Origin of the sequence: Streptacidiphilus alkalitolerans (genome assembly GCF_042511045.1) — a bacterium.
Taxonomy (GTDB): domain Bacteria; phylum Actinomycetota; class Actinomycetes; order Streptomycetales; family Streptomycetaceae; genus Streptacidiphilus; species Streptacidiphilus alkalitolerans.
Window position 1 is genome coordinate 169,209 of record NZ_JBHEZX010000002.1, and the last position, 57,164, is coordinate 226,372.

At 70.9% G+C, this 57,164-nt stretch carries 49 protein-coding genes (2 of these 49 cut by a window edge); 24 read left to right on the plus strand and 25 right to left on the minus strand.

Annotation, left to right across the window (positions count from 1 at the left end):
* Positions 1 to 208: the 5' portion of an STAS domain-containing protein gene (locus ACEZDG_RS04590; RefSeq protein WP_380502607.1), read on the minus strand. The gene continues 128 nt to the left of window position 1, outside the view; the window shows 208 of its 336 coding nt (coding positions 1-208); it begins with the start codon at positions 206 to 208; its stop codon lies off the left edge, out of view.
* A gap of 213 nt (positions 209 to 421) precedes the next feature.
* Here ACEZDG_RS04590 and ACEZDG_RS04595 point away from each other — a divergent pair, with 213 nt between their 5' ends.
* Positions 422 to 844, plus strand: a complete 423-nt coding sequence (locus tag ACEZDG_RS04595; protein ID WP_380503828.1) for a phage holin family protein — start codon at positions 422 to 424, stop codon at positions 842 to 844.
* On the plus strand, positions 841 to 1,272 hold the full coding sequence (locus ACEZDG_RS04600) for a DUF3618 domain-containing protein (RefSeq protein ID WP_380502610.1): 432 nt from the start codon (positions 841 to 843) through the stop codon (positions 1,270 to 1,272). The genes ACEZDG_RS04595 and ACEZDG_RS04600 overlap by 4 nt, the downstream gene beginning before the upstream one ends.
* 16 nt (positions 1,273 to 1,288) lie before the next feature.
* Here the strand turns inward: ACEZDG_RS04600 and ACEZDG_RS04605 are convergent, their stop codons facing one another.
* The 6 genes from ACEZDG_RS04605 to ACEZDG_RS04630 form a co-directional block, all read right to left on the minus strand.
* A complete protein-coding gene (locus tag ACEZDG_RS04605) occupies positions 1,289 to 2,617 on the minus strand; it encodes a sensor histidine kinase (RefSeq protein ID WP_380502613.1) in 1,329 nt (442 codons plus the stop codon).
* Positions 2,614 to 3,297, minus strand: coding sequence for a response regulator transcription factor (locus ACEZDG_RS04610; RefSeq protein WP_380502615.1), 684 nt, complete (start codon positions 3,295 to 3,297; stop codon positions 2,614 to 2,616). Before ACEZDG_RS04610 ends, ACEZDG_RS04605 begins: the two co-directional genes overlap by 4 nt.
* Positions 3,298 to 3,410: 113 nt before the next feature.
* The gene (locus tag ACEZDG_RS04615) at positions 3,411 to 4,706 is read right to left on the minus strand and encodes a cation:proton antiporter (protein WP_380502618.1); all 1,296 of its coding nucleotides are present in this window, start codon (positions 4,704 to 4,706) and stop codon (positions 3,411 to 3,413) included.
* A complete protein-coding gene (locus ACEZDG_RS04620; protein ID WP_380502621.1) occupies positions 4,703 to 6,103 on the minus strand; it encodes a cytochrome P450 in 1,401 nt (466 codons plus the stop codon). Before ACEZDG_RS04620 ends, ACEZDG_RS04615 begins: the two co-directional genes overlap by 4 nt.
* The gene (locus tag ACEZDG_RS04625; protein ID WP_380502624.1) at positions 6,100 to 7,185 is read right to left on the minus strand and encodes an alpha-hydroxy acid oxidase; all 1,086 of its coding nucleotides are present in this window, start codon (positions 7,183 to 7,185) and stop codon (positions 6,100 to 6,102) included. The genes ACEZDG_RS04620 and ACEZDG_RS04625 overlap by 4 nt, the downstream gene beginning before the upstream one ends.
* Before the next feature lie 11 nt (positions 7,186 to 7,196).
* On the minus strand, positions 7,197 to 8,768 hold the full coding sequence (locus ACEZDG_RS04630) for an NAD(P)-binding domain-containing protein (protein ID WP_380502627.1): 1,572 nt from the start codon (positions 8,766 to 8,768) through the stop codon (positions 7,197 to 7,199).
* 229 nt (positions 8,769 to 8,997) lie between these two features.
* Here ACEZDG_RS04630 and ACEZDG_RS04635 point away from each other — a divergent pair, with 229 nt between their 5' ends.
* The 4 genes from ACEZDG_RS04635 to ACEZDG_RS04650 all read left to right on the plus strand — a co-directional run bounded on the left by ACEZDG_RS04635 (position 8,998) and on the right by ACEZDG_RS04650 (position 11,262).
* Complete coding sequence (locus tag ACEZDG_RS04635) at positions 8,998 to 9,354, plus strand: PRC-barrel domain-containing protein (protein ID WP_380502630.1); 357 nt, start codon at positions 8,998 to 9,000, stop codon at positions 9,352 to 9,354.
* A gap of 68 nt (positions 9,355 to 9,422) precedes the next feature.
* Positions 9,423 to 9,695, plus strand: a complete 273-nt coding sequence (locus tag ACEZDG_RS04640) for a DUF6479 family protein (protein ID WP_380503831.1) — start codon at positions 9,423 to 9,425, stop codon at positions 9,693 to 9,695.
* A gap of 370 nt (positions 9,696 to 10,065) precedes the next feature.
* Positions 10,066 to 10,287 carry a hypothetical protein gene (locus ACEZDG_RS04645; RefSeq protein ID WP_380502633.1) on the plus strand — a complete coding sequence of 74 codons (222 nt, stop codon included), beginning with the start codon at positions 10,066 to 10,068 and terminating at the stop codon, positions 10,285 to 10,287.
* Positions 10,288 to 10,725: 438 nt separating this feature from the next.
* Positions 10,726 to 11,262 carry a DUF6328 family protein gene (locus tag ACEZDG_RS04650; protein WP_380502636.1) on the plus strand — a complete coding sequence of 179 codons (537 nt, stop codon included), beginning with the start codon at positions 10,726 to 10,728 and terminating at the stop codon, positions 11,260 to 11,262.
* Positions 11,263 to 11,282: 20 nt separating this feature from the next.
* Here the strand turns inward: ACEZDG_RS04650 and ACEZDG_RS04655 are convergent, their stop codons facing one another.
* Positions 11,283 to 11,684: a hypothetical protein gene (locus ACEZDG_RS04655; RefSeq protein ID WP_380502639.1), complete on the minus strand. Its 402-nt coding sequence runs from the start codon at positions 11,682 to 11,684 to the stop codon at positions 11,283 to 11,285.
* 245 nt (positions 11,685 to 11,929) lie between these two features.
* Here ACEZDG_RS04655 and ACEZDG_RS04660 point away from each other — a divergent pair, with 245 nt between their 5' ends.
* The gene (locus ACEZDG_RS04660; RefSeq protein WP_380502642.1) at positions 11,930 to 12,166 is read left to right on the plus strand and encodes a MerR family transcriptional regulator; all 237 of its coding nucleotides are present in this window, start codon (positions 11,930 to 11,932) and stop codon (positions 12,164 to 12,166) included.
* A 79-nt stretch (positions 12,167 to 12,245) separates the two neighbouring features.
* Positions 12,246 to 12,770, plus strand: a complete 525-nt coding sequence (locus tag ACEZDG_RS04665) for a GNAT family N-acetyltransferase (RefSeq protein WP_380502646.1) — start codon at positions 12,246 to 12,248, stop codon at positions 12,768 to 12,770.
* 154 nt (positions 12,771 to 12,924) lie between these two features.
* Here the strand turns inward: ACEZDG_RS04665 and ACEZDG_RS04670 are convergent, their stop codons facing one another.
* Positions 12,925 to 13,584 (minus strand): LysE family translocator, encoded by a 660-nt coding sequence (locus ACEZDG_RS04670; protein ID WP_380502649.1) that lies wholly within the window; start codon positions 13,582 to 13,584, stop codon positions 12,925 to 12,927.
* 171 nt (positions 13,585 to 13,755) lie between these two features.
* On the opposite strand from ACEZDG_RS04670, the gene ACEZDG_RS04675 reads away from it, so the two are divergent.
* From ACEZDG_RS04675 to infA, 4 genes are all read left to right on the plus strand, one after another.
* A complete protein-coding gene (locus tag ACEZDG_RS04675) occupies positions 13,756 to 14,244 on the plus strand; it encodes a hypothetical protein (RefSeq protein WP_380502652.1) in 489 nt (162 codons plus the stop codon).
* A 95-nt stretch (positions 14,245 to 14,339) separates the two neighbouring features.
* Positions 14,340 to 14,846, plus strand: coding sequence for a hypothetical protein (locus ACEZDG_RS04680; RefSeq protein ID WP_380502654.1), 507 nt, complete (start codon positions 14,340 to 14,342; stop codon positions 14,844 to 14,846).
* Between the two features lie 278 nt (positions 14,847 to 15,124).
* Positions 15,125 to 15,928 carry a GNAT family N-acetyltransferase gene (locus tag ACEZDG_RS04685; RefSeq protein ID WP_380502656.1) on the plus strand — a complete coding sequence of 268 codons (804 nt, stop codon included), beginning with the start codon at positions 15,125 to 15,127 and terminating at the stop codon, positions 15,926 to 15,928.
* A gap of 88 nt (positions 15,929 to 16,016) precedes the next feature.
* The gene (gene infA, locus ACEZDG_RS04690; protein WP_380502660.1) at positions 16,017 to 16,241 is read left to right on the plus strand and encodes a translation initiation factor IF-1; all 225 of its coding nucleotides are present in this window, start codon (positions 16,017 to 16,019) and stop codon (positions 16,239 to 16,241) included.
* A gap of 66 nt (positions 16,242 to 16,307) precedes the next feature.
* Here the strand turns inward: infA and ACEZDG_RS04695 are convergent, their stop codons facing one another.
* The gene (locus tag ACEZDG_RS04695; protein ID WP_380502663.1) at positions 16,308 to 16,997 is read right to left on the minus strand and encodes a DUF1062 domain-containing protein; all 690 of its coding nucleotides are present in this window, start codon (positions 16,995 to 16,997) and stop codon (positions 16,308 to 16,310) included.
* A gap of 348 nt (positions 16,998 to 17,345) precedes the next feature.
* Positions 17,346 to 17,678, minus strand: coding sequence for a hypothetical protein (locus ACEZDG_RS04700; protein ID WP_380502667.1), 333 nt, complete (start codon positions 17,676 to 17,678; stop codon positions 17,346 to 17,348).
* Positions 17,679 to 18,131: 453 nt separating this feature from the next.
* On the opposite strand from ACEZDG_RS04700, the gene ACEZDG_RS04705 reads away from it, so the two are divergent.
* From ACEZDG_RS04705 to ACEZDG_RS04715, 3 genes are all read left to right on the plus strand, one after another.
* Positions 18,132 to 18,545, plus strand: a complete 414-nt coding sequence (locus ACEZDG_RS04705; protein WP_380502670.1) for a hypothetical protein — start codon at positions 18,132 to 18,134, stop codon at positions 18,543 to 18,545.
* Positions 18,546 to 18,819: 274 nt separating this feature from the next.
* Positions 18,820 to 22,776, plus strand: coding sequence for an nSTAND1 domain-containing NTPase (locus ACEZDG_RS04710; protein ID WP_380502673.1), 3,957 nt, complete (start codon positions 18,820 to 18,822; stop codon positions 22,774 to 22,776).
* 239 nt (positions 22,777 to 23,015) lie between these two features.
* Entirely contained in the window at positions 23,016 to 26,207 is a 3,192-nt protein-coding gene (locus tag ACEZDG_RS04715) for an MGH1-like glycoside hydrolase domain-containing protein (RefSeq protein WP_380502676.1), read from the plus strand.
* A 49-nt stretch (positions 26,208 to 26,256) separates the two neighbouring features.
* Here the strand turns inward: ACEZDG_RS04715 and ACEZDG_RS04720 are convergent, their stop codons facing one another.
* A complete protein-coding gene (locus ACEZDG_RS04720; RefSeq protein ID WP_380502679.1) occupies positions 26,257 to 26,391 on the minus strand; it encodes a hypothetical protein in 135 nt (44 codons plus the stop codon).
* A gap of 241 nt (positions 26,392 to 26,632) precedes the next feature.
* On the opposite strand from ACEZDG_RS04720, the gene ACEZDG_RS04725 reads away from it, so the two are divergent.
* Positions 26,633 to 27,934 carry an MFS transporter gene (locus ACEZDG_RS04725; RefSeq protein WP_380502682.1) on the plus strand — a complete coding sequence of 434 codons (1,302 nt, stop codon included), beginning with the start codon at positions 26,633 to 26,635 and terminating at the stop codon, positions 27,932 to 27,934.
* Positions 27,916 to 28,788: an NAD-dependent epimerase/dehydratase family protein gene (locus ACEZDG_RS04730; protein WP_380502685.1), complete on the plus strand. Its 873-nt coding sequence runs from the start codon at positions 27,916 to 27,918 to the stop codon at positions 28,786 to 28,788. Before ACEZDG_RS04725 ends, ACEZDG_RS04730 begins: the two co-directional genes overlap by 19 nt.
* Here the strand turns inward: ACEZDG_RS04730 and ACEZDG_RS04735 are convergent.
* Positions 28,785 to 29,435, minus strand: a complete 651-nt coding sequence (locus tag ACEZDG_RS04735) for a TetR/AcrR family transcriptional regulator (protein ID WP_380502688.1) — start codon at positions 29,433 to 29,435, stop codon at positions 28,785 to 28,787. The two genes, ACEZDG_RS04730 and ACEZDG_RS04735, sit on opposite strands and share 4 nt — an antisense overlap.
* 57 nt (positions 29,436 to 29,492) lie before the next feature.
* On the opposite strand from ACEZDG_RS04735, the gene ACEZDG_RS04740 reads away from it, so the two are divergent.
* The 3 genes from ACEZDG_RS04740 to ACEZDG_RS04750 are packed head-to-tail and all read left to right on the plus strand — an operon-like array spanning position 29,493 to position 31,785.
* Positions 29,493 to 30,677: a hypothetical protein gene (locus ACEZDG_RS04740; RefSeq protein ID WP_380502691.1), complete on the plus strand. Its 1,185-nt coding sequence runs from the start codon at positions 29,493 to 29,495 to the stop codon at positions 30,675 to 30,677.
* On the plus strand, positions 30,674 to 31,162 hold the full coding sequence (locus tag ACEZDG_RS04745) for a hypothetical protein (RefSeq protein WP_380502694.1): 489 nt from the start codon (positions 30,674 to 30,676) through the stop codon (positions 31,160 to 31,162). Before ACEZDG_RS04740 ends, ACEZDG_RS04745 begins: the two co-directional genes overlap by 4 nt.
* An 11-nt stretch (positions 31,163 to 31,173) precedes the next feature.
* A complete protein-coding gene (locus ACEZDG_RS04750; protein WP_380502697.1) occupies positions 31,174 to 31,785 on the plus strand; it encodes a hypothetical protein in 612 nt (203 codons plus the stop codon).
* On the opposite strand, the gene ACEZDG_RS04755 is transcribed toward ACEZDG_RS04750, so the two are convergent.
* Positions 31,775 to 33,961 carry a phosphocholine-specific phospholipase C gene (locus ACEZDG_RS04755; RefSeq protein WP_380502700.1) on the minus strand — a complete coding sequence of 729 codons (2,187 nt, stop codon included), beginning with the start codon at positions 33,959 to 33,961 and terminating at the stop codon, positions 31,775 to 31,777. The genes ACEZDG_RS04750 and ACEZDG_RS04755 overlap by 11 nt on opposite strands.
* A gap of 125 nt (positions 33,962 to 34,086) precedes the next feature.
* On the minus strand, positions 34,087 to 35,061 hold the full coding sequence (locus ACEZDG_RS04760; protein ID WP_380502703.1) for a helix-turn-helix domain-containing protein: 975 nt from the start codon (positions 35,059 to 35,061) through the stop codon (positions 34,087 to 34,089).
* A gap of 142 nt (positions 35,062 to 35,203) precedes the next feature.
* Here ACEZDG_RS04760 and ACEZDG_RS04765 point away from each other — a divergent pair, with 142 nt between their 5' ends.
* Positions 35,204 to 39,190, plus strand: a complete 3,987-nt coding sequence (locus ACEZDG_RS04765; protein ID WP_380502706.1) for a S8 family serine peptidase — start codon at positions 35,204 to 35,206, stop codon at positions 39,188 to 39,190.
* 50 nt (positions 39,191 to 39,240) lie between these two features.
* On the opposite strand, the gene ACEZDG_RS04770 is transcribed toward ACEZDG_RS04765, so the two are convergent.
* The 9 genes from ACEZDG_RS04770 to ACEZDG_RS04810 all read right to left on the minus strand — a co-directional run bounded on the left by ACEZDG_RS04770 (position 39,241) and on the right by ACEZDG_RS04810 (position 50,919).
* Entirely contained in the window at positions 39,241 to 42,549 is a 3,309-nt protein-coding gene (locus tag ACEZDG_RS04770) for a family 78 glycoside hydrolase catalytic domain (RefSeq protein WP_380502709.1), read from the minus strand.
* Positions 42,550 to 42,676: 127 nt separating this feature from the next.
* Complete coding sequence (locus tag ACEZDG_RS04775; protein ID WP_380502712.1) at positions 42,677 to 43,990, minus strand: acyltransferase family protein; 1,314 nt, start codon at positions 43,988 to 43,990, stop codon at positions 42,677 to 42,679.
* A gap of 63 nt (positions 43,991 to 44,053) precedes the next feature.
* Positions 44,054 to 45,046, minus strand: a complete 993-nt coding sequence (locus ACEZDG_RS04780) for a transporter (protein WP_380502715.1) — start codon at positions 45,044 to 45,046, stop codon at positions 44,054 to 44,056.
* Positions 45,043 to 45,891, minus strand: a complete 849-nt coding sequence (locus ACEZDG_RS04785) for an ATP-binding cassette domain-containing protein (RefSeq protein ID WP_380502718.1) — start codon at positions 45,889 to 45,891, stop codon at positions 45,043 to 45,045. Before ACEZDG_RS04785 ends, ACEZDG_RS04780 begins: the two co-directional genes overlap by 4 nt.
* 5 nt (positions 45,892 to 45,896) lie before the next feature.
* Positions 45,897 to 46,298, minus strand: coding sequence for a GntR family transcriptional regulator (locus tag ACEZDG_RS04790; RefSeq protein ID WP_380502722.1), 402 nt, complete (start codon positions 46,296 to 46,298; stop codon positions 45,897 to 45,899).
* Positions 46,299 to 46,411: 113 nt separating this feature from the next.
* Positions 46,412 to 48,358: a molecular chaperone HtpG gene (htpG, locus tag ACEZDG_RS04795; protein ID WP_380502725.1), complete on the minus strand. Its 1,947-nt coding sequence runs from the start codon at positions 48,356 to 48,358 to the stop codon at positions 46,412 to 46,414.
* A gap of 117 nt (positions 48,359 to 48,475) precedes the next feature.
* The gene (locus ACEZDG_RS04800; protein ID WP_380502728.1) at positions 48,476 to 49,078 is read right to left on the minus strand and encodes a dihydrofolate reductase family protein; all 603 of its coding nucleotides are present in this window, start codon (positions 49,076 to 49,078) and stop codon (positions 48,476 to 48,478) included.
* A complete protein-coding gene (locus ACEZDG_RS04805) occupies positions 49,075 to 49,950 on the minus strand; it encodes a metalloregulator ArsR/SmtB family transcription factor (RefSeq protein ID WP_380502731.1) in 876 nt (291 codons plus the stop codon). Before ACEZDG_RS04805 ends, ACEZDG_RS04800 begins: the two co-directional genes overlap by 4 nt.
* Before the next feature lie 75 nt (positions 49,951 to 50,025).
* A complete protein-coding gene (locus tag ACEZDG_RS04810; RefSeq protein ID WP_380502734.1) occupies positions 50,026 to 50,919 on the minus strand; it encodes an SDR family NAD(P)-dependent oxidoreductase in 894 nt (297 codons plus the stop codon).
* A 58-nt stretch (positions 50,920 to 50,977) separates the two neighbouring features.
* Between ACEZDG_RS04810 and ACEZDG_RS04815 the strand changes: the two genes are divergently transcribed.
* From ACEZDG_RS04815 to ACEZDG_RS04825, 3 genes are all read left to right on the plus strand, one after another.
* Positions 50,978 to 51,640, plus strand: coding sequence for a TetR/AcrR family transcriptional regulator (locus tag ACEZDG_RS04815; protein ID WP_380502737.1), 663 nt, complete (start codon positions 50,978 to 50,980; stop codon positions 51,638 to 51,640).
* 326 nt (positions 51,641 to 51,966) lie between these two features.
* Positions 51,967 to 52,521 (plus strand): SMI1/KNR4 family protein, encoded by a 555-nt coding sequence (locus ACEZDG_RS04820; RefSeq protein WP_380502740.1) that lies wholly within the window; start codon positions 51,967 to 51,969, stop codon positions 52,519 to 52,521.
* Positions 52,522 to 53,232: 711 nt separating this feature from the next.
* Positions 53,233 to 56,460: an FG-GAP repeat domain-containing protein gene (locus ACEZDG_RS04825; protein WP_380502743.1), complete on the plus strand. Its 3,228-nt coding sequence runs from the start codon at positions 53,233 to 53,235 to the stop codon at positions 56,458 to 56,460.
* 203 nt (positions 56,461 to 56,663) lie between these two features.
* On the opposite strand, the gene ACEZDG_RS04830 is transcribed toward ACEZDG_RS04825, so the two are convergent.
* Positions 56,664 to 57,164 carry the 3' portion of a dihydrofolate reductase family protein gene (locus tag ACEZDG_RS04830; RefSeq protein WP_380502746.1) on the minus strand. Its footprint extends 144 nt past the window's final position, so only the last 501 of its 645 coding nucleotides appear in the window; the start codon falls outside the window, past its right edge; its stop codon occupies positions 56,664 to 56,666.

A 57,164-nucleotide genomic window follows, 5' to 3' on the forward strand; every position in this document is an offset into this window, starting at 1 on the left:
GCACCCGCAGAAGCGCGTTCAGGCCCATGGAGTCACAGAACGTCACCTGTGCCATCTCCAGGACCAGGTCGCAGCTGCCCCGTTCGACCAGGTCCGAAGCCGCGGCAGCCAGAGCATCGGCGCTGTCGAGGTCCAGGACTCCCGCGAGCGCGAGCACGGCCTGGGTTCCCTGCCTCGGCCGCGCCTCCAGGGTCAGCCCTGAGGACATGGTCCGCACTCCAACGCATCCGCAGCGACCTCAGCCACAACTGCCTCACCACGACCGACATCATTCGATCCCATGGGACTGCCCTCCTCCTGTCTTCTCATGGCGCCTACCCCGCCCTGCGCTGATCAACGGGGTGCGCGGCAATCGGTGCATGGGTCCGGGCCCTACGGGTAGCCGCGCCTTCAAGCACAGAACAGGAAGTGGTGAGCGGTGATGGAGCCCACAGAGCAGACTCTGGCGGCACGGAACGCCGCCGACGCCCCGGTCGGGGACCTGGTCTCCCGTGCCACCGCGCAGATCTCGCAGCTCGTACGGGAGGAACTGCTGCTGGCGCGGGCGGAGATGTCCCAGAAGGGCAAGCGCCTCGGTATCGGCGGCGGCCTGTTCGGCGGCGCCGGACTGCTGGCTGTCCTCGGCCTGCAGGCCCTGGTAGTGACGGCGATCGCGGGTCTCGCAATGGCCGTGCCGGTCTGGGCGTCGGCCCTGATCGTCGCCGCGGTGCTGCTCCTGGTCGCCGCGGTCCTTGCGCTCGCCGGCAAGCGCGAGGTCGCACGGGCAGTACCGCCCGCCCCGGAACAAGCGGTCGCAGGTCTCAAGGCGGATGTCGAGACGATCAAGGAGAACGTGAAGCGATGAGCAAGGACGCCGAGAACGGGAACAGCACACCCACGCCGGAGGAACTGCGCGCGATGGTCGAGGGAACCCGCGAGGAACTGGGCGAGACCGTCCAGGCCCTTGCGGCGAAGGCCGATGTCAGGACCCGGGCGAGGAACAAGGCCGCCGAGGTCAAGGCCGAGGCGATGGAGTCGGCAACGGCAGCCGGGACGCAGGCCAAGGAGGGGATCGCCCAGGCGGCGCGCCTCGCCCAGGAGTCGGTCGTCGACCCGGTGCGCGAGGGCGGCGCGGCAGCGGTGGCGAAGGTGCGCGAGAAGATGCCGGAGCCCGTGGTGGAGAAGGCCGAGCAGACCACCGAGGTGGTGCGGCAGCGGCCGGACCTGATGATCGCCGCGGCGGTCAGCGCCCTGGCCGTGTTCCTGATCGTCCGCCGCCTGGTCCGACGGTAGGACTGCCGAAGATCGCCTACCGGGAGGGGCGACGGGTCCGGGGGCGCAGGCTTCGGCCGTAGCCGTGCCGGAGGGTTGCCGAGCGGCTGCTGCCGGAGTCACCCGCGGCCGGCAGCCGCACGGTGAACTCCGCTCCCTCTCCTGGCCGTCCGGTGGCGGACACGGTGCCGCCGTGGGCCTCGACGACGTTGCGGACCAGGGCCAGACCTATGCCGTAGCGCCGCCCGCGACCCTCACCACTGTGAGTCAGCCGCTCGAAGATCCGCCGCCGGTCGGCGGGGTCGAAGCCGATCCCGCTGTCGGTCACGGTCACCTCGACCGCATGCCCCTCGTCGGAGGTCCGCAGGGCCACCCGGATGCTCCCACCCGGGATGCTGTGCCCGATCGCGTTGTCCAGCAGGGCGGCGAGCACCCGGCGCAACGGTGACGCGCTGCCGTACACCTCGATCGGTTCGTCCGAGCGGGTCAGGTGCAGGGTCAGCTGTGCCTGTGCGGCACGCTGCCGCTCCGCCTCCACGGCCGCTTCGGCCAAGGCGCCCATGTCGATGCGGGAACGTCCGGCCGCAGGCGCGTCGAGACTGGCGGACAGCAGCAGGTCATCCATCACCTCGGCGAGTTCGCGGGAGCCGGTGACCAGTCGTTCCAGTTCCCCGGCGGTCTCCGGGGCAAGGTTTCCGGACCGCTGCCGGGCAAGGAGCTGCGCCCGGGTGTGCAGCCGGGTGAGCGGAGCGCGCAGCTCGTGGCTGGCGTCCGCGACGAACTCCCGCTGCCGGGTCAGCGCCCGGCCGAGCGGGGTGATCGCCCGCCGGGCCAGGCCCGCTCCGGTGACCAGGGCCAGGACCAGGCCGACGAGTTCGGCGGTCAGCAGGGTCAACAGCACCTGGTGGCGGGCGGACCGCAGATAGCGTTCGTCGAAGACGGCCTGGAACACTTCGTTCCCGCGCTGCTCGGTACGGACGGCGTAGTGGGTGCCGTCCCGGGCCACGGAGACGGTCCGGGTCCGGTGGTCGAGAGAGGTCTGCCGGATCGCGTCCGCCAGCGGGAGCCCGGCCGGGGACTGTGCCGGCCGCCCGATCCGCCCGGCCTGCTCGACATAGAGCCAGGTGCAGGGGTCGTCGTGGCCCGGACGGTTCGACCGCAGGGCGTACTGCAGCGAGCGGTTCACCTCCGCCCGCTGGTAGCGGGCGAACAGGCAGTAGGTCAGGCAGCCCAGCAGCAGCACCACGACGGTGATCACACCGGCCGTCTGGAGGGTGAGCCGTATCCGGACGGCGCGCAGCACCCGCCGCTCGGGGGCCGCGGCGCGCCCCTTCCCCGTACGCCCGTTCCCCGTACGCCCGTTCACAGCGTGCCGATCTGGTAGCCGAGTCCGCGTACGGTGCGGATCACCGTCCGTCCGAGTTTGCGGCGCAGGTAGTAGACATAGGTGTCGACGATCGATTCCGCGCTGGAATCGGCGAAGACCCGGGCCCGCAGGTGCGGGCGGGTCTGGACGTTCCTCGGTCGCAGCGCCAGCGTCAGCAGCAGCTCGAACTCCCGTGGGGACAGGGGTATCCGCTGCCCGCCCGGCAGCACGACATCGCGCGCCTCGACGTCCAGCAGGGCCGCGCCGATCGGCAGCTGCTGCGCCTGGTCCAGGAACCTGCGGGTCAAAGCCCTTGTGCGCGCCAGGAGTTCGTCCACATCGAACGGCTTGACCAAGTAGTCGTCCGCGCCGGCGTCCAACCCGCGGACCCGCTCGTACCGGTCGCCCAGGGCGGTGAGCATCAGGACCCGGGCGGTCACCGCCCGCCGTCGCAGTCGCTGGAGCATCTCCAGGCCGTCGAGCGCCGGCAACCGGCGGTCCACGACCATGACGTCGTAGCTGCGGCTCAGGCCGAGGTGCAGACCCTGCTGCCCGTCTCCGGCCAGGTCCACCTCGTAGCCTTCGCCGGTGAACAGCGTGGCCAGCATCGCGGCCAGCTCATGGTCGTCCTCGACCAGAAGTAACCTGGTAGCACCGGAGAGTGGGACATTCTCGGTCATCGGGGTGATTGTGGCATGCGCATGGAAGACGCAATGCCCCGGCCCCCGGCCCCGCCCCCGGCCGGGCGCGAGGCCCGGCACCGGACACGGCGCGATCCACCGGCAGCAGCGGCTCACTGCGCGGTCAACCGCGCCTGCACCTCCACGGGCGGAAGGCCGGCCGCTGCCGGGTCCTGGTCCGGATCCGGGACCGGCGAGCGCCGGTCCAGCAGCGACAGCAGCGGCGAGGTCATCACCGTGGTGACCAGGGCGACCAGGACCAGGGCGGTGAAAAGGCTGTGGTTGACCAGTCCGGCCTGGAGCCCGACGTTGAGGGCGATCAGCTGCATCAGCCCACGGGCGTTCATCAACGTGCCGAGCCGGGCGGCCACCGCGTTGGGCTCGCCGCGCAGCCGCGCGACGGCCCAGCAGGCGCCGAACTTTCCGATGACGGCCGCGACGACGGCAGCCAGCGAGAACAGCAGCAGGGCGGGCCGGTCGAGCAGCGAGAACCGGGTGTTGAGGCCCGAGTAGGTGAAGAACATCGGCAGGAAGACGGTCCGGGTGCTGTAGCTGGTGGTGTGCACCACCCGCTCGGCCGGGGCCGTGCGCGGCATCGCCATCCCGATGCCGAACGCGCCGAACACCGAGTAGAGCCCCACCTCGTCGGTGAACCAGGCGGCGGTGAAGAGCACCGCGACCGTGACCAGGAGGCGGGCCTCCTCGCTCATCCGGGGATGCGCCATGGCCCGGTCCAGCAGCTTGCGCAGCACCAGCACCACGACGGCGGCGAACAGCGCGGCTCCGCCGACGGCCTCCAGCACCGGCCTGGTCCGACCGGTGTGGACGCTGAGGATCCCGGCGAGCAGGATCCAGGCGACCACATCGTCCAGCGCACCGCTGGCCAGCGCGAGCGAGCCGAAGCGGCTTCCGGCCAGGCCCCGTTCGGTGATGATCCTGGCCAGCATCGGGAACGCGGTGATGGCCAGGGCCACTCCGACGAATGCCGCCGAGACTCCGGTGGACACCCCCGGCACGAAGATGTCGACGTGCCCGCGCGCCAGAAAGGTCAGGCCGGCGCCCAGGACCAGCGGCACGGTGATCCCGGCCGCCGACACGGTGACCGCCGTACCGGCGATGGCACGCGACAGGTAGGACCGGAACTCGTGCCCCGCCTGGAACATGAAGGCGACCAGGCCGACCTGGCCCACCACGTACAGCACCGGAAGCAGGGCCGGCGGGAACAGCTCCCGCTCCAACCCCGGGGCCAGCAGGCCCAGCAGCGAGGGGCCGAGCAGCACCCCGGCGATCATCTCGCCGACCACCGGCGGCTGGCGCACCCGGCCGAGCGCCCACGACACTCCCCGGCAGACGAGCAGGATGACGACAGCGGCGAGGAAGAACCTCGGCGCGAGTTCGGTGACGGTCACGTTCGTGCCTCCTGCTCCTGGGACGCGAAGTACTCCTGGCACAACCGCCGGCGGCGTGCGTCCCAGACCATGTAGCTGCCCAGGACGAGTTGCACGATGCTCCGGCCCAGCCCCTCCCACCGGTCCCGCAGCCGCAGCAGCGCCAGCCGCGCCGCCCCCGGCCCCGAGGCTGCCCCCGGCCGGGCGGAGGGAGCGCCGGAACCCACCGGCGCCAGCAGGCACGGGCCCCGGCTGGGCAGGGAGCGGCTGTGCACCGCCGACGAGCTCAGCACGAACCGCCGCAGCACCTCACGGGCGGCCACCCGCATCCCGATCGGCGCGATCCCCCGCGCCGGGCAGGGACGATTGGCGCTCACCCCGTACGGAAGGAAGTTGATGTCGCGAGCGGACACCTCCAGCCAGCGGTCCGGGTCGAACCGATCGCCGTCCGCCAGTCCCGCGTGCTGGTACTCGGCGTAGTTGAACAGCAGCACCGACCCGGTCGGGATGGTCGCCCCGTCCACGGCGATGTCGGCGGAGGTGATCCGGTGGGCCACGCCGAAGAGCGGGTACAGCCGCATCACCTCGTCGATCACCCGGTCCAGGTACGCGGCGTCGTCCGGATCGGCCCGCAGCCTCAGCTGGACCTCGGGGTGGGCGGCGATGGCCAGCAGCAGGTGCGCCATGGCCTCGGACATCTGTACCACCGCGGTGTTGAAGAACGTCCCCTGGAGGTAGTAGCCCTGTTCCCGGGCGGTCAGCGACGCGGGCAGCGCGTCCGGGGCGGCGCCCTCGGCGATGCGCTGCGCCAGGTAGCGGGTCAGCCGGTCGCGGCGCCCCATGTGCCGCAGCCGGGTGCACTTCAGCGCGCTCACCACGTCGTCGGCGTTGGCCACGATCAGCTCGCGGGCCGCTGCCGGACACGGCTCGGCGAAGACCAGTTCGTAGTAGACCTCGGCCCACAGCGGCATCATCAGGTCCCGCAAGCGGACGAAGCTGGTCCGGTCGCCGGGCAGCGCGTCCAGCAGCGGCCCGGCCCGCCGCGAGACCAGTGCCGCCCAGCCCGCACGGTCCAGGCCGGTCAGGATCTCCCGGGTGCTGCGCGCCACCTCCTCGTAGCGCGGCCCGGGTTCCAGGTGCTCCTGGTGCACCTCGGGACCAGGAGCCAGCCAGTACCAGAACAGGTCGGAAAGAGCGGCACCGCGGCTGCGTCCGTCGGCCGCCGGATGGGAGTACACCCGCTTGAACGCGTCCGTGCCGACCAGTCCGCCCGGGACCGGCACGCCCTCCTCGCCGTTGACCCAGGCGAAGATCCGCACCCGCAGCGCCACCACCGCGTCGGGCAGCCAGTACGGCAGGCTCGCCACCGCCGACGCCGCGACCAGCGCCGTGACGGCGACCCACCACGGCCCGCTCACCCGCGCCCCGCAGGCGTCCGCCGGACCAGATCCGGGGTCAGATCCCGCAGGCTGCCCGCCCCGCAGAGGGCCAGCGTATGGTCCAACTCCTCGCGCAGCAGCTCCAGTACCCGGCGCACGCCCCGCTCCCCGTCCGCGGCCAGCCCCCACACCACCGGCCGGCCGACGCCGACCGCCGCCGCGCCCAGGGCCAGCGCCTTGACGACGTCCGTCCCGCGCCGGACCCCGCCGTCCAGCAGGACCGGGATCCGCCCGCCGACCGCGTCCACCATCTCCGGCAGCAGGTCGACGGTGGACGGCACGCTGTCCAGCTGTCGGCCGCCGTGGTTGGACAGCAGCAGGCCGTCGACCCCGTGCCGCAGGGCCAGCCGGGCGTCCTCCGGATGCAGCACGCCCTTGAGCAGGATCGGCAGTGAGGTGTGCCGACGCAGCCAGTCCACGTGCTCCCAGCTCAGCTCGGGCGACATGACGATCTGCCGCACGCTGCCCGGCTCCCCGCCGCGCAGCTCGCGGAGGTTCTCACAGCGCAGGCCCTCGGGCAGGTCGGTGAATCCATTGCGCTTGTTGCGCTCGCTCAGACCCAGCACCGGCGAGTCGACGGTCACCACCAGTGCGGTGCAGCCGGCCTCGGTCGCCCTGCGGACCAGCGCCTCGGTGAACTCCAGGTCCGGCTGGAGGTAGAGCTGGAACCACAGCGCGGGCGCCCGGTCCGGCACAGCGGCGCGGGCGGCGGCGGCGACCTCCTCGACCGCCACCGTACTGGCCATGCTCACGATCATGATCGCCCCGGCCGCGGCAGCCGCCCTGGCCGTGGCCAGTTCGCCCTCCGGATGGACCAGCCGGTGGAACGCGGTGGGCGAGAGCAGCACCGGCATGCTGGCCCGGCTGCCGAACAGCGAGACGTCCAGCTCCCGCTTCTCCCGGCCGCGCAGCACCCTCGGCAGCAGGCTCAGCCGCTGGAAGCCCTCCTCGTTGGCCCGCAGCGTCACCTCGTCCCGCGCGCCGCCGGCCACGTAGTCGTAGTACACCGGGTCCAGCCGGGTACGCGCGACTTCCTCGAAGTCCCTTACGTTCAAGAACATCTGATGGTCCATCAGTCCACGCTCGCCCGGGCCGCGCCGGCCAGGAACGCCCGCAGCGGTGCCACGTGCACGTCCGCGCTGCTCCACTCGTTCTCCAGGTTCTCCGCCAGGTGGTGCGTGGCGCGCAGGACACCGCGGCGGTAGTGCCGGACCACCGGATGCAGGTAGGCGGCGTCATGGGCGGTGCCCACCGCGTCCTGTGCCACCCGCCGGACACTGATGTCGAACGGGTCCACCTTGTCGTGGTCGGGCCCGTACTCCAGGGTGACCGTGAAGACGTCGGCGTCTCTGGGCTCCACCAGGCCCTCGTGCACATAGCCGACCGGCACCTCCTCGTAGTACCGGGCCGACCCGCCGTCCACCACCAGGACGTCGGCCATGACCCCGAACTGCTGCCACAGCGCCGAGGTCCGGTTCACCCGCTCGACCACGGCCTCGGCCAGGTCCCCCGCCTTCACCGGCAGTTCGCGGCTCGGCCAGGGCCGGTCGTGGTGGCGCTGCTCCAGGATCCGGTGCAGGGCCCTGGTCCCGTAACGGAAGCCGTGGATGAAGCCGCTGGTGGAGACCTTGAAGTCGCGCTGCTGGGTCAGGGTTCCGGCGAAGTGCAGGCCCGGGACGTTCACCGACTCGTAGGCACTGGTCAGTTCCGGGAAGCGGTCGTTGATCACCAGCCGGGGCCGGGCCCCGTCGGCGAAGACCGAAGCGTCGAAGCGGAACCCGGTGCAGGCGATCACCCGGTCGTACCGCAGCTCCTTCACCACCTCGTCGGCGCGGGAGAAGGAGAACCGCACCAGGTACCCGTCCCCCTGCCGCTCGATGCGCTGCACCGTGCCGTCGAGCACCGCGTTCTGGGACTTGAGCTGGTAGGTGTCCAGGAAGTTGTTGTTGACGGCCCGGAGGTGGCCGACGAAGTGGCTCTGCCACGCCAACCGCAGCGAGTGCGGGCCCGCGACGTGGATCACCGCCGCGGTCTCCACCAGGTTGTCCGCCGTCTCCAGCGCCGAGTTGCCCTTGCCGATGATCAGCACCCGTTGATCGGTGAAGTCCCCGGGCCGGACCGAGACGGTGGCGTACTGCTCGGCGTGCTCGATCCCCGGGATCTCCGGCACATACGGCCGGCTCACCCCGGTGGCCACGACCACCCGCCGCGCCCGGTACCGCCGCCCCCGCTCGTCGCCGACCGTGAAGCAGCCGTCCTCGCCCTCGCGCCCGACCTCGGTGACCCGGCTGCCGTACCGGACGTGGAGAGCTGACCGGTCGGCGAAGTCGGCCAGATAGCGCACCATGTCGTCGGCGTCGGGGAAGTAGCGCTCGCTGTACCGGGTGAACAGCAGCTCGGGGTCGGGCGAGAGCAGGGAGTTCCAGTCCATCCGCAGGTTGAACTCCGGATCCCGGCTTCCGGTGTGCGGCTTGTTGATCGAGATCAGCCGCCGGTGCCGGGGGTACACGGTGAAGAAGCTCCCCGGAACGCTCCCCTCCTCCAGGATCAGGTAGTCCCGGCCCTGCTCGTGCAGCAGCCGGCCGAGTTGCAGGCCGGCCGGCCCCGCACCTATCACCAGGCAGTCAAGGATGCGGTCGGTCACACCGGCCTCCGGGTTCGCAGTCGCGGGATCCGTCACGCGACCCACCATCGCCGCTCATTCTCAGAGGAGTCTCAGTGCCCGTCCGCGTCGCAGGGGTTCCAATGAGGCCGTCCCGGTTCCGGCCCGGGTGCATGGGGTGACTCGATCGGGACAGGAGGCCGGGTGAGGCAGAAATCCCTCTGCCTCGGTACAGACCGGGATCTTTCACCCATAGGCGAGGAGCATTTCCGTGGAGAACGGCATGTGGGGCTACCAGGCGAACTCCGGCTACCAGGTCGGCACCGACCTGAGCGGCTACAAGGTCGAAGCGACCGACGGCCACATCGGCAAGGTCGACAAGCACTCCGAGGACGTCGACGCCGGCTACATCGTCGTCGACACCGGGCCGTGGATCTTCGGCAAGCACGTCCTGCTCCCGGCCGGGACCATCACCTCGGTCGACAGCGACAACCGGACCGTCCAGGTCGGCCGGACCAAGGACGAGATCAAGGACTCCCCCGAGTTCGACCGGGACAAGCACACCGGCGACGCCGACTACCACCAGCAGGTCGGCGCCTACTACGACAACGGCATGCCCCACAGCTGAGGGACGCGGGTGCCGGGAGCGGTGTTCGTGGTGATGAGGGATAGGTGTCCGATATGGCAAACCATGTGATGGAAGCGGCTGGATCGGGTGGTTCCGCTGGGATCATCGCCCTGGTGATCGGGGTGGTGGTCGTGGTGGGACTGATCGCCGCCTTTGTGCTCGGGTCGCGGCGGAAGGAACGGGAGCCGGCGCCCGTTGCCCCGGACCTCGGCCCTCCGCCGGGGCACGCGGCTGCCCGGCCCACCGGACAGCCGACGGATCCCGGTCAGGGATCGTGGTCGACGCCGCCCTCCACCCCCGGCCGGGCCCCTCAGGGCGACCGGTCACCGCACCAGGACTGACCGCCCCGTCCACACTTCCTCCGCCCCGCACGCCGGCACCGTGCCCCGGCCCGGCCGGCGCGCGGGGGCCCGCCGGAAGACCTGCTGTCCTCGGCCTGGTCAGGCGGGATGGCCGACTTCCACGTCCGCCGCGTCGCGGTACGACAGCGGTGCTCCGCCGGGGTGGATCCACCCTCCGACCGGGGCCAGCGAGTAGCCCACGTGGTCGCCCCAGCCGGCACGCCGCTCGACCCGGCCGGCGGACCAGGCCGGCGAACCAGGCCCGCGCCTGGGTCAGGACGGGCGCACCGCCGGGGCCGGGATACCAGGAGACCTGCGCGAACTTGTCCGTCCGGTCGCCGGTCTCGCCGCCGAAGAGCTCCGCGAGGGCGTGGCCCCTCGACAGCAGGTGCACCGCCAGCACGTCGGCGCTGCGGCCGAGCACCCCTCCCGCCAACTCGGCCAGGACGACCTCGCGGGTCGCGTCGGCGCCGTCAGGGGCGTCAGGGGCGTCGGTGGGGACGGTGTGGACGGTGTGGACGCGGACACGCAGGTCGTCCACCACCGCTTCCAGGTCCTTGACGGGTGGAAGCGCGGGGTGTATCCGGCGTAGTGGACCATCGAACCGCCCACCCCCCGACCGGAGTTGTGGGACCCCATCGGCGCCGGGCCGGCGCCGGAGACGACCCGGGGCTCGGTCCAGTACAGGTGGTGCGATCCGGCCTCGTCGCTGACCCAGTCGGTGTCGGGGTTCCAGAACGGGCCTGTCTCCAGGACCACCGCCGACCAGTCGTGCCTGGCCATCCGCTGGGCGAGCACGCTGCCTCCGGCGCCGCGGCCGACGATGACCAGGTCCACCTCCTCGCCACCTCCTTGCCCTCGTCGTAGTGCCGCATCTCGCGGATCAGTCGCTGGTCGAAGCGGGTTCCGTCGTTGGGCAGCGACCGGGCCGACGGACAACCCGGGCAACGGACCGCCGGTTTGCCCCGGCGCATAACGGAAAGCCGGTCGTTGACTGGTCCGAGCAGCACGAACGGCAGAGGCTGAAGTCATGGATGGTTCTCCGGAGGCGAGTGGGCCCGCGGATCCGCAGCGCGGCGTCGCACCAGGTCGCCAGGAGTCGCCCGAGCAGCGGGCCGACCGGATGTGGGACGACATGCTGCAGGAGGTACGGGTCTCACAGACCGGTGCGCAGATCCTGTTCGGCTTCCTCCTCAGCGTCGCCTTCACCCCGCGCTTCGCCACCCTCAGCGGGTTCGACAAGGGCCTGTACGTCGTCACCATGCTGCTCGGCGCCAGCGCGACAGGTGCGCTCATCGCCCCGGTCGCCTTCCACCGCTTCCTGTCGGGGCACGACCTCAAACCAGAACTGATCAAGGTGGCCGCGCGGCTGATCAGCACCGGCCTGGCCCTCCTCGCGCTGACCATCGGCGCCGCCCTGCTCCTGCTGCTGCGCACCGCCACCAGCGACAACATCCTCGCCTGGGCGCTGGCGGCGCTGGCGACAGCCTGGTTCGCCACCGCCTGGCTGGTCCTCCCCTGGCTGGTCCTGCGCCGAGCGGAGCGCAGGAGAGCCCCCGGGTCGTAGCGGTGGGAGGACATGCGGTGCTACGACTCGGGATCCTCGGTCGTCCACGGTTCGTGCGGGTCCTCCGGGTGGTCGGCTGCCCAGGCCCGTAGTTCGCGCATCTGGTCCGGGTCGGTCGCGATGTCCTCGGTGACGACGGTCATCACACCGTGGCCGAGGTCCACCACCTGCTGGTCCATACGTCCGGTGTTGATGATGCCCATGACGACCAGGAACTCCTCCATGACCGCCGGGCTGAGCAGTTCCTCGTCCTCCTCGTCGACCTCGGCAGCGAACGTGCCCCGGTCGCCGTTCTCCGGTGTTCCGGCAGCCACGAGGAGTTTTGCCAGGGCGCGGAACTGCTCCGGGTCCATACGGGCCTGCAGGGTGGCCATGTACAGGTTGACCTCGTCCTCGCGGCTGGGCGGTGCGTCCTCATGCATCTCCTGCTCCTGTTCCGGGGCCTTTAGCTGGGTCGCATGCGGGTCGAAGTCGTAGCCGCGTGCCGGGAGCGGATCACAGCGCTGGGGCCGGCCGGGTCGGGCTGGAGCGCGCCGGAGAGGGGTTCAGGGCGCCGACCAGGGCCAAAGCGCGCAAAGGTGTCGTTCCCATAGGTTACGCGTAACCCCGATACGGTGGAAAACACCCATCGGCGCAGGGCAACTCGAACGCGCGGGAAGGTGCTGCTGTGGCTGCCAGCATGACGGTCGGTGACTTTTCGCGGGCGACCCGGCTGAGCGCCAGGACTCTCCGCTTCTCTCACCAGGCCGAGTCCCTGGAACCGACTTCGATCGACCCGTCCAACGGGTACCGGCTGTACGACACCGCGCAGATCGTTGACGCGCAGGTGGTGCGCGGACTGCGCTCCCTCACGGTCCCCGTCCAGACGATCCGCAAGATCCTGCTCGCTCCCGTGGAAGTATGATCATCCGCCCGTCGGTAGAACTCGCGGGCGTCGAACCGGTCATCGCCCTGCAGCACCAGCAGAAGGGACTCCGCCCATTATGAACACCGAGATCCACCTCCGGCCCGTCACCAGGGACGACCTTGCGGTCCTGGCCACGCTGAACAACACCGGTCCCGAAATGGCATCCACCTTCGGGTGGTTCGGTTGGACCGACCCCGCCGGCCTGACCCGTCGCTGGGAGGGAAACGGACTGCTCACCCCTGACTCGGGACACCTCGTGGTGGCCGAGGGCGAGGCGATGCTGGGCCTTGTCTCATGGCACCGCTCGCCCCAGGGCCCCCTCAACCACAGCTGGAACATCGGGGTCGGCATTCTCCCCGAAGCCCGCGGCCGCGGCGTCGGGACGGCAGCCCAACGCATGCTCGTTCGCTACCTCTTCGCCCACACCCAGGTGAACCGAATCGACGCGAACACCGACGTGACCAACGTTGCCGAGCAGCGTGCCCTGGAAAAGGCGGGCTTCACCCGCGAGGGCGTCCTCAGGGGCGCCCAGTTCCGGAATGGGAAGTACCACGACATGGTCCTCTTCAGCATCCTGCGGCACGAGGTGCCCGTCGAATGAATGCTGCCCCCCGATCCCGCCCCGGCACCGCCGGGCGACTCCGCACATCGCTCAGCGCGCGGAGGTTGCAGGCGAAGGCCGCACGGACAGGCCGCTGATCGCGGCGCCGAGACGAATGCGGCAGTTGCCTTGAGAACGCCTCTGGACTCGGAGGTCAGTCGCCGATGGCCAGTTTCACACCGAAGCCGATGATGACGGTGCCGGTGATCCGGTCGAGCACCCGTTGGGCCAGTGGGCGCCGCAGCCAGCCGCGGAGGACTTGGGCGAAGGCCACCAGGACGGACGACCAGACCAGGCCCTCTGCGACATGCACGCAGGTCAGTGCGACGCCCATGGCCAGGTGCGGCGCACTGGCAGGGATGAACTGCGGCAGGACGGCGACATAGAACACGCCGATCTTCGGGTTGAGCACGTTCGTCAGCACTCCACGTCGCCACCCTGTCGCCAGCCCGGCAACGGCGTCCGTCCGCTTCTCCTGGGCGGGCTCCTCCGCCGGACGCGGCTGCACCACGCCGTGGCGCCGGCGCCTGCTGTTCCACAGCATCAGCGCGCCCATCCACAGCAGGTAGGCGGCACCGGCCAGGCGCACAGCGTCGTAGGCGGCGTGTGAGGCCGCGAGCAGTGCCGTGACGCCGAGGGAGCTCAAGGTGCCCCAAGTCAGTGTTCCGGTCTGGATTCCGAGCACGACTCCCCATGCCTCACGGCGTCGTCCCCGTGCGGCCGTGCGCAGTATCAGCGCGGTATCGAGGCCGGGGGTCAGGGTCAGCAGACCCACCACCACGGCGAAGGTCCAGAATGCGGATGCGGCTCCCATGTACGGTCAGCCTAGATCAACGGATGCGGGAGCCCCGAGGCCGGGTGTCCCAGCGGTAGAGACACCAGCTGCCGCGTCGGGTCAGGCAGCTGACGGTGACAATGACGGCGCCCCCTGGCGTTGGGGGGATCCGTCCCGTGGCGCAGTGCCGACGCAGGCGAGAATGGGCGGATGTATTGCCTGCAGGCGGCCATCGCCACTGAATCCGTGCTTCGCGCGTTGACTCGCTCCACCACAGAGGCGCACGTCGTTCCTCTCGGCCAGCACCTCTGGCTCTTGCCGATGACCGACGCGCTGTTCGACGCGGTCACAGTCCCCACTGCCCCTGAACTCGACGGGTTTTGGAAGGCTCCAGCAGGCTTTGACCGTCTGCTGAGCGCGGGCTCGGAGGCCGGGCCGGTGGCCTACGTCGAGGCCGACTACTTCGGCGGGGCAGGGACCCAGACCGCCCAGGTCTGGGATGCAGGGAAGACAGTCCTCGGCCTCTTGCACCTGGCCGCGGGGGAGCCTTCCCCGACGTCCGGCACTCCGATCTCTCAGGCGCTGCGGCGACTGGGCGCCGCCAAGGGCACCCACGTCGACGAGTTCGCAGCCGTCGGACTCGGCCGCCACCGCAACACGGACGACTGGCTCCTGCTTGGTGGGGCAGGGGGGCGCTGAGCGTGCGAACCACGCCCGGCAGAAACCGACCGGACGGCCCGGCGCGGGGCCGGATGTAGGGTGACCGCTGGATCGAGGATCGGCAGGGGGATCACGTGGCGATCGTGTTCATGATGGCGGTCAACTTCGGCAGCAACGCCGAAGCTGCTCGTGCCGCAGACCAGTCCCTGAACCGGTCGCTGGTGCTGACGGCGGGCAGCCACCGTTTGAGCATCTACCACCATGTCAGCGAGAACCCGGACAGCAACCTGCTGACCGTCTGGACCGACTACCGGCGCCAGCGGATCAGGCTCACATTCGCCGAACTGTCCGAGGTCGGCCACCAGCTATACGACCTGCTGGCCACGTTCCACGGCTACACCGCAGCCGCATGCGGCGTGGAGGCGGACGGGGACGTCGCCTTCCTCGACGAACTCACCACCGACGCCCACGGTGCAGTCCGCACAGGCGGCTACAACGGCCTGGTCCTGACCGAAGCCATCTGCGACCACCTCGGCTTGGACGACACCTACGTGCCGTTTCGGCCCGGATACCGATGGAACCCCTACAGCGGAGAGGAACCCGACGAAGGCCTCACGCCGGACAGCCTCGCGGGGCTGTAGACGCCGATTGCACATGGGCGCGGTTCGGTGCGACAAGGTGGCGATCAAGCGGTGAGGGTGTAGTCCTGAGGTAGAGACGGTCAGCCCAAATGAGTTGGCGGGGGCGGCCCCGGTCGGTAGTGTGCGGTGCACTGTGACCGGACGGCGAGGAGGTGGGACCCGTGAACGCTGTATACGAGGTGGGTGCTCCGCCCTTCCGTCACGGTATGCGACTGACCTAGGTGTCCGTCGGGAGCGCCTCAACAACCAGGCACTCCTGAAGGGCAAGACCTATGGAAATGGAATCTGCACAGCAGTCAACTCTGACTCCGGGCGGACCCCCGGCGTTGGTCACGCGCGTCAATGACACGCAGTGGCAGGCCGTGGCGGACGGGCAGGTGGTCGGGTGCGGCGATGTCTCGTTCCGGCCCGACGGCCGGGCCTTCCTCAGCATCGACGCATGGCACCAGGCGGTCTTCGACCGGATCGCCGCCGAAATGGCGGCGGCGCTGCCGATGCCGCTGTACACGCTGGTGGACGAGGCCGACCGCGACCTCAGGTCCGGTTGGACGCGGGTCGGCTTCGCCGTCGGACGCCGTGAGCGGGAGTACGTCCTGCCCACGGACCCGCACGTCACCGGTCTGGACGAGAGGCGGGTGCCGTTGTCCGACATGACGATCCTGCCCGCCGGCGAAGCGGCGGCGGCCCCGCTGCGGGCGCTGGCCGACACCGTCCGCGCGGAGGTCGAGGCCACCGTCGGGTGGCGGACCATGCCGGCCGAGGTGCTGCCTCGTCCGGCCGGGACCACGGTGGTGGACCCGCTGAAGTACGCGGTGGCGGTGCGCTCCGGCCAGTACGTGGGGCTGGTCCGACTGTCGCCGCACATCCGGCAGCCACGGATCGGACTGCTCGCCGTCCTCGCCGAGCAGCGTCGCCAGGGTGTCGCCAGGGCGTTGCTGGCCCACGCCCTGGGCTCGCTGCACCGCGCCGGCACGGATTCGGCCCGGGCCGAAGTGACCGAGACCAATGCGGCGGCCGTCGCGTTGTTCGAAGGCATCGGCGCCCGCCACGTCGGCAGCAGTCTGGAACTGGTCCTCCGCTGACGCCGCGGCACATCACCGCGGAGCACCTTCACGTCCATCACCCTCACCGACGCGGTGAGACAGACTCACACAGAAGAAGAGAGACACATTGGCACGATCATCAGGTGGCCTGGAAATCGAGGGCACCGTCGTCGAATGCATGCGCAACGCCACCTTCACGGTGGAACTGCAGAACGGCCACAAGGTACTCGCCCACATCAGCGGGAAGATCCGGAAGAACTACATCAAGATCCTTCCGTATGACCGGGTGCTCGTGGAGCTGAGCCCGTACGACCTGACCCGGGGTCGGATCCTCTTCCGGTACCGGAACTGAGCGAGAGGCGCACACCCGACCGCATGGCCTTGGGCCGGGTGTGCGCCTGGGCGTGCTGTGCCTCTCCTACGCTCGCGCCGTTGCCGTGCGGTGGAGTCGCGGTGGGGTGTCGTGCGACCTGATATGACTCAAGTCGCTTCGGGTGTTAGTGAGTTGCAGGTGCACCGTGGTGTCGGGGACACCGGGTCGGTCAAGGGTGAACTCGAAGTCCTGGTGCGCCTTGGCGTCCAGGGCCAGGGCCACGGGCAGGTGGATGTGCCCGTCCGAGGCCATGCGTCGTACCTCGGCGCGGCTGAGGCGCAGTCCGAGCATGAGCAGTCGTTCGACGCGGACCGGCGCGGGCAGCTCGAAGCTGACGCGTACGCCGAGCGGAGTCGGGTCGTCGAGTGAGTACAGGGGTGTACGGGTCTCCAGTTGCCAGGTGCCGGTCCAGTCGAGGCGGTACCGGTTCCTCGCGGCGAGCGAAGCACTCATCGCCAACCCCCGCACCACGGCCGGGTCGTCGTTCTCGTACGCCTCGCGGCGGACGGGGTCCAGCGAGGAGACATGGACGCGTTCGTGGACGGGCACCTTCGAGGTCCGGTCACACCCCTCGCAGCCCAGCAGCAGCCAGACGTCGAGGAGTTTGCCGTTGGCGTTGACCCGGATCCGGCCCGTGGGCCGATGGCGCGTGCCGGAACAGTCCGGGCAGGGACGCACGACGGCGGGCAGGCCGGACTGACGCACGGCCCACAGGGCCTTGCGGTCGGTATTCATGGATGTAATTGCTTTCAGGAATCGGCCGGAGCTCACACAGACAGGGCTGCTGCTCCCGGGATCTGACGGCTGCACACGAGGGCGCGACGCATCGCCTCGGGGCCGGGTCGTCAGGCTCCGAGGTCGATCGCGCGACAGGGTTGCTGGTGCTACGTGGCAGCCGTTACAGGTCCATGCGGGCGATCATGATTTAGGCCAAGGCCCGTCGGCAACCCATTTATTCGCCCGGCCCGCCGACGACAAGTGAACAGTCAGCGGGCAGATCCAGGCAGAAATAGTCAGCCAACGGCCACATAAGGTCAGCGGTCCCGTGCTGGTGGGAACCGCTAGGGCGCTGCGCCCGGACGCCTATGCCGCCTCTGCCTCGAAGGCAGCGAGCGAGAGACGACCCTGATCCTCCGTCACGGAAACGTCGACCAGAATCGTGCTTCCCCCATCAAAGCTCCGGATCTCGGTCGGCATCGTGCCTTCCTCATCGAAGCGCAGCGTGAAGAGCGGATCGAGTTCCATCAGGAAGTCGAAGCCCTCCTGGGCGTCCCTGGACAAGGGAGGATCGAAAACGGCGTCACACGTCCAGTCGTCGCCGGAGACACAAACCGTCACGCGCACGCCGATCCCATCCAAACAGGTAATGCGATTGGCCCACCACTCGAGCTCAGCGGCACCTTCCCAACTGTCCATGCTCCCAGTATTGCGGTTCTCAGGGCGATGAGCGTTGCCCTGGCGAACATGTTCCCCTTGGCCTCCAGGCGCGACGGAGCCGGCGAGGTCGCCGTCAAGGTACGCGTAGAGCCGGCCGAGGCTGTGGCGTCGTGCCAGGGGCAGCCAATCGATTTCCAGGCTCCGATGGTTGAAGCTGCCTGCGCCGGGGCGTAGGTCGGCCGAGTCGGGTCAGGCGGTGCCGCTCAGTCTTCCCCCGCGGGCGGGCCACCAGCGGCACAAGCTGTCCGAGGGTGTCCGAGGATTGTCCGGACCTGTCCGGGCAACGGCGGTGGGCTTCCGGGGCCGGCGGGCGGGCTGCTGTGGTGGATCCGTCGGACGGCCGGGGCAGGGGGGCGGCGCTTCACGGCGCCGGACCGCCCCGGCCGCCCGCACGTCGGTTCCCGACCACCTACAAGGCCCAAGGACGTCATCATGAACCTCACCAAAAGGCTCCGGCCCGTCTGCAGGACCGCACTGGTCGCCGCGGTGGCCGCGACCGGACTGCTGGCGGGCGGCACCGCACAGGCTGCACCCGCCAGTGCCGCCACCACCCACATCGTCAAGCCCCAGTCGGCCACGGGTTGCAGCGGGAACGTCTGCCTCTACCTCTCCGGCAACTCGGGCGGGGAGGTGCTGGTTCAGGCCTGGGCGCGGACCAACACCTTCACCGGTCAGTTCCACCTCACGGGCCCCGGAGTCAACTGGTACAGCGCGGACCAGTCCTGGAAGGGAAGCAAGGGCAACTACGCGTCGCACTCCTGGTATGCCGCCAGCGGCGGACAGGTCTGCGTCGGTGCCTACTCGGACAGCGGCACCTACGAGGGCACAGCCTGCGAAAACCTGTAGTTAGGCCAGTACAGAGACCGAGACCGAGGCCGGTCCCGCTGCCCGGGCAGCGGGACCGGCCTCGTCCGGTGCTGACACAGGCTAGGGGCCCGTGCCAGGGTGTCCGCCCCTGGCGCCGGCGCCGTGGGAACGGCGCCGCAAAGGGCCTGAAAACAGCCCCATCTGACTCGATGCTTGTCGGGATTCGGTCAAGGACTTCGTTACGCTGGCCCGAACTGCATGGTTCGGTCACGGACGAGGGCACAGTGGCTGGTTGTGTCCCGAGGGGGATCCATTGTCGGACGGCACCGAGGGACTGCTGCGCCCACATCCGGAGCGGATCGCGACGATGCAGGATTTCGGCCGGGAGCTTGCTCTCGCCCGGGAGATCGCCGGTCTGACGGTCCGCCAGCTGGCGGACAAGGCATCCGTGCCGCGCGCGACAGTCCAGGGGTACCTGAGCGGGGAGCACATCCCGCAGCCGGGCTACCTCGGGCCTTTCCAACGGATCCTTGAGGCCTGTGGCGAGGGCGACCAGCCGGAGCGGGTCGCGCTGTGGGTCGAGGCGCTGTCGCGCGCTCGCCGTACGCCGGGGCGGCGACCCGCGTCCGGCCCCGCACCCTACCGGGGCCTGGCTGCGTTCGGTGAGCTGGACGCGCAGTGGTTCCACGGCCGGGCCGGCCTGACCGCGGTTGTGGTGGACCGATTAGAGCGGCGCCCGGCCCACACGGGCGACCCGCTCCTGGTGGTGGGTCCCTCGGGCTCGGGCAAGTCGTCGCTGCTTCGGGCGGGTGTGGTGCCGGCGCTGAAGCGGGCCGGGCACCACACAGCAGTGCTGGCACCTGGCCTCGCCCCGCTGCGCGCCTACGCGCAGGCGCTGGAGGCCCTGGCGGCACAGGCAGCACTGGCGGCGCAGGAAGCGCAGGCAGTGCAGGAAGCCCGAGAGGCGCAGGGCGCGCAGGAAGGCCCCAGCGCCGACAGGCCGGTACGGCTGCGGGTGCTGGTGGTCGACCAGTTCGAGGAGATATTCGCGGGCGAGGTCGGCGACCTCGCGCGGCAGCAGTTCATCGAGGGTGTCTGCACTGCGCAGCCCGGCCTGGCTGTGGTGTTCGGGATGCGCGCCGACTTCTATCCGCAGGCGCTGCGCCATCCCTTGCTGGCCCGGGCGATCCAGCGTGATCAGGTGGTTGTCGGGCCCATGTCGGCCGAGGATCTCACCGCGGCTGTCACCCAGCCTGCACGGCAGGCCGGGATCGATGTCGATCAGGCTCTGGTCGCGCTGGTGCTGCGCGAGCTTGTCCCGCGGACCAGCGGTGCGGCCTCGGCCGCGGCCCATGACCCGGGGGCGCTGCCGATGCTCTCGCACGCGTTGCGGGCGGCCTGGGAGCGGCACCGGGGCGGGCGGCTCACGGTGGGCGACTACCTGGAGGGCGGCGGCATCGCCGGTTCGATCGCGCAGAGCGCCGACGCGATCTACACCGAACTCTCGGAGCGGGAACGCGAGACGACGAGGCGGTTGTTCCGGCGGCTGGTGCGCACCGGTGACGACACCGCCGACACCCGCCGCCGGGTGCCGCTGACCGAGATCCTGGACGGCGGTGCCGAGTCGGCCGAGTCGCAGGCCGTGGCCGCGGTGCTGGATCGCTTCACCGCCGCCCGTCTGCTGACGGTGGGGGCGGGAACCGTGGAGATCACCCACGAGGCCTTGCTGACGGCGTGGCCGCAGTTGCAGGACTGGCTCGACGACGACCGGGCCGGATTGAGCGTCCACCGTCGCCTGGGTGTCGCGGCCGAGGAGTGGAAAGCGGGCGGGCGTGACCCGGACCTGCTCTTTCGTGGAGGTCAGCTGCAGTTGGTGCGCGAGTGGGTGCACCATGAGCGCCGCGCGGAGCTCAACGCCGCCGAACGTGACTTCATCGATGCGGCCGTGGAGCTCCAGCAGGAACAGGAACGCCGTGGCCGCCGCCGGATCCGGCAGCGCTACCAGGTTCGCGCCGTCCTCGCCGTGCTGGTGGTCCTGGCCGCCAGCGTCGGAGCCTTTGCGCGCCAGCAGCAGCTGGAGAACCGGCACGAGCAGGTGTCGGCGCTATCCCGCACGGTGGCGCACGAGGCCGACGCCCTCCGCGGCAACGACGTGGCGCTGTCCGTGCAACTTGCCCTGGCCGCCTACCGGATCTCCCCGACACCCGAGGCGCTGTCCAGTCTTCTGGACTCCACCGGCGTCACCCCCGACACGCAACTGCGGCCCCGCTCGGGCGGTGCCAGGTCGGTGGCCACCGCCGGTGCGCTCCTCGCGGTGGGGACCGGCTCCGGCACGGTCCAGCTGTGGCAGGCGGCACACGGCAGCCTCGCCCCGGTCGGGCCGCTGCTCGGTCCCGGCGCAGGCGGCACGGCCAATGAGGCCGACGCGGCCGACGAGGTGGTCGGTGTCGCGTTCGGCGATCGCGGACGCCTCCTGGTGGCCGTGGGCCCGGCGCAGGGAGTCCTGGTGTGGGACACGGCCGACCCGGGGCGCCCCAAGGCCCTGCCCACCCTGCAGGGCTTGCGGGCCCGAGCTGTGGCGGTCGCGGTCAGCAGCGACGGACGCACGGTGGCAGCCGCCGCCACGGACGGCTCGATCCGCCTCTGGGACCTCTGGGACCTCAACTCCCCCGCCGGCACCGGCTGGGCGCTGCCCGCCGCGGGTGAACGCACCGATGTCGGGCAGGCCGCCGAGAGCCTTGCCTTCCTCCCCGGCAAGCACATCCTGGCCGTGGGCGAGGATCCCGGCGTGCGCTTGTGGGATGTGACGGACCCGGCCCGTCCGGGCGCGACGGCGGTGCTGGACACCCCCGGCAGCATCGTCTTCTCCGTTGCCCCGAGCCCCGACGGGCGAACTCTGGCCGCCGGCACGGGCGCTGGGCACGAGGTGTACCTGTGGGACACCACCGACCCGGCCCGTCCCAGGACCACCGGCGCTCCGCTGACCGGACCGACCTCCTGGGTCAACGCCGTCGCCTTCAGCCCCGACGGCCGGACCCTGGCCGCCGGTTCCTCCGACGGACGGCTGTGGCTGTTCGACCTGACCACCCGTCAGACCATCAGGGAGCTGCCGCACCCCCAGCCCGTCACCTCGGTGCAGTTCCTCCCGGACGGCACACCGGTGACCGTGACCATCGATAACGGAACCGTCCACTGGTGGCACACTCCCGGCCCACTGATCCTCGGGGCCAGGGACGCCGTCTTCGCCGTCACCTTCGGCGCCGACGGGCAACGGCTGGGTGTGGCCGCCGGCGCCGCGGACAACACCCTGACCGTGTGGGACCCCCGCGACATCCACGCCCCGGTCAGGCTCGGTCCGCCGCTCGACGGCACCCGGGGGCCGGGCAGGTTCTCCGGCTCCGGTGCGCTCTCGCCCGACGGGAAGCTGTTCGCCGTCGGCGACGTGGACGGCACCGTGCAGCTGTGGGACGTCGCCGACCCCGCACACCCGTCCCGGATCGGGGCTCCGGTCAAAGCGGCCACGCAGCTCGTGGAGTCGGTCGGCTTCAGCCCCGACGGCACACTGCTGACCGTCTCCTCCGACGACGGCACCGTGCACCTGCTGGACGTCGCCGCGCCGCGGTCCCCCGCGTCCCTGGCCACGATCGCCGCCCCAGGCCACGGCGAGATCCTGCAGGCCGCGCTCAGCCCCGGCAACCGGCTGCTGGTCGCCGCCAGCAGCGACGGCCACGCCTACCTCTACAGCATCACCGACCCGCACCGGCCGCGGCTGCAGGCCACGCTGGGCGGGTTCTCGGACGCGGTCTACTCGGTCGCCTTCGACTCGCACGGCAGCCTGCTGGCCGCCGGCAGCGCAGACGGAACCGTACGGCTGTGGAATCCCGCCGACCCCGCGCATCCCGCCCCCTACCCGCAGGAACTGAGCGGCCAGATCGGCTACATCTACTCGCTGTCCTTCGCACCCGACCGCGAACTGCTGGCCGTCAGCGACAACGAGGACGGCAGTGTCTGGCTCTGGGACCTCGCCCGACCCGCCGACCCGCGCCACTCCGCGACCCTGGACGGTCCCTCGGGCGGGGTCTTCACCGTGGCCTTCAGCCCCGACGGGCGCAGCATCGCGGCCGGAGGGATCAACCACACCGTGCAGCTCTGGGACACGGACCCGCTGGCCGCCGCGCAATGGATCTGCTCGTTGGGCAGCCAGCCGCTGACCCGCACCCAGTGGAAGCAGTACGTTCCTGGCCGCGCCTACCAGCCGCCCTGCACCTGATTCCAACGATGCAATTGACGGTGCGCCGCACCGTTTCCCGCAGTCGGGGATGCTGCCGATGTGCCTGCCACCCGCCGCGGCCGACCGGGGGCCGGGCCGTTTCCGGCTGGCCAGGCGGCCGGGTGGCCCGGTGGCCATGGGAGGCGAAGTTCGCACCAAGGGTGGACACGGCCTCGTCGGCGTGCTCTTATGCTGCTGCCCGATTACAACGTTGTTATGCCCCGGACGGAGTCTCTCCGATGCCCGATCACCCGGCAGCAGGCACCAGCTTCAGCGCTCTGCTCACCCGCACCCGCCGCCTGCTGACCGGCCTCGCCGTGGTCGCGGTGCTCACCGCCGGCCTGCCCGACGCCGGCGTCGCGTCCGCCACGGCGGCCACTCCCCCGCCCGCCGCCGCACCGACGCCGACCGGGGCGACCGGGGCGACTGGGGCATCGCCGACCGGCGCGTCACCGGCGGCCGACGGCTACCCGGCGGTGGGAGCCGGCACGCACTTCCTCAACGACGCCTCCTACCTGTCCGGATTCAACGACCAGGCCTGGTACACGTCCAACATCCCCTTCGTCGACCTGCCGGACAGCACCCTGCAGAGCGTCTACTACTACCGCTGGCGGGTGTGGAAGGAGCACCTGCGCTACACCGACCCCCAGGACGGCTGGATCTCCACCGAGTTCCTCGACTGCTGCGGATACGCCGCCCCCTACCAGGCGATCGACGCCGCCGCCGGGCACCAGATCACCGAGGGGCGCTGGGTCCGCGACCAGAGCTACGTCGACGACGACATCCGCTTCTGGCTCACCGGTCCGGGGGCCGGCCCCAAACCCGCCACCGACGCGGACAACGCGGACACCACCGACTGGGCGCACGAGTACAGCTTCTGGCCGGCCAGCGCCGCTTACGGCCAGGCCCAGGCGACCGGTGACTTCTCGCAGCTCAAGGCGCTGCTGCCGGCCCTGGTCCGGCAGTACCGGGGCTGGGACAAGCAGTTCGACGCCCAGCTCGGGCTGTACTGGTCGGTTCCGGTCTGGGACGCCATGGAGTTCTCCGCCTCCTCCTACGCCTCGAGCGACCCCTACCACGGCGGAGCCGGCTACCGGCCGACGCTCAACTCCTACCAGTACGGGGACGCCACCGCGATCAGCGAGATCGCGAAGATGACCGGCGACAAGGCACTGGCCGACGAATTCGCCCACAAGGCAACCTCGTTGAAGACCTCGCTGCAGAAGTGGCTGTGGGACCCCACCCGCGGCTTCTACTACACCATGCCGCGGAACGACAACCCGACCCACAAGCTCTCCGACACCCGTGAGGAGATCGGCTACCTGCCCTGGATGTTCGGCGCCGCCACCGCGAGCGACGCCACCGCCTGGTCGCAACTGCTCGACCCGCAGGGCTTCGCCTCCGCCTTCGGGCCGACCACGGCGGAGCAGCGCAGCCCCTGGTACATGTACCAGGCCGGCGGCTGCTGCCGCTGGGACGGGCCGAGCTGGCCCTTCGCCACCAGCCAGACCCTGACCGCGCTGGCGAACCTGCTCGACGACGGCCCGGCGCAGCGCACCATCACCGGCAGCGACTACGCCAACGCGCTGGAGACCTACGCCAGGACGCAGATGCGCAACGGGCAGCCCTACGTCGCCGAGGCGCACTCCCCCGACACCGACCAGTGGATCTACGACGGCGCGGACCACAGCGAGGACTACAACCACTCGACCTTCGACGACCTGGTCCTGTCCGGCCTGCTGGGGCTGCGCCCGCAGTCCGGGAACGACCTCCGGGTGCAGCCGCTGGTCCCGTCCGGCTGGGACCACTTCGCCGCGGAGAACGTGCCCTACCACGGGCACAACATCACCCTGCTCTGGGACCGCGACGGCACCCACTACGGTCAGGGCAAGGGCATGAAGGTCTATGTCGACGGCGTCCTGCGCAGCACCTCGCCGACCCTGCGCGACCTGACCGTCCACGTCGGCAAGGCCCTCACCGCGGCACCCGCCGCGCTGGTGGACGACGCCGCGAACCCGCTACGCCAGGGCTACCCGCAGCCGATCACCTCCTACACCTTCCCGGGCGACAACCCGTGGAACGCCCTGGACGGCAAGGTCTGGTACAACGAGGTGCCCGAGGACACCCGGTGGACCAACTACGCGTCGCCCGACCCGAGCGACTACTACGGCGTCGACTTCGGCGCCCCGACCGCCGTCGGCGACATCCGCTGGTACGGCTACGACGACGGGGGCGGGGTGCGCCCGGCGGCGGGGTACCGGGTGCAGTACTGGGACGGGACCGGATGGGCGGACGTCCCGCAGCAGACCCGCAACTCGGCCGCCCCGGTGGGCAACGGGCTGAACCGCATCACCTTCCCGACCGTCACCACCACCCGGGTGCGGCTGCTCTTCACCGACCCGCCCGGCGCCTTCGTGGGCGTGTCCGAGTTCGAGTCCTGGGCGCCCTCCAGCCCGGACGCCCAGGTGACGGTCGGCCCGGCGAACGCGAACGGACTGGTCGTCGTCAGCCAGGGCAGCCGGGTCGACGTCACCGTGCACAACACCACCGGCGACACGCTGAGGAGCCCCGCGGTGTCGCTCGGCCTGCCGCCGGGCTGGACCGCGAAGGCGGCGCCGCACAGCTCCACCCCGACCACGATCCGCCCGCACGGTTCGATCGTCCAGCACTACCTGGTGGATCCCGCGGCCGGAGCCGCACCGGGCAGCGCGGCAGCGCTGACCGCGACGGCGACCTTCCGGGACCACGGCTCCGCGCAGGCTTCGCACACCCTGCGGAACGCACGGGTCGCCTTCCCGGCCGGGCAGCAGGACCCGGTGGGCGCCTGGACGCTCGACGACGGCTCCGGCGCCGCCGCCCACGACAGCGCCGGAGGCCACGACCTCGCGCTCACCGGCGGCCCCGGCTGGGTCCCCGGCCACGACGGCACCGGCACCGCGCTGCAGTTCGACGGCAGCTCCCAGTACGGGCAGGCCACCGGACCGGTCCTGGACACCGCCGGCAACTTCACCGTCTCCGCGTGGGTGCGGCTGGACCGGACCGGGTCCTTCGCCACCGCGGTCAGCCAGGACGGCACCCAGACCAGCGGGTTCTTCCTGCAGTACTCGGCCGCGGACAACCGCCTCGCCTTCTCGACCGGCGAGGGCCGCGCCCTGTCCGACCAGCCACCGGTGACCGGCCGGTGGTACCACCTGGTCGGGGTGCACGACGCCGACGCCGGGAGCTACACCCTCTACGTGGACGGCAAGGCCCAGTCCACGGTGTGGCAGCAGCCCACCGGCGACGCCGCCACCGGTCCGTTCGCCGTCGGCCGGGGATTCTCCGGCGGCCACGACAGTGACTTCTGGCCGGGCGCGGTGGACCAGGTCCAGGTCTGGAACCGGGCCCTGACCGCCGCGGACGTCGCCGCGCTCCCGCCCTCCGGCAGCTGATCCGGCGCGGTGGGCCCTGAGCCGGACCACCGCTGCCGCAGAGCTGTGGCTACTTCCTCTTGCCCACCAGCTCGGGCTCGGTGCCGGTCCGGCGTGCCAGCTCCCCGCCGGACAGGGGCGGATTGTCGACGAGGGTGAGGTACAGCGACTCGGCCAACCGATCCAGCCCGAGAACCTCTAGCATGATCACGTCACCTCCGACCACACTAACCCATGGCCACATGCGGTTGAACCTTGAATCATCGAACAGTCAGAACGTCAAGATTCATCACCTCTACTGCTGAAAGGCATCGGATTCCGCTGTTGGACAGCGGAATCTCCGTCGAGCAGACTCGGAGGAAATGGCTCACGGCCGGCTCGACCGATTCGTACCGGGCGTCCAGCAGCGCTCGCGTGCGCTGAGCCCCGCCAACTGACAGGTGATCATGACCAATGGCTCGGGACCGCCCGGCTCGGGGCGCCGCGCCCTGCTCGCCCTGGCTGCCGGCGGTTTCGCCATCGGCACAGGCGAGTTCGTGATGCTCGGGCTCCTTCCCCAGGTGGCCGCCGACCTGTCGGTGTCGGTTCCGCAGGCCGGAGAGCTGATCGCCGTCTACGCGCTCGGGGTGGTGGTGGGCGCACCGCTGCTCACCGCCGCCTCGGTGCGCCACCGCCGCAAGACCGTGCTGATGGTGCTCATGGGCTGGTATGCGGCGGGCAACCTGCTCACCGCGGCCGCCCCGAACTTCGGCCTGGTGCTGCTCGCCCGCTTCGCGACCGGCCTGCCGCACGGCGCCTTCTTCGGCGCCGGTGCGGTCGTCGCGGCCTCCCTGGTCGAGGAATCCCGCCGGAACAGCGCCATGGCGGTGATGTTCGCCGGTCTCACCGTCGCCAACATCGTCGGCGTACCGTTGACCACGCTCCTGGGCCAGGACTCGGGCTGGCGGCTGGTCTACGCAATCGTCGGCGTGATCGCCGCCGTCGCCGTGGCCGCGATCGCCCGGGCCGTGCCCTCCGTGCCGGTCTCCGTTCAGCGGGGCGCGTTGCGAGCCGAACTGCGGACCTTCGCCCAACCGGAAGTCTGGCTCGTCCTGGGCGTCGCCATGCTCGGCGGCGGGGGGCTGTTCGCCACCTTCAGCTACATCGCACCCATGATGACCGACCTCACCGGCTACGCCGACTCGAGCCTGACCTGGCTGCTGGTTCTCTTCGGGCTCGGCATGACCGCGGGCAACCTGGTCGGGGCCCGACTGTCCGACCGGTTCCCGGCACGCACCCTGCTTGTGTCCCTGGGCGCCGAGATCGCGATCGCGCTCGCCTTCATCCCAGCGGACCACAACCGGGTCGCCGCGGCGCTCCTCGTCTTCCTGTTCCCGTTGACCGCACTTGCCGCCCTGCCGGCCCTGCAGGGCCGGATCATCGCGATCACGGGTGGCGCGCCCAACCTGGCCGCGGCATCCCTGCAGGCAGCGTTCAACATCGCCAACTCCCTCGGGGCCTATCTCGGCGGCTTGGCCATCGCGGCGGGTCTGGGATACAACTCACCCAACGCCGTAGCCGCGGTGCTCTGCGCCGCCGGCCTCCTCCTGGCGATCGGGGCGGTCCGCATGGCGCGGCGCCGCTCGGTACAGCCTGTCGCCCAGGGCGGCCCTGCCCCGCAGCCGCCGGTTGTGCTGCCGGAACCAGGCGGGGACCTCATGAGTGCAGGAACGGATCAAAGGAGCAGCGCATGCCTGGACGCGTCGTAGTCACCGGCGGTAGCGGGAAACTCGGCCGTGCCGTGATCGGAGACCTGGCCGCGCACGGCTGGCAGGTCGTCAACCTCGACGCGGTCGCGCCGGTCGAGCCGGCCTGCCCCTTCGTCAAGGTTGATCTCACCGACTTCGGACAAGTCGTAGGTGCCCTCACCGCCGTTGACGACCGCTACGCGCGCGTGGACGCCGTCGTGCACCTCGCTGCCATTCCCGCCCCGGGACTGCGCCCCAACGCGGCGACCTTCGCGAACAACGTCCCGGCCACGTACAACGTGTTCGCCGCCGCGCGGCTGGCGGGCATCCGCAACGTGGTCTGGGCGTCCAGCGAGACCGTCCTCGGCCTGCCCTTCGACACCCCGCCGCCGTACGTCCCGGCGGACGAGGAGTACCCGCCGTGCCCGGAGAGCACCTACTCCCTCGGCAAGCACCTGGAGGAGCAGATGGCCGCCCAGTTCTGCCGCTGGGACCCGGAGTTGAAGATGATCGGGCTGCGGTTCTCCAATGTCATGGACGTCGCCGACTACGCGGAGTTCCCCTCCTACGACGCCGACCCCACCCTGCGCAGCTGGAACCTCTGGGGCTACATCGACGCCCGCGACGGGGCGCAGGCCGTGCGCCGCGCGCTGGACCACCGGGGCACCGGGGCGGAGGTCTTCGTCATCGCGAGCCCGGACACGGTGATGTCCCGGCCCAACGACGAACTGCTCGAGGCCGTCTACCCGGGCGTCCCGCTGCGCCGCGAGGTCGGCCCGCACGAGACGCTGCTGTCCATCGACAAGGCCAGGCGGGTGCTGGGCTACGCCCCGGTCCACAGCTGGCGCGACGAGGTCGGCGCGGGCACCGCCTAGGGATTCTCGATGCCGGCGGCAGCCGGGGCGGCCTGCGCCGCGCCGAGCAACTGGTGAACGAAGTTGTCGGCGAGCCAGGCCTCATAGCGGTCCGGACTCCAGCCGCGCTCCAGGACGAGGCTGCGGTAGATCTCCGGCAGCACCAGCGTCAGGTAGACGTCCACACCGTCGTCGACGGTCGTCCCCGGAGCCAGATGTTCGGCGATCGCCTCGATGTGGCGGCGGAACGCCCGTTCCCGACTGGCCATGATCCGGCTGAGGTCCTCGGCGATCTCGGCGTCGGTGCGGACGGCTTCCAGGGTGACCGCGATGACGTCGTACATGGCCTCGAACTGCTCCCGCTGCAGCCCCGCCGCCCGACGCAGGCCCCGCACCGGGTCCGTGTCCTCGCGTGCCTGCTCGTGCTGGCGACTGACGTCCAGTTGGGCGATGGCCTGCCGGGTGATGCCCTTCAGGATCGCGGCCTTGTTCCCGAACGCCGAGTAGATGGTCGGCACGGGGATGTCCGCTTCTTCGGCGATCGCGGTGATCGCGGTCGCGACGTATCCGCGTTCGGCGAACAGCTTTCGCCCCGCCGCGGCGATCTGCTCCTTGGTGGCCAGCGCCTGCCGTTGGCGGTGACTCGGGCCTTCTCTCTTGACAGCCACGTCGTGATGCTATCACTCTATAAATCAGAGTGTCACTATGACGAAACGAGTGAGACCATGATGAAGACACCGGCGCTCACCATGGACAGTGCCGCGCGCATCGGCCGAGCCGTCACCGGGCGCGAGGACCTGGAACTGCGATCCACGGCCTGGTCGGCGGTGGACTACCCCACACAGACCATCGCCACCGAAGCGCTCAACCGGGCCCGACTGGTATTCACCGCCCCGGACGGCATCCGCGTCGACCTGCGGCTGTTCGTCAAGGAGCTGCGATCCCCGGAGCACTGGCCGATGCTTTCCGTCGTTCCCCCCGAGCTCCGCGCCGACTTTCTGGACGGGTTCCCGTGGCGGCTGGAGATCGCCGCCTACACCGGCCCGCTGCGCGAGCAGCTGCCCGACGGTATCCGCCTGCCCCAGCTGTACGCCGTGGAGGAACTCGGCCCCGGCCGGGCGGCCATGTGGCTGGAGGACGTGGCGCAGCCGGAGGACCTGGAGTGGGACACCGCCCGGTTCGCCCGGGCCGCGCGACTGCTCGGCCGGATGTCCGCGCGCCGGCGGTACGGCGAGGTCGCCCCGATCCTCGGGGCGGCCTCGCGGTTCGCCCAACCCGCCTCCGCTCTGCGCTACATGATCGCCGGGCGGATCAGGAACCTCTTCCTCCCGGCGATCGACGGAGAGGACCTGTGGACGCATCCCGTTGTCGCCGCCGCCCTGGACGCCGTCCGCGATCCCGGGCTCGTCGCCGACCTGCGCGAATGGGCCGGCCGGATCGACGGGCTGCTGTCCTACTCCGACACCCTCCCCATGACCTACGCCCACGGGGACGCCAGCCCGCAGAACCTGCTGGTACCCGTCGAGGACCCCGACGGCTTCGTCGCCATCGACTTCGGCCTGGACTGCCCGCTCCCGGTCGGCCATGACCTGGGCCAACTGCTGGTGGGGCTCTGCCACGCCGGGACGCTGCCCGCCGACCGGCTGCCGGAGCTCTCCCCGGCCATCCTCGCCGCCCACGCCGAGGGCCTGGCCGCCGAAGGCCACCGGGCGACCCTCGACCAGATCCGCGGCGGTTACCTTTCCGGGCTGGTCCTGCGCTCGGCCTTCACCGCGATCCCCCTGGAGCGCCTGGCCGAACCGCCCAGCGATCAGCTGATCGGGCACTGGGCCGATCGGCTGCGGATGACCCGCGCACTCCTGGACCTGGCAGATCCCGCGCTCCTCCACCTCATGAAGGAATCAAAGTGAAACGACAGGTGACAGCCGTCCTGGCACTGACCGCAGTGCTGGCGGCCTGCAGGACCACAACCGGCGGTACGTCGGCCCCCGCGCCCAGGAGCACCACGTCGAGCACCCACGCGGGCAGCTCTGCCCCCAAGGTCGGCCCGCTCGGCGTGGTCGCGGTCACCCTGCGCGGGACGAACGGCTCCGATCACGTGTCCTGCAGCCACATCGACACCGAGTTCGCGGTCTATCCGGAGTCGGGGTCGATCCAGTGGACCGCGAGCCCGCGCGACACCTCCATCGACGTGGGCAGCCCGCAGGTGCGGGCGCCGCTGCCGGGAGTGACGCTCACCCCCGCCCAGGGGATCCTCGGCCCCGGCCAGCAGACCGTGATCCACGTCAGCGGAACCGTCGACGCACCGGCCAAGCAGTTCTGGGTCTGGGTGACCGCGCCCAGCACCGCCGGCGTGCCCGGCCGGGACGTCATCTTCACCTGCGACGGACGGTAGGAGGCTCCGCCATGGCCAGTCTCACCCCGACCGCACGCCGCGTCGCGGCCTCCCCCGGCCTGGGCGACGTGGTCAAGGTCTACGGTCCGCCAACCATGCTGAACCTGCTCGGAGCGGCGATCGTGATCGCCATCGGCGCCGGGGCGTCCCTCGCCACCGCGGCCCTGCTCGGCAGCGACCTCGTCCCCGCAGACAGCAACCCGCTGACCTCGTGGATCCACCCCGACACGACCTTGCTGCAGGACCAACCGGCCGTCGCGCACTACCTGCCACTGGCCGGACTGCTCTTCGTGCTCATCGGCGCGCTGGCCGCGCTCAGTGCCCTCCGCAATGCCTCCTCTCGGGTAGTGCTCTGCCGGCACGGCATAGCGATGGCGACCCGAAGGACCACCGGCGCGTTCGCCTGGTCCGAGGTCAGCTCGGTCAAGCGCCGGAGCCAGACCTCTGCGAGCACCGGCGCCGACGGCCGGACCACGTTCAACGTCGTCCGCTGGTACACCGTCGTACGAACCTACGACGGGCGGACCTTCGTCCTGGACAGCCGACACATCGGCGGCGGTGCACGGAAGTTGGGACGGATCGTGCAGAAGTCCGTCCGCGGGGCCCACAGGGTCAGCCGGTGACGCTGTTCGAGCCGTCCTCCAGGTGGCCGACGTAGCGGCGCGACCAGGAGTGGTCACCGCTCACCGTCACCGTCACGTCGTACCATCCGCCGCTCCTGGACAGCGGGTCGACGGAGTAGGTCGCGTGACCGTGACCGGAGACGTGGTACGTGGCCGCGCGCTCCTGGATGTAGTGGTTCGAGACCACGGTGAAGGTCACGGACTTGCCGCCGGTGTTGCTCAGCGTCAGTTCGAGCTTCGGCCGGGAGCCGTGGCCGTTGGTGTAGTACGCGGCCTCGACCTCGGCGGTCCTGCCCGAGGCGTCGACGTCTCCGGTGAAGTGGCGCAGGAAGCGGTTCGCTCCGACGACGGTGATGTCGTAGGCGGTGTCGCCCGCGACCGCGCCGACCGGCGCCTGCCCGGCGACGGTCCTGGAGGAGGAGTGCGAGGCGTCGACCGTGTACTGGCCCGGGAACTTCGCCGGGTAGTCGGTCAGCGCCGGCGTGGCGGCGAGGTTGTTGTAGACCGAGAAGTGGCTCGCCTTGCGCACGTGCGGGCCGTTGTTGCTGAACGCCAGGTCCGCCGTCACCGATCCGCCGTGGTCGGTGCTGAAACCGACCAGGTTCGCGTTCGGCTGGTCCGGCAGCGGTCGCGCACGCTTGGTGCCCGGCTCCTGACGGGGCATCGAGTTCGTGGTGACCGGCGGGTTGTAGCTGGACGCCTCGCCGATGGGAGTGAGCCCCGGCAGCTTCGGCAGGCCGTAGACCGGTGACGTGAAGTCGAAGGCGTTCGTCAGGTCACCGCAGACCCTGCGGCGCCAGTCGCTGATGTTCGGGCAGATCGCCGGCCTGTTCTGCGCGATGCTCCACTTCTCCAGGAACTGGATCACCGAGGTGTGGTCGGAGAGCTCGGAGGTGACCCAGCCGCCTCGGGTCCACGGCGAGACCAGCAGCAGTGGGACGCGGAAGCCGAGGCCGACCGGCACCGGCGCCGTGAAGCCGTACGTGGACAGGTCGGTACCCGCGACGAACTCGTCGTGCTCACCCGCGGGGGGCACCGGCGGCGGCACGTGGTCGAACTGGCCGTCGTTCTCGTCGAAGTTGATGATGACCAGGGTCGAGTCGAAGACGTCCGGGTCGGCGTTGAGCGCCTTGAGCACCTCGTGCACGTAGTAGGCGCCGTCGGTCGGGGCGCCGTCGGGGTGCTCGGAGTAGCGCTGGTTGGTGACCAGCCAGGAGACCTGCGGCAGGGTGCCGGCCAGCACGTCCTTCTTGACCGCAAGCGCCAGGTTGTCGGCGTTGCCGGCGTCGGGGTCGTTGGGCTCTGCCACGATCGCGACACCGTGGTCGTAGAACACGTTGCCGGGCTTGGCGGTGCCGCCCTGCTCGGGGTCGAACTGCGCGAAGCTCTTGAAGTACTCCAGGCCGTTGTCGCCGTAGTTGTCGCTGCCCTGGTAGACCTTCCAGCTGATCCCGGCCTTCTGCAGGGTCTCCGCGTACGACTCCCACAGCAGGTTGCGGCCCAGCTCGTCGCCACCGCTGTAGGCGGTGAAACTGCTGTACTTGTTGGCCGCGTCGATCGTGCCGCCCCAGTGGTAGGTGCGGTTCGGTCCGGTCGCGCTGAGAACCGAGCAGTGGTACGCGTCGCCGATGGTGTACTCGTCGGCCAGGGCGTAGTGGAACGGCAGGTCGGACCGGTCCAGGTAGCCGAGCGTGGTCGGGCCGCCCTTGCTGACGTACCAGGCGTTCATCAGACCGCCGTACCACGCCGTGTGCTGGCTTTCCCAACTGTGGTCGGTACCACCGTAGTTCTGCGCACCGACCTCGGAGCTGGGCGGCTGGTGCCCGGCCGGATAGGCCGAGACGGGCGCGTCGCTCAGGTGCCACGGGTACTGCGTGCCGGTGATCGGCTGGCCGGGCGTCGTGACCGGCTGCTGGAAGACGGAGAGTCCGCCGGGCTGGGTGATCGTGGAACGGTCACCGAAGCCGCGCACGCCGCGCAGCGAGCCGTAGTAGTGGTCGAAGCTGCGGTTCTCCTGCATCAGGATCACCACCCGCTTGATGTCGCGGATATCGCCGTGCAGTTTCGGCTTCGGGGCCGCCTTGGCCTCAGCTGCCGGGGCGGACACGCCGATCGCCGCAGCGCCGGTGATCGCAGTAGCCGCACCGATGAAGCCTCTGCGGGACAGTTCTGGCATGGTTCCACACCTCCGGAAAGGGTTGGGGCGGTGTGAAACCTACTGATCACGCACGGCGCGTCAGTGAAGCGGGCATGAACGGCAGCGGAAATGATCATTTGTCGACACGTCGCTCCGATGCGGCGTCAGAGCCAGCCCCGCTGAGCGGCGAGGGCTGCGGCCTGGAAGCGGGTGGTGGCTCCGAGCTCGGCCATCAGCCGGTGGATCCGCCGCTGCGTCGTGCGCTGGCTCCAGCCCTGGGTGCGGGCGATCGCCGCGTCCGTGTTGCCGACGGTGAGCAGTACCAGGAGCGCGCGGGTCTCCTCGTCGGGCTGCCCGGACCGTTCGGCCTGGGGGCCGGTGTCCTTCATGGGTGCCGCACGTTCCCATTCGGCCTCGAAGAGCGCTTCCAGGGCGGCGAGCATCGGCGAGCGGTGGATGAGGTAGGCCGCCGAGTGGCCTCCCGGCGCCAGGCTGACCGGAATGATCGCCGCCTGGCTGTCCTGTATCACCAGCTTGAGCGGCAACTCGCTCCGCACCCGGGCGTTCTCACCGGTCCGTATGCTCGGCAGGATGTCCGCGGCCAGCCGCCCGGGCCAGGCCACGGCCGCACGGTCGTAGATGACCCGGTAGGTCACTCCGGTGCGCCGGCGCTGGACCTGGTCGTCCAGGTTGCTGCCCGGACGGTCGACGTACGGGGGCCGGTCGAAGGCACGGACCTGCTCCTGGGAGTCGGTGGTGAGCCGGTGGACTGCCGCGCTGATCTCCTTCCAGTCGGTCAGCAGTTCCACCGCGATGCCCGGCCTGCTGATCCGGTGGGCCTCACGGTGTGTTTCGACCAGTTGCTGTACCAGGGAACGGGCCGCGTCGAGTCGGTGCTCGCGCTCCTGGATCAGAGCGGTGACGGCGACATCCGGGGCGATCACGGTGAAGCGCGGCGGCCGACTCGCCGATTTGGTCGCCAGGCCGTCCTTGACCATGCCGGACAGCAGCCGTCCGGTCGTACTCACCGGCAGCGCGCACGCCTCGGCGAGCGCCGACGCGGTGCTGCGGGGCATCCCGACCAGGGCGGTGTAGACGAGTTGTGTTTCCGCGCTGAGTCCTAGGACGTCAAGTTCCATTTACACTCCGGTCGTTGCTGGCCACTGCCCGCCACCTGGCGCACATCGGCCACTGCCGCAACCTTGTGCCCCTTCCGTAGCGGTTGACATCTTCAGCTGGAGAGACGGTCTGTATGCGCTTGCTCTTCCCGGAAGGTATCCCATGCCACGTGCCCACACGCCAGGCGGCAGTCTCGCCCGTGTCGCCATCGTCCTCGCTCTGGCCGCCGCGTCCGCCACGGTCGCGGTGCCCGCGAGCGGCGCACCCCCGTCCGTGCGCACACCTCTGGACACGAACTCGGCCGGGCAGACAGCGCCCGCACCGCCGAAGGAACGTCAGGGCGTGGTCCCCGGCCAGGTCCTGGTCACCCTCGACCAGAGCACCACCGTCACCGGCCAGCCGGTGCCCGGCACCCGCCTCGCGGCCCGGACCGCGCACACCAGCAGTCCCGCCCTGGACGCCAGGTTCCGCACCGTGGGAGCCACCTCGCTGCACCCGCTGGTGCAGCAGTCCGCCCCCGGCCTGGACCGCACCTACGTCCTGCAGACCACCCAGCAGGACTCGGCGGCCGTGGCCCGCGCCCTGCAGGGCGCACCCGGCATCGCCCACGCCGAGCCGGACCGCTACGTGAACACCATGAACACCGGGGCCGTACCGGTACCGGCGGCAGCGCAGAAGGCCTACCCGAAGCGGACCACCCGCACGGCCGGACCCGGACCCGGGTCCGGCGCCGTGCCCACCAACGACGCCCTCACCAACTCCTCGCAGGCCTTCCTCAACGCGGGCGGCGTGGACGCGGTCGGCGCCTTCTCACTGCTCCAGGGCCGCTACGGTCAGCAGCCCGGCGCCGGCGAGACCATCACCAATGTGTCGATCGGCGACCTCACCGACCAGTCGATGGCCGACGCCGGCGACACCTATGTGCAGGGCTACGGCCCCACCACCGTGCTCCGGAACGGACAGCGCTACCTCGACCTGCCGTCGATGCCGCTCATCCCCGCCTACGTGGCGAAGGACACCGGCGGCCTGGACGGCGCCGCTTCCACCGAGAACCAGGACCCCTCCCTGGGCGAAGTCATGCTGGACTTCAGCGTGATGGCCCCGCTCTCCCACGACCGCCAGCGCCCCGACGCGACCGGCACCGGCTATACCGACCTGCTCGGCATCGCCCCAGGGGCGAACTACCGCCTGGTCGTGCCGCAGCAGCCGACCACCGACCGGATCGCGGGCGCACTGCTGGCCGCCGCCCAGCAGTCACCGCGGCCCGACGTGATCACCGCGAGCCTCGGCTTCGGCACCGACAGCGAAGGGTTCCCCGGCCGCTACCTGGAGGACGATCCGGTCATCCGCTCGGTGGTCACGGCCATCGTGCACGACGGCATCGTGGTGTCCATCTCCTCCAACGACGGCACCCGTCTCTACACCCCGGCAGCGGTGGGCCCCGACGGCGGCAGCACCCCGACCGACCTGGCCGCCGACTCCCGCCGGGCCACGGTCATCGACGACGACGCCGAGTCCACCACACCCTCCCTGGTGCCGGACAGCGGCGCCATGGCCGCCGGCGGCAGCACCCTGGACGACACGCTGTCCGCCGGGCCCGGCGGTGAGGCCACCACCGCCGAGACCAGGATCAGCGGCTTCGGCACCTTCTCCTCCGGCTTCGGCAGCCGGGTGGACCTCTCCGCGCCCAGTGACAACATCCTCGCGTTCTCCCACCCCCGCGGCGGCAGCCCGCAGGACGTCGACGTGTCCCTCAACGGCGGTACGTCCGCCTCCGCCCCCGAGATCGCCGCCGCCGCGGCCGTGGTGCTGCAGGCCGGAAGGATCAGCGGCCGCCACTTGACTCCCGCTCAGGTCAGGAGCGTCCTGGAGCAGACCGGCCGCAGCGTGTCCACCCCGGCGCAGATCGACCGGACCCTGCACGTCGGCCCGCAGATCGACGTCACCGCCGCCGTGCAGAAGGAACTCGGCCGCGGCACCGGCGGGCCCGCCCTGGTCCGGCTGTCCGTGGCCCACCGCACCACCATCGGCGACCTCGGCGGCGCCTTCCTGGAGACCAGCGACCCGCACCGGATCGACCTCGGCGACCGCGCCTCGGGCGGCAACGGCGAGGGCCTGGTCGGCCCGGTCACCTTCGCCGGCGACGTCACCGGGGTGACCGGCCGCGCCCAGTACACCCTCACCGTCGGCTCCACCGTGTTCCGCTCCGACCAGCCCGCGATACGGGTGACACCGACTCAGCTGCTCACCGCCGCCGGGCTCCCGGTCGTCGCCACCGCCGACCGGAACCTCACCGTCACCTACCGGGTCGTGGCCGACGGCCGGACCCGTGCCACCGCCACCCGCACTCTCGCGGTCGGCCCGACCGACGGCACGTACGCCGAGGCCGCCGCCCCCAAGGCCCCGGCCACCGTCGCGGCCGGGAAGCCGGTCACCGTGTCCTACGACCTGACCGGCGTGGCGGGCACCTCGTCGCCGCAGCTCGTCCTGTCCACCGACGGCCACTGGAACCCGGCGCTCGCACCCATCTTCACCGCGGCCTGGCACCAGGCGCTGACGTCACCGAAGGGCACCGTCACCATTCCGGCCTCCGCCTTCGACGACGGCGGCGGGATCTACGGAATCGGCATCGCCCAGGCCGGCTTCGGCGGGATCCCCACCCGGGTGACCTACGGGGAGTTCGCACCGATCCGGGTGGACGGCGGCACCGCGGCGAACCGCCCTGCCGCGCCGGCCCTCACCGGGGCGGACAGCGTCACCGGACACATCGCCGAGGTGACGCGCGCCACCCCGCAGTTCGGTCTGCGCTATGACGTACGGGCCGTGGCCGGAGCGCACAGCGCCGAGGTCGAGTTCTCCGCGCCCGCCCCCACCCTGCACGGCTCGCTGAACACGTTCACCGACGCCAACGGCACCGCGCTGGACGACAACGGGGTGGACAGCCCCTCGGTCCTGCACCGCGTGCTGACAGGCACCTCGGGATCGGTCCGGCTGAACCCGGTGGCACTGGGGCTGACCAGCTCGGACAGCTACGGGGTGCGGGTACTGGCCCTGAACCGCAAGGGGCAGGTCGTCGGCCAGGCGTCCCCGCTGTCCACGCTGGTCTTCGACGACGGGCCCGCACCCGAGGGCTCCACCGTGCGCAGTTTCGCCACCGCCGGCGACGGCTCCGTCGTGGCCCTCGCCACCGCGTCCGGTGGCACCGAGGTCCGGCACTACGCGACCGCGACCGGCCGCTACGGCGCCGTCATCACCGCGGACCCGGGCACCGGTTCCGACTACACCGTGGTCGGCGTCGCCGTCGGCCGGTCCCTGCTGGTGCACCGCTCCACCGACGGCACCGTACGGGTGGAGACCTGGAACACCAGCTCCGGCACGCTCCTCGGCGTCAGCGCACTGCCGACCGGCGCCACCTATGTCAGCGGACGGGTGGACCCGGCCCACGACCGGGGCGCCCTGCTCCTGCACGACGCCGCCAAGGCCGACCTCGTGCTGCCCGTCGACCTCGGCACCGCGGCCACCGGCCAACCCGTCGCCGCCGACACCACGGGAGTGCCGGCCGGCGCCTACAGCCTGCTGAGCATCGACCCCTCCTCGGGTGACGTCCTCCTGGCCAAGGCCGCCGGACCGTTCAACTGCCTCGGCAGCGTGACGGTGGCCCGGATCGACCTCACCACCCGGTCGGTGGCAGCCGTCGGCTCCACCTCCCAGTGCAGCCACGGCATCGCCTCGGACGGCGCGGGCACCCTCTACAACCTCTCGGCCACGGAACCGAGCGTCAACATCGTCCCCACCAGCGTCATCGGCTCCCTCGACGAGACCACCGGCGCTGCCGGTCCCGCCCTCCCGGTGCGGCTCGGCCAGCCGGTCGCCCTCGCCGTGGACGGCACCCACAGGATCGCCGTCGTCTCCTACGCGACCCCGCAGGGCACCGCGTACTTCGGCGCGGGCATGTGGATCCCGGACAACAACTCCACCAGCCAGCTGGTCGTCGTCGACCTGGTCTCGGGAACGGTGCTCCGAACCCTGACCGGCTTCAGCGTCGGCAGCCAGAACGGACCCGACAACGCCATCCAGCTCGACCCGGCAACCCGCACCGGCTGGACCTACGGCCCCGGCGACGAGCAGATCCAGCAGTTCAGCTACTGACGACCAACGGTGCCCGCCCGCTGCGCACAGCGGGCGGGCACCACCGCCGCCTACCTGTCCGGGCAGACGCCGGTCAGCCTGCGGTCCTGCTCGGCGGCCCGCCCGGGGGCGGTGGAGAAGACGTGGCAGCCGGGCTGCACCCGGTCCACCTCGAAGTAGCCGTCGGTGACGGTGCCGGAGGTGCGCAGCCCGTCCTCGTAGACCGAGGTCGTCCCGGCCGGGACATTCGGCACGAGCACCCGGGCCACCGCGTTGGCCGGCACCGAGACGCCCACGTCGGTGCGACCTGAGACGGTGTCGTAGGCCGCGCCGATCTCGCCCTTGACACTGGGTGAGGTGATCGCCGCCCAGGCGACGGTGCCCGGCTGCGGTTTGATGTCGAAGGTGTCGTAGCCGGGGGTGGTCGGGTTGATGCCGAACATCCCCTGCGGGATGTCGAAGGCCGGTGAGGCCGCCCACGGGTGGGAGTACGTCAGATTCGGCTTCTCCGCCGGGGTCCAGGCCTCCATGGTCGCGCCGGCGCCCTGGTTGATCATGTTCATATAGCTGTTGGTGCCGGTCGACGTCAGCAGCGCGTCGGCCACGTCCGACCGGTCGCCCGCGTACAGGGCCTGGAACAGGAAGGCCGCGCAGTAGACGCTGCAGGCCATGCCCCGGGTGTTGATGTAGCTCGCCACCGAGGCCGCCTGGCTCGGGCTCGCCAGCCCGAACGCGACCGCGAAGACGCCGGCCTGGATCGCGTCGTGGTTGACCGGCGACCCGTCGCTGTTCAGCCCGTCCCGGTAGGTGCCGGTGGCCGGGTCCCACATCCTGGCGTTGACCGCCGACTTGATCGCCTCGGCCTTGGCCGTGTAGGCCGTGGCGTCGGCGGTCCGGCCGAGCGCCGTGGCCAGGTCGGCCATGTCGGTGTAACTCCGGTAGCTGATCGCGTTGATGACGGTGTTGTACGGGGTGAAGACGTAGCCGTCCCGGTCCCCGGCGGGCCAGTCCACGATGTCGTCGTCGCTGGAGCTGGAGGCCCCGGTGTCGCCGGTGGCCTTGTCGATCAGGCCGGTCGACGCCTGGAACCACTTGTCCGGCAGCTTGCCCTGGAGCGCGGTGTAGTCCTGGGTCAGCTCCGAGCTGTCCCCCGTCTGCAGGTAGGTGTCGTGCACGGACTGGATCGCGTACATCGGCCACTCGGTCGGCCAGGTGCGGTTGGCCATCAGGTACTGCGTGGAGTAGGTGCCGAGGGTGGCGTCGCCGCCGGTGTAGAGGTTGGCCATCAGCTGGAGGTAGTCGTCGGCCTCGTACTCGCCGCGCTCACGCTCCCAGGAGTCCACGTAGATGTTCTCGTTGACCGCCTGGATGGTGTTCTTGGTGAACTGCCAGACCTGGTTCAGATTGCTGTTCGAGGACTTGAACGTCGCAAGTCCGGTGTCGAAGGGGTACACATAGGCGGTCGCGGTGAAGTCCTCGGCCGGCAGCCCGGTGGGCGCGCCGGTCACCTGAACGTAGCGGAAGACCCGCAGGCCCCAGGTCTGCAGCCGCTGACTGCCCGCCTTGAGCGTCCACCTGTCCTCGTAGGTGTTGCCGGCCGAGGTCTTGTACCGCACGGTGTCCGGGGCGGAGGTCGCCTCGCCGTAGCGGATGTCCACCACCTGCCCCGCCGTGCCGGTCAGGTTCAGCGACATCCCGCCGATCCAGGTCCGGCCGTAGTCCACGAAGTAGTCGCCGGGGGCGTACTCGACCACCGAGGCGGGCCGCTCGATCTGCTGCCGCATCTTGGCCGTGGGCGTGGCCACCAGGTCGGTGAACGGTGCCTTGACCGTGGCGGCGGGCCAGGCCGAGTCGTCGAAACCCGGGGTGTCGAAGCCGAACGGGTAGGCCGCCGCATCGACGTTCTCCTGCGGCGCGGTGTAGTAGGACGTGCCGATGCTGGCCGAGGGCGGCAGCGCGGAGCTGCCGTTCAGCGCCGTCCAGGACGGGCCGGAGCCGAGGGCCTGCGTCGTCCCGTCGGTGTAGCGCACCACCAGCAGCGCCTCGTAGCGCTGGTCGCTGGTGGTGTAGGCGAGCACCCCGACGGTGTTGGCCGCGCCCGGCTTCAGCAGGGACGTCACGTCGTAGCCGTCGTAACGGGTCTCCGAGCCGACCGGTTGGGTCGGGCCGGCCCCGACGAACTTTCCGTTCAGCGTCATCCGGTAGACGAACTGCTTGGCCGGCTTGGTCGAGGACGCGGTGGCGTAGAGGTGCGCCCAGGCGATGCCCCGGTGCGCCTTCAGCGTCACATCTCCGCGCAGGAAGGCCCAGTTGGTATTGGTGGCGGGCCAGGGGCTGTAGCCGCAGTTCTGGCTCTTGCCGACGGCGAGCGCGCCGCCGGAGACGGTTCCGCAGGAGAAGTCACTGCTCGGCGCGGAGAAGTCGTTGCTGTAGAGCGTCTTTCCGCTCGGGTCGGTGACGTTCAGATTGTCGAACGTCGCCGATTCGGTGCTCCCGGTGCGGAATCCGATTCCGCCGCCGGCGTAGGTGGAGTCGGTGACCGTGCCCACCGGGGTCCAGTCGGTGTCCCCGGACGCCCGGAGGTACGTGGTGAAGGTGCTGCCGGCCGCGACGATCCGGTAGTCGTAGGCACGGCCCACCAGCAGCGGGAACGGAGTGGGCACCTCCTTCAGCACGGTGTAGGCGCCGCCTACCGCGACGTGCATCTTCAACGCGTCCGGGTCGGCGGCGCCGTCGGCCCGGAACTGCCACAGGTAGAGGTCGTTGGTGTCCTGCACCCGGAACGACACGCTGGCGGCGACGGCCGTGATGTCGAACGTCCCGGTGTAGGTCAGGTCGGTCCACATGCCGGGCGGGGTCACCTTGGCAGCCCAGACGGCCGAGGCGCCGGCCCAGCTCGCACCGGGTCCGGTGCCGAAGTGCGCCGGGGCGGACCAGGCGGACGCACGACCCGCGGCACCCCAGGTGCGCACCCGCCAGTAGTAGCCGTTCGAGGCGGTCAGCGCCGGTCCGCCGTAGGCGATGCTGCTGTTCTGCGCCGCGGCGACCCGCCCCGAGTCCCAGGTGTCGGGCCTGCCGGTCAGGCCCTTGGCGGTGGTCGCCACCTGGACCTGGTAACCGGTCTGCGCGCCGGCCCCGACCTGCCAGCCGAGCAGTGGCGCGGTCAGGTTCTCCACGTCGACCGGGTCCGCGAGCTGACCCACCGTCAGACCGGTGGGTGCGGGTCCGTCTGCTCCCGCACCCCTGGCTGCGGCCGGATCGGCCGACGCCGCCGCGGTCGCCGCGGTGGCCGACCCGGTCAGCGCGAACGAACCGACCACCAGGACCACCGACACCAGCATGGACACGATCGCCCGCGCCGATCCGCTCTGTGGCTTCATGCTTCTCCAGTCGTTTCGCGCCTGCCCCGGAACAAGGACGCGGCAGCCGGCAGAGGTCTCTGCGGCGCAGCATTGAAAGGTTTCAATGGGCTGAACGCCAGGAACTTATCCCCGCCCGCAACCCGAGTCAAGGCTCATGACGGACCGGCGCCCGCTGGACCGATCCCCGTGGGAGCGGGACCGACGGCGCCGGGTGGAGCGGGGCGGGGTCGAGGGCGGCGGTGAGGCGCCGGCGCAGGGCGCGGCCGAGCGGGCGGTCGACCAGGCGGTGCAGGGCGGCGGCCAGCAGCAGCGAGAAGACCAGGCCGAGGGCGATCGACGGCAGCAGGCCGAGGGCGGGCACGGCCTTGAGCAGTCCGCGGACGACCGGGATGCCCAGACTCTGGTGGACCAGGTAGAACGGGTAGGTCAGCGCACCCGCGTAGACCAGGGGGCGCAGCCGCAGCCGGCCCAGCGGGCCGGGGCCGACCAGGGCCAGCAGGGCCAGGAAGCCGGTGAGGACCGCGGCGCAGACCGCCCAGCTGGGCGCGTGTCCGCCGAGCGCGGCAGGCAGCCGGTGCTGGGCGACGCGCTCGTGGAGCAGGGTGAGGGTGTAGCACCAGGAGAAGCCGGTCAGCAGCCACAGCAGCAGGTTGGGGCCGAAGCGGTGCATCAGGTAGAGGGCGATGCCCGCGGTGAACAGCCCGGCGTACTGGGTGAGCAGGAACTCGTCGGCGACGGCCGAGTGGAGCTCCCGGCCGATCGCGGCCAGCGTCAGCCACAGCGCGCAGAAGGCGACGGCGCGCCGGTAGGTCAGGCCGACCAGGAGCAGGGCCGCCATCAGCAGGTAGAAGCGGGCCTCCACCCACAGGGTCCAGGCGACGCCGTCGGTGGCGGTCAGACCCAGCGGGCCGGGGATCATCGTCAGATTGCCGAGGTCGGTGCGCAGGTCGGTGGAGCCGGAGGGGTGCTGTCCGGCGAGCGCGGCGACGGCCCCGGCCGCGGCGATCAGCAGGACCACCGCCCAGTAGAGCGGGAAGAGCCGCGCCACCCGGGAGACCGCGAACTGGGCCGGAGTGCGGCCCCAGCAGCTCATGCAGATGACGAACCCGCTGATCAGGAAGAACGCCTCGACGCCGAGCCAGCCGTAGGCGCCCGCGGCCTGGAGCAGCGGAGCGGCCCGGTGCGGGTCGCGGCCGGGGCCCGGTCCCCAGAACTCGGGGGTGGGGGTGCCGAGGTAGTGGTAGCCGGCCACGCCGGCGGCGGCGAGCAGCCGCAGCCCGTCGACACCGGCCAACCTACTCCGGCGGGCGGGCTGCTCCTCGCGGGCGTCCGGGCCGGGGGCAGGCCGGTCCGGGCCGCCGTCCGGGCGGGCGGCGGCCCGGCCCTGGCGGCGGCGGAACGGGTGGAGGGCAGCGCGGAGCGCGGTCGCTCGGGCGGCGACCTGGGTGAATGCGGGCATGGCGAAGCTGTTCTCCCGTGCGAAAGGTCAAGGCAGGAGGCCCTGGAGACGGCCGGACAGGTTCTAGTGGAGCCGGGTGGTGAGCCGGAGGGCGCGGTGGGCCAGCAGCAGGACCGCAGCTGTCAGCGCCAGCATCAGCGCGGCCTGGACCCACTGCGTCGGCCACAGTTGCCCGGCGCTGTGGTAGACGTCGAAGGTGCGCGAGCCCGCCGGGCAGCCGGTCCGCGGGCACTGCGCATAACCCAGCCGCTCACCGCCGGGCGTGACCACGCCGTCGCGCAGCAGCCAGTCGTCCGGGCCGAGGTCGTAACCGTGCGGGGGGTAGCGGGTGAGGCCGGGCAGCAGGAACCGGCGCAGCCAGGTGAAGCCCGCGATCAGCGCCGCGTACCCGGCCACGGTGGTGGCGATGGGGGGGACGGTGCGCCGCCACCCGAGGCCGCAGAGCACCCCGACCGCGAAGGCCAGCACTGTCGCCACCGCGAGGACCGGCCCGAAGGCGTTGTAGGGCAGCGCCTCGAAGCCCTTGCTGCCGAAGGACAGCGCCGGGGTGGCCGCCTGCCGCAGCAGCGTGCCGAGCGCGGCGCAGGCCGCACCGATCAGCGCGACCGCGCCGCCGGTGGCGCACAGCTGACCGGTCAGCCAGCGCTGCCGGGAGACGGACTGGGTCCACACCAGTCGGTACGTGCCCTGCTCGAACTCGCGGGCCACCAGCGGCGCCCCGAGCAGCGCCCCGACCAGCAGCGGCACCGCGACCAGCGCCAGCTGCAGCTGCTGCACGGACTGCAGCGCCGAATCGACGCGTTCATGGGCGAGGGCGCATTCGACGGGAGCGGAGCGGATCGTGCAGCCGGCGGAGGCGAGCCCGGCGCGGGCGCCGTCCAGGGAGTGCACCGTCCGCAGGGTCCACAGGGCCAGGGCGCCCAGGCCGAGCCCGGCGACCGTCAGCGCGGTCCGCTGCCGGTGCAGGGCGAGCCCGACCAGGGTGGGCAAGGGGATCCGGGCCGGGCGGGGCGGGTTGACCCGCAGCGGCACGACGCGCAGCGTGGGGGCGCTCATGCGACCGCCTCCCCTCCGCCGCGCTGCGGACGCATGCCGGGGGCGAGCCAGGCATCGGCCGTCGGCGCGCCGAGGTAGTGCACCACCAGCTCCTCCAGCGAAGGGCGTTCGGTGGTGGGCCCGGCGGCCCGGACCAGGCGGCTGCCGTGGAACCGGTGCGCGGCCAGCAGCTCGGGAACCGGCCCGGCGAGCCGGATCCGGCCGCCGTCCACCAGCAGCAGGTGGTCGACGGCCTCCTCCAGGTCGGGCAGGACGTGCGAGGAGAGCAGCACGGTGCTGTCGTTGTCGGTGGTGTCGGCCAGCAGCAGGCCCAGTACGGTGCGCCGCACCAGTGGGTCGAGATCGGCCAGCGGTTCGTCGAGGAGCAGCAGGTGCGGGGCCTTGCCGCGGGCCAGCGCGAGCGCGAGCAGGGTGCGCTGGCCGCCGGAGAGGTCGCCGGCCCGGGTGCTGCCGGAGATCCGGCCCAGCTCGAGCAGTTCCCCGGCCTGCTCCGGCCGCCAGCGGGGGTTGAGCCGACGGCCCATGGAGAGCAGTTCGGTGACGGTGAGTCGGTGGTAGAGCGGACGCTGCTGGCCGACGAAGCCGGTCTCGGCCAGGAGCGCCTCGCTGCCGGCCGGGCGGCCAAGGACGGTGAGCACACCCGCCGAGGGGGCGAGCAGCCCGGCCGCGGCTGCCAGCAGCAGGCTCTTGCCCGCGCCGTTGGGCCCGACCAGGCCGCAGACGGCGCCGCGCGGGATGCGGAACGAGCAGTCGGCGAGCAGCATCGGCCCGGGCGCACGCAGCGGGCGGTGCCGGCGTAGGCAGAGACCGACGGCCTCGACGGCGGGGGTACGGGCGGTGCCCACCCCGTTCACCCCTGCTCCGGCAGGGAGGCGTTCGCGTAGTGGGCGTCGACCACGGCCGCGGCGAGCGCGAGAATGTCCTCGCGCTCCAGGCCGTGCGCGGCAGCCACGCCCACCCAGCGTTCCAGCTCCTCGCGCAGCCCGGAGTCGCTGGCGTTGTCCCCCCTGCCGAGCGTGCCCACCACGAAGGTGCCGAGGCCCTGCCGGGACTCGACCAACCCCGCGCGCTGCAGCTCCTGGTAGGCGCGCAGCACGGTGTTGGGGTTGACGGCGGTGGCGGCGACCACCTCACGGGCCGTGGGCAGCTTGTCGCCGGGGCGCAGCGCGCCCAGGCGCAGGGCCTGTTCGGTCTGCTGCACGATCTGCTGGTAGGCCGGGACGCCGGTGCCCTTGCGGAGGTGGTACTCCATCGGATACCCCTTTCACTAATTGATTAGTGATAGTAGGCAAAGGCCTCCGGCCGTGTCCAATCCGCACCGCGCCCCGTACGTCCCGCACCGCGCCCGGCGCCCCGGAACCGCCGCTACAGGGTGCGGGCCAGGCGCTCGGTGAGCAGGCGGGTGAAACGGGCGGGGTCCGGCAGGTCACCGCCCTCCGCGAGCAGCGCGCTGCCGTAGACCAGTTCGGCGGTGTCGGTGAGCGCCTGCTCGTCCGGGTGGTCCTGGTGGGCCTGGCGCAGAGCGGCGATCAGGGGGTGGCTCGGGTTGAGCTCCAGAATCCGCTTGACGGAGGGCAGTTCCTGGCCCATCGCCCGGTACATCTTCTCCAGGGTGGGGGTCAGGTCGTGGGCGTCGCCGACCAGGCACGCGGCGGAGGTGGTGAGCCGGGTGGAGAGGCGCACCTGCTTGACGTGCTCGGAGAGGCGGGCCTCCAGCCAGGGCAGCAGCGCGGCGTAGTCCTGCTCGCGCTGGTCCTTGTCGGCCTTGGCCTGCTCGTTGTCCTCGTCGGACCGGTCGAGGTCGACCTGGCCCTTGGCGATGGACTGGAACGGGTGGCCGTCGAAGCCCGGGACCTGTTCCACCCAGACCTCGTCGACGGGGTCGGTGAGGACGAGGACCTCGTAGCCCTTGGCGGTGACCGCCTCCATGTGCGGGGAGTTCTCCACCACGGAGCGGGTCTCGCCGGTCAGGTAGTAGATCGTGTCCTGGCCGTCCTTCATCCGTGCCACGTACTCGCGCAGCGTGGTGGTGCGCTCCGGGTCGTGGGTGGAGTCGGCGGAGACCAGTTCCAGCAGCAGGTCCGCGTTGTCGCGGTCCTCGAGCAGCCCTTCCTTGAGGACTCGTCCGAACTGCTCCCACAGCTTCGTGTAGGCCTCGCCCCTGGTGGCCTGCATGGCCTTGATCGCCCCGAGGACCTTCTTGACCAGGCGCCGCCGCACGGCGTTGATCTGGCGATCGTGCTGGAGGATCTCGCGGGAGACGTTCAGGGAGAGGTCGTGGGCGTCGACGACGCCCTTGACGAAGCGCAGGTAGTTCGGCATCAGCGCTTCGCAGTCGTCCATGATGAACACGCGCTTGACGTACAGCTGCACCCCGCGCTTGGTGTCGCGGGAGAACAGGTCGAACGGGGCCTGGGAGGGGATGAACAGCAGCGCCTCGTATTCGAAGGTGCCTTCGGCGCGCATGTGGACGGTCTCGGCCGGGGCCTGCCAGTCGTGGCTGATCTGCTGGTAGAACTCGCTGTACTCGGCCTCGGTCACCTCGCTGCGCGGGCGGGCCCACAGCGCCTTCATCGAGTTCAGCGTCTCCAGCACCGGCTCGTCGGCGCCGCCGGTGTCGTCCGTGCTGTCGGTGCTGTCGGTGCTGTCGGCGCGCTCGGCGGCCATCCGGATGGGCCAGCGGATGAAGTCCGAGTACTGCTTGACGATCTGTCGGATCTTCCAGGCAGCGAGGTAGTCGGCCAGTCCGTCCTCGGTGTCGGCGCTCTTGAGGTGCAGCGTGACCGAGGTGCCGACCGGCAGGTCGTGGGCTTCCTGGATGGTGTAGGTGCCCTCGCCGTCCGACTCCCACAGCGTGCCCTGGTCGGTGCCGGCGCGGCGGGTGCGCAGGGTGACCTTGTCAGCGGCGATGAACGCGGAGTAGAAGCCGACGCCGAACTGCCCGATCAGGCTCTGCGCCGCTTCCGCGTCCTGGGTCTCCTTGAGCTTGGCCAGCAGGCCGGCGGTGCCGGACTTGGCGATGGTGCCGATCAGTTCGACCACGTCGTCGCGGGTCATGCCGATGCCGTTGTCCCGCACCGTCAGGGTGCGGGCGTCCTTGTCGACCTCCAGCGTGATGTGCAGGTCGGAGGTGTCGACGGCTCGATCGGGGGCGGTGAGGGATTCCAGGCGCAGCTTGTCGAGCGCGTCGGAGGCGTTGGAGATCAGCTCGCGCAGGAAGATGTCCTTGTTCGAGTAGATCGAGTGGATCACCAGCTGCAGCAGTTGGCGGGCCTCCGCCTGGAACTCCAGAGTTTCGGTAGAGGTCGTCACAGCACGTCGTCCTTCGGGTCGTGGAATGGTTGCGGATCACGGGTTCGGATGCCAACTATGGCGCACCGGAGTGCGGTTGGCAGGCAGCGGCGCCGCCTGGCGTCGATCCGGCCAGGTTCAGCGCACTCGGTCGTAGACCAGCGCCAGCGTGCCGTGCTCGCCTGCGGTCTGGCTGACCAGTGACCACTGCCCCGCAGGCAGGCCGTCGTCGAAGAGCCGCGGCCCGCCGCCGAGGAAGACCGGGAAGATCGTGAGCGCCAGCCGGTCGACCTTGTCGTCCGCCAGCAACGCCTTGATGACGCTCGCACTGGAGAGCACGAGGATGTCTCCGCCTTCGGCCGCCTTCAGGTCCGCGACCACCTCGGACGTCGGCTTGTCGATGACCTCGGTCCGCTCCCACGGTGCCTGGCCGAGGGTGGAGGAGAGGACTACCTTGTCGGTGGCGACGAGCCATTTCGCAAAGCCCTCGTCCCGGGGGTCGACACCCTCCGTGCCGATGACGGTGGGCCAGAAGCCGAGGAAGCCCTCGGCGTTGACGCGCCCGAGCAACGCCGTCGTGGCCGACTGCCAGAGGCCGGTCAGGTGGTCCCGGGCGACGTCGGTGAGCGCGTACGGCATCACCCAGCTCATGTCCAGGGGGTCCCCCGGCCGGGCGTAGCGACCGTCGAGGGAGAGGCTCATCTTGGTGACGACCCTGCGGCCGCCGGTCTGCTCCGTCATTTCGCGCTCCTTGCGTCGGTGCGGTCGGTGCTGTCGGTGCTGTCCGTGCTGTCGTGCCGGTCGGCGGCGACGGCCGCCGTGAGTTTGTCGAGGCTCTGGCCGAAGCCGATCTCGATGCCTGCGACGAAGTCCGCCGAGTCGACCGTGCTGTCGGTGATCCGGTAGCGCATGTCGAGCTCCGTGCCGGCTCCGGTGGGCAGGAGGGCCAGGTCGACATGAGCGGTGAAGGCGGGGCCGCCCTCGGGAAGCAGCGGGGAGAGCCGGTAGGCGAGGCGCTCGCCGGGGCGTACCTCGTCGACGACTCCCTCCGCACGCCCGACGACCGGCTCGGAGCCGTCGGCGTCCTCGGCGTCGCGGTACTCCTGGACGATCCGCCCACCCGGTCGCGCCTCGAAGACGAGCTCGGAGACGCGCAGGTCGTCGGGCGTCCACCAGCGGGCGAGCAGGGAGGGCTCGGTGAGGTGGCGCCAGACGAGCCCGGGGCGCCCCGGCAGGGACCGGAGGAACCTGAACGAGCGACCGTCGGCCCACCCGGACTCCTGCGCGGCGAGCCGCTCGGCCTGGACGCTGCGCCCGTAGCTGTCGTAGGCCGCAAGCACGTCACCTGCCTGCTCGGCGGCGTCGGCGAGCCGACTGAGCCCGCCCGCCAGATCCCGCAGCGCAGCGGGTTGCAGCGCATAGATGCGCCGCTGGCCGCTGCGCCGGGAGACGACGACGCCGGCGCGCTCCAGGATCTGGAGGTGCTTGGTCGTCTGCGGCTGCCGCGCCTGGGTGAGCTGGGCGAGAACGCCGACCGAGCGGGGCCGCTCGGCCAGCAGGTTGACGAGCCGCCAGCGGGCCGGCTCCGCCAGGGCGGTCAGGAGTGCGTCCATGAGGGCGAGTATTCCCCATGGCGAATATTCGTGTCAAGGAATATATCGGCCCGGCGGGGGCGCCGTCCCGTAGTTCTAGTGCTGGGGACCGGACAGGAGGTCAGCCGCGGAATCGGGCGGGAAGGGGACGGGGTAGGGCTCGGTGAAGTCGGCCGAGCGGCTGACCTGACGCCACTTCAGATCCTGTTCCAGGAGCCGCCGGTCCAGGGCGACGGAGCCCTCGGCGGCGTTGACTCCGAGCGGCAGGTTGTCCGGGATGTCCTGGCGCTTGGCCGTCCGGACCAGGATCTCGGCGGCGCGGACCGGGTCGCCCGCAGGGCCCTCGCTGCTCTGGCGGGCCCGTTTGTTCATGGCGCCCACGGTGTCCTCGTAGGCCTGCGGGATGTCGTGGACGGTCATCGAGGCGCCCGCCCAGTCGGTGCGGAAACCGCTGGGTTCGACCACGAGGACCTTGACCCCGAACGGGGCGGTCTCGGCGCGCAGCACACGGCTGAAGCCGTCGATGGCGAACTTGGCCGCCTGGTAGGAGGCGATGCCCGGGGAGCCGCCCACGCGTCCGCCCATGGAGGAGATCTGGATCACCAGGCCGTGGTTCTGCTCGCGCAGGATCGGCAGGGCTGCCTTGGTGACGTTGTACACACCCCAGAAGTTCGTCTCGAACTGCGCGCGGAAGTCCTCGTCCGCCGTGGTCTCGATGGGCGAGAGGTTGGCGTAGCCGGCGTTGTTGACCAGCACGTCGATGCGGCCGAACCGCTGCTTGGCCTCGGCGAGGGCGGAGCGCGCGGCGGCCGGGTCGGTGACGTCCAGCCGGATCGGACGGATCCGGTCGCCGAACTGCTTGGCGAGGTCGGCCAGTTGCTCGGGGTCGCGGGCGGTGGCGGCGACGAGGTCGCCGCCTTCGAGGGCGGCGAGGACGAGTGCGCGACCCAGGCCGCGCGAGGAACCGGTGATGAACCATGTCTGCTGCATAGCTTTAGCAAAACACCGTTTCGTTAATAACGCAACTCCGTTCCGCTAGAATCGGGCCATGTCCAAGCCGGAGTTCCAGCGCGCACGCTCCCCCGAGGCCAAGCAGATGCGCGAGGCCGCCATCCTCGACGCCGCCCGCGCCCTCGGGGCCGAGCACGGCATCAGGCAGGTGACGCTGACCGACATCGCCGCCAGGGCAGGCATGCACAAATCAGCGCTGCTGAGGTACTTCGAGACGCGCGAGGAGATCTTCCTGCGGCTGACCGCGGCGGGCTGGCAGGAATGGACGCCCGCCCTCGCCGCCAGGCTCGGAGCGATCACCGAGCCCGGCCCGGCGTCCGTGGCACGGGCCTTCGCGGAGACGCTCGCCGAGCGCGGCATGTTCTGCGACCTGCTCGCCCAGGCACCGCTGAACCTGGAGCGCAACGTCTCGCTCGACGCCGTGCGCGACTTCAAGCTGGCCACCCTCGCCGCCCGCGAGTGCGTCTTCACCGCGCTGGAGGAACAACTCCCCCGGCTCGGCCGGGACGACGCCCTCGACCTGATCGCCACCGCCGTCGCCCTGGCCGGCGCGTTCTGGCAGATCGCCACACCGGGCCCGGAAGTCGCCGCCCTGTACCGCAGCGACCCCCGCCTGGCCCACGCCGTCATCGAGGTCGAACCCCGCCTGACCCGCATCCTCACCGCGACCATCACCGGCATGACACCGGAACCTGCCTAGCCCCGCACAGTCGTCATGCCGCCGGAGTCGCACAGGCGATCGGCGCTCGGCGCTCAGGACGAATGAGCACAATCGGGAGGTCGCGGTGTCCGCGTCACGGCAAACGCCGACACCTTCGACGCCCCTGGCGGATTCCTCGCTTGGCCAGCCGGCCCGGGATCGGGAAATCGGACTGGCGCATCCGGTCTGCGCCCTGCCAAGGTCAAGGGCAGTCAGGGGTAGCGGTGGTCCACGGAAGGGACCCGATCATTGTGGAACCGGGAAGCTGGAAGGGCGCACGGGAGGCGGTGACGACCCAGTACGGGAACAGGCCCTGGACCCACCCCATGGGCCCGCTCCTGAGCGAGGCCGAGGTCGCCGCCGCCGAGAGGCAGTACGCCGTGTCCTTCCCGCCCGAGTACCGCTCGTTCCTGCGCGAGGTCGGCGACGGCGGCATGGGCGTGTACCCGCTGCGCCACGACACCGCGGGCTGGCACTGGCTCGACGACGACCACCGTCGCACCACCCCCGCGCATCTGGCACAGCCGTTCCGCAGCCCCGAAGAACGCGACCGCATGGAGCAGGACTACGAGGACCGCATGCCCCAGCGCGACTCCTTCCCCGACGAGGACACCTTCCTCACCGCCCGGACAGCGTGGAACGAGGAATGCGATCCCCTGTACGCCCAACTCGAGTCCGGAACCGTCCAGATCTCCGACGAGGGCTGCGGCAACTTCCTGCGCCTGGCCGTCACCGGGCCCGAACGCGGAACCATGTGGTGGCAGACCGGCACCGTACTCGACCCCCTCCAACCCCACCCCGCCCCATCGCCCACCAGCCGCATCACCTTCCGCCAGTGGTACTTGAACCGGTGGACACGCGTCGCCGCACGCACCCAGTGACCAACGACTCGCACACCACCGGACGTCCAGCGCACCCCAGTAGCCCAGTACGGCGTCAGCCGGGCGGCATTCCAGCTCCCCCTCAATAACAGTTCAGCGGGCGCCATACGCCCACGCCTGGCCGGCCCTTCAGGTGAGGGCTGGGAGCGGTGGGCCAGAATGGGACGCGAGGAACTCGCCACCCACATGATCAACGACCGGCGCCCAGACCGCGTCGTCGCCATCTCAAAGCTCATCCTGTCCAAATACCAGCAGCTCCAACGCGCGGTCGACCTCCTCCTCGTAGGGCTGGTCCTGATAGCCCTGTCCATACTCGTCGCAGCCGCAATCAAGTAACTTCAGCTGCGCCCGCGGAGCGGCACACCAGCAGGATCCGGGCAGCGTGATCGACCGCACCCGCCGCCTTCGGGCCGAGTTGCAGGCCAGGCACGAGGCACGCGCGGTGTGGGCGCAGCCAACTCCAGGGCAGCCGGCTCGATCCGGTGTGGCAACGGCGGCGCATCCAGGACGCCCGCCCAGCGTGATCGTGGTCTGCGGCTGGGTGCGGGCAGCGCTGAGCAAAGGGGAAGCAAAGAATCAGAGGCGGCTCCGGCGAAGTTTGTGCACATATCCCGACAAGATCACCTAGCTGCTGTCAATAACTTCGGTGGGGTGTCACCAGCGGGATCTAGCGTGCCGTCAACACCTGTGTCACCCCTTGGAAGGAACGGCGTGAAGCCACGACCGCCCGCTGTCCGGCGCTACCGAAACCGGCGCGCTGCCGCCCTGATCACCACCACTGCGCTGGGGGTCGCCGGCCTGGCGGTCCCCGCTCACGCCGTCCCCGCTCACGCCGCGCCCGCCCACGCCGCAGCCGCCCACGCCGCGGCCGCAGGCGGCGGCAGCGCGCACAGCGCAGCGGCGCTCCCTGCGGACCGGTCCCCCGCCGCGACCGCGGCCCGGCAGGCCAAGGCCAGCGGCAAGCCGGTCGTCATCAACTCGCTGACCACCGCGACCCAGCAGATCGCCGTCAATCCCAGCGGTTCCTTCACCGCCACCATCAGCGCCACCCCGACCCGGGTCTTCCACGCGGGACGGTGGATCGCCATCAACACCGCCCTGCACAGGAACGCCGACGGGACGCTGAGTCCGGGCGCCGTCGCCGGCGACCTGGTCCTGTCCGGGGGCGGCACCACGCCGCTGGCCACCCTGACCGCCTCCGGCCAGCGACTGTCCCTGGCCTGGCCGACCGCCCTCCCGGTCCCCACGGTGTCGGCCGACACCGCCACGTACCACAACGTCCTGCCCGGCACCGACCTCGCCGTGACCGCGACCGCACAGGGCGGGGTCAGCGACGTACTGATCGTCAAAACCGCGCAGGCCGCCGCCAATCCGGCGCTGCGCCGGCTGAACCTGGCCACCACCGGCCCGGGCCTGACCATCAGCGCCGACGCCGACGGCAACCTCACCGCCACCGACACGCACCACCGGGCCGCCTTCTACGCCCCCGCCCCCACCATGTGGGACTCCACTCCAGCCACTTCCGCAGCCCCGCCCACCCCGGCCACCGCGCCCTCGCCGAGCACCGTGGCCGCATCGGTCGCGCAGGCGTCGGCGAGCCCCGCGGCCGGCAGCGGCGCCCCCACCTTCCGGGGTCCGGGCGCAGCCGCACACCGCACCCGCGTGCCGGCCGAGGTCGTGGGCGGACACACCGTGGCCCTGGTCCCCGACCCGGCCGCGCTCACCGCGACCAGCAACCGCTACCCGCTGTTCATCGACCCCGCCTGGAGCCGCTGGACCGGCCAGAATCCCGGCTACGCCGAGGTCAAGCAGGGCTGCCCCAACTCGGCCAACTCCGGGAACAGCACCGCGTACGAGCCGCAGGGCCAGGGCGAGGGCGTGGGCTACAACGGCTCCCCGAGCTGCATCGGAAGCGAGGAGACGTACTACCAGTTCACTCTCCCCTCCGCCGTCTACGGCACCACCATCAACACCGCAGACACTGTCCTGAAGACCACCGAGCTCTACAGCGCTTCCGCCTCGCTGAGCGCCACCGTCAGCGCCCACCTCGCCACCAGCCCCATCAGCCCCTCCACCGACTGGAAGAACCGCCCCGGGTTCGGGCCGGCCCTGTCTTCCAAAACCGTTGGCCCGGCCAGCAGCTCCAACAAGCCCAGCACCGGCTTCGCGGTCGCGTCCGCCGTCGCCGCGGCCAGGGAGGGCGCTGTCCTCACCTTCGCTCTGACCGGTGATGAGAAGAGCGCCGACAAGGCCCACTTCAAGCGCTTCTCCACCACTCCCACCCTGGTCGTCGAGTACAACAGCAAGCCCACCGTCACCAGTGCCTACACCGCACCGGACACCACCTGCACCGCGGCCGGTCCGCCGTTCTCCAAGGTCGGCAACACCGCCATCACCCTCAAGGCCCAGCTCAACGACATCGAGCCCGGCAGCACCATGACCGCCCACTTCACCTACTCCACCTACAACGGCGCGGAGATCGCCTCCACCACCACCGGCAGCGTGCTCAGCGACGGCGTCGCACAGTGGAACATCGGCGCGCTGCCCTCGGGCGACTACACCTGGACCGTCTCCGCCAACGACGGCACCGACGACTCCGCCACCACGACCTGCCACTTCACCGTCAGCGCCGACGCCCCCGGTCCGCCCGGCATCAGCTCCTCGGTCTTCCCCACCACCGACCAGTACCCCTCGCCGAACCCCGACCGCAACGCGGGCGGAACGAACGACTTCACCTTCACACCGGCCGCCGGCAGCAGCGACACCGTCGCCTACGCCTACGCGTGGGGCGCGCCGCCGCCCACCGTCAACCCTCCGCAGACCGTCAGCACCACCGCGGGCACCGGTCCGACCAGCATCACCCTCACACCTCCCGGCCAGGGTGCGAACAAGCTCTACGTCTACGCCATCGACAGCGCCGGCAACATCTCCACCACCGCCGAGCAGAATTTCTTCACCCAGTACGGCACCGGCCCGACCGTCGCCCTGGCCACTGACTTCAACGACGACAACATCCCCGACGTCATCGGCGTGGGCACCACTGCCAACCCCGGTCTGTGGCTCTACGAAGGCAACGCGGACCACACCCTGGCGCCCCCGATCCAGCTCGGCGCCCAGGGCACCGCGAACGGCACCGGCACCGCCGCCGACTGGAACGGCGCCACCGTCAGCAGCGGCTTCCTCGACGACGACAGCGAAGGCCAGATGTCCGGCGCCGCTGTGCACAACCCCGACCTCCTGGTCCGGACCCCGGACGGTGGTCTGAACATCTACCGCGGCACCGGCAACACCGGCGACGGAACCACCTTCATTCCGAACGGCAACAATGTCTTCCCCGTCTCCTTCATCGATGCCCAGGGCAACGAGCTGCCCGGCACGAACCTGGGCCGCCAGGTCATCCCCGCCGGCGCTCTCACCAGCGACGGCTATTCAGGCGCATGGATCTACCCCAACATCAGTGCCGGTGAGAGCGCCGACCTCTGGGCCATCCAGGGCGACCAGCTCGGCTACTACGCCGCCACCAACGGTACTGCCATGTACAGCCCCTTCGCCGTCGTCTCCGGCAGCGGCTGGGCCGACAAGACCATCGTCAACGCCGGTCAGATCGGCGGCCTGCCCGCCCTGTGGGCACGCGACAACACCACCGGTGAGCTCGACCTCTACACCAGCACCGACCCCAACATCGCCGCAGGCTCCGCCGACAGCACCAAGACCGTCGTCGCCACCAGCGGCTACGCCACGGCGGACTACACCATGCTGACGTCGGCCGGAACCACCGGCCCCGATGGATGCCCCCAGCTCCAGGGCATCGACGCCACCACCGGCACGTTCACCTTCATCCCCTGCACCTCCATGACCACCCTCGGCACCCCCGTCACCACGTCCACCAGCGCCGACATGCTGAGCACCATCGACGGCGCCGCCCTTGACACACCGTAGGCGCCCAGGTCACACACGGGTGGCGACACAGCGCTCGCAGGTGAGCGGGACGGCCGGGCCTGACACTTCGTCCAGGTCACTCGACCGCGCAGACCACCTCGCCCGCGCCTGAGCATGCTCGACCACCCCGGCGGTCGCCCTTCCCCAGGGCGCCGCCGGGGCCCGGGCTTTCTCGCCCCCAGCCCGGTGACCGCAGTCCGTCGCTACGGACGGCTGAAGGTCAGATGGGTGGTGCCGCTGGGCGTTGTCACCGACTCGATCTGGAACCGCTGCTCCATCCCTTCCAGCCCGTCCCACAGCCGCTCACCGCGGCCCAGGACGATCGGGACGATGGCGACGTGGAGGTGGTCGACCAGGTCCTCCGCGAGGAACTGCCTGACCGTGGTTGGGCCCCCGCCGATCCGCACGTCGAGGCCGCCCGCGGCCTCGCGGGCCTGCCGCAGCGCCTCCTTCGGCGAGGCGTCGATGAAGTGGAAGACCGTGCCGCCCTCCATCTCCAGGGACGGGCGCGGGTGGTGCGTCAGCACGAACACCGGGGTGTGGAACGGAGGGTTGTCCCCCCACCAGCCCTTCCACTCCTCGTCGGTCCACGGCCCGCGCTGCGGGCCGAACTTGTTGCGGCCCATGATCTCCGCCCCGATCCCGGCCTTCCAGGTCCAGGCGAGGGCGTCGTCGACACCGCTGCTGCCGCCGGCCTGGCCGTG

Bases quoted from the DNA above. Each gene is read 5' to 3' on its own strand.
- ACEZDG_RS04600 (WP_380502610.1), top strand. From the start codon at position 841: ATGAGCAAGGACGCCGAGAACGGGAACAGCACACCCACGCCGGAGGAA.
- ACEZDG_RS04750 (WP_380502697.1), top strand. From the start codon at position 31,174: ATGGCCAGTCTCACCCCGACCGCACGCCGCGTCGCGGCCTCCCCCGGC.
- ACEZDG_RS04640 (WP_380503831.1), top strand. From the start codon at position 9,423: ATGGAAGCGGCTGGATCGGGTGGTTCCGCTGGGATCATCGCCCTGGTG.
- ACEZDG_RS04790 (WP_380502722.1), bottom strand. From the start codon at position 46,298: ATGGAGTACCACCTCCGCAAGGGCACCGGCGTCCCGGCCTACCAGCAG.
- ACEZDG_RS04720 (WP_380502679.1), bottom strand. From the start codon at position 26,391: ATGCTAGAGGTTCTCGGGCTGGATCGGTTGGCCGAGTCGCTGTACCTC.
- ACEZDG_RS04700 (WP_380502667.1), bottom strand. From the start codon at position 17,678: ATGGACAGTTGGGAAGGTGCCGCTGAGCTCGAGTGGTGGGCCAATCGC.
- ACEZDG_RS04775 (WP_380502712.1), bottom strand. From the start codon at position 43,990: ATGCCCGCATTCACCCAGGTCGCCGCCCGAGCGACCGCGCTCCGCGCT.
- ACEZDG_RS04685 (WP_380502656.1), top strand. From the start codon at position 15,125: ATGGAATCTGCACAGCAGTCAACTCTGACTCCGGGCGGACCCCCGGCG.
- ACEZDG_RS04820 (WP_380502740.1), top strand. From the start codon at position 51,967: ATGGGCCCGCTCCTGAGCGAGGCCGAGGTCGCCGCCGCCGAGAGGCAG.
- ACEZDG_RS04810 (WP_380502734.1), bottom strand. From the start codon at position 50,919: ATGCAGCAGACATGGTTCATCACCGGTTCCTCGCGCGGCCTGGGTCGC.
- ACEZDG_RS04705 (WP_380502670.1), top strand. From the start codon at position 18,132: ATGAACCTCACCAAAAGGCTCCGGCCCGTCTGCAGGACCGCACTGGTC.
- ACEZDG_RS04715 (WP_380502676.1), top strand. From the start codon at position 23,016: ATGCCCGATCACCCGGCAGCAGGCACCAGCTTCAGCGCTCTGCTCACC.
- ACEZDG_RS04655 (WP_380502639.1), bottom strand. From the start codon at position 11,684: ATGCATGAGGACGCACCGCCCAGCCGCGAGGACGAGGTCAACCTGTAC.
- ACEZDG_RS04760 (WP_380502703.1), bottom strand. From the start codon at position 35,061: ATGGAACTTGACGTCCTAGGACTCAGCGCGGAAACACAACTCGTCTAC.
- ACEZDG_RS04670 (WP_380502649.1), bottom strand. From the start codon at position 13,584: ATGGGAGCCGCATCCGCATTCTGGACCTTCGCCGTGGTGGTGGGTCTG.
- ACEZDG_RS04805 (WP_380502731.1), bottom strand. From the start codon at position 49,950: ATGGACGCACTCCTGACCGCCCTGGCGGAGCCGGCCCGCTGGCGGCTC.
- ACEZDG_RS04730 (WP_380502685.1), top strand. From the start codon at position 27,916: ATGCCTGGACGCGTCGTAGTCACCGGCGGTAGCGGGAAACTCGGCCGT.
- ACEZDG_RS04695 (WP_380502663.1), bottom strand. From the start codon at position 16,997: ATGAATACCGACCGCAAGGCCCTGTGGGCCGTGCGTCAGTCCGGCCTG.
- ACEZDG_RS04780 (WP_380502715.1), bottom strand. From the start codon at position 45,046: ATGAGCGCCCCCACGCTGCGCGTCGTGCCGCTGCGGGTCAACCCGCCC.
- ACEZDG_RS04800 (WP_380502728.1), bottom strand. From the start codon at position 49,078: ATGACGGAGCAGACCGGCGGCCGCAGGGTCGTCACCAAGATGAGCCTC.
- ACEZDG_RS04595 (WP_380503828.1), top strand. From the start codon at position 422: ATGGAGCCCACAGAGCAGACTCTGGCGGCACGGAACGCCGCCGACGCC.
- ACEZDG_RS04725 (WP_380502682.1), top strand. From the start codon at position 26,633: ATGACCAATGGCTCGGGACCGCCCGGCTCGGGGCGCCGCGCCCTGCTC.
- ACEZDG_RS04665 (WP_380502646.1), top strand. From the start codon at position 12,246: ATGAACACCGAGATCCACCTCCGGCCCGTCACCAGGGACGACCTTGCG.
- ACEZDG_RS04765 (WP_380502706.1), top strand. From the start codon at position 35,204: ATGCCACGTGCCCACACGCCAGGCGGCAGTCTCGCCCGTGTCGCCATC.
- ACEZDG_RS04815 (WP_380502737.1), top strand. From the start codon at position 50,978: ATGTCCAAGCCGGAGTTCCAGCGCGCACGCTCCCCCGAGGCCAAGCAG.
- ACEZDG_RS04625 (WP_380502624.1), bottom strand. From the start codon at position 7,185: ATGTTCTTGAACGTAAGGGACTTCGAGGAAGTCGCGCGTACCCGGCTG.
- ACEZDG_RS04650 (WP_380502636.1), top strand. From the start codon at position 10,726: ATGGATGGTTCTCCGGAGGCGAGTGGGCCCGCGGATCCGCAGCGCGGC.
- ACEZDG_RS04740 (WP_380502691.1), top strand. From the start codon at position 29,493: ATGATGAAGACACCGGCGCTCACCATGGACAGTGCCGCGCGCATCGGC.
- ACEZDG_RS04675 (WP_380502652.1), top strand. From the start codon at position 13,756: ATGTATTGCCTGCAGGCGGCCATCGCCACTGAATCCGTGCTTCGCGCG.
- ACEZDG_RS04770 (WP_380502709.1), bottom strand. From the start codon at position 42,549: ATGAAGCCACAGAGCGGATCGGCGCGGGCGATCGTGTCCATGCTGGTG.
- ACEZDG_RS04755 (WP_380502700.1), bottom strand. From the start codon at position 33,961: ATGCCAGAACTGTCCCGCAGAGGCTTCATCGGTGCGGCTACTGCGATC.
- ACEZDG_RS04610 (WP_380502615.1), bottom strand. From the start codon at position 3,297: ATGACCGAGAATGTCCCACTCTCCGGTGCTACCAGGTTACTTCTGGTC.